The organism is Paenibacillus sp. FSL H8-0317, from assembly GCF_045040685.1.
In the GTDB taxonomy this organism is placed as follows: domain Bacteria; phylum Bacillota; class Bacilli; order Paenibacillales; family Paenibacillaceae; genus Paenibacillus.
This window is the reverse complement of the sequence record NZ_CP150294.1, coordinates 1,499,461-1,557,131: the sequence shown is the minus strand read 5'-3', so window position 1 is coordinate 1,557,131 and position 57,671 is coordinate 1,499,461. Positions and strand designations below refer to the sequence as shown.

Genomic DNA, 57,671 nt, shown 5'->3' with positions numbered 1-57,671 from the left:
CAGCCATGCCATGGGTAACTCCTGTGGAGGTCTGCATCTGTATTGGGAGTTGTTCGATAAATATGATGTGTTGCAGGGTGCTTTCATCTGGGACTGGGTCGATCAGTCCATTCGTACCACTACGGCAGATGGTGTAGAATATTATGCTTATGGCGGCGATTTCGGTGAATCCCCTCATGATGGCAATTTCTGCGGGAACGGACTGATTCTGGCCGATAAGACGGTTACACCGAAGCTGGAAGAAGTGAAGAAATGTTATCAGAACGTTCGTATGGAAACCGTTGATGTCAAAGACGGCCTGCTGCGCATCCGAAACCAGTTCCTGTTCACGGATCTGAGCGAATATTCGCTCGTATGGACAGTAACACACGATGGAAAGTCTGTAGAGAATGGCACGTTGGACATCGCGGTACCTCCTGGTGAATCGGCTGAAGTCCGCATCCCTTACACGCCATCGTCCGATCTGTTCCAGGAAGCAGTGCTGACTGTATCTCTGGTTACCAAAGTGGCAACCAAATGGGCAGGAGTAGGTCATGAGATTGCTTGGGATCAATTCGTGGTATCTCCGCGATTACGTCCAATCCAACCGGTACACCAAGGGCAAGGCAATGCGCTGCAGGTACAGGATCTGCAAGATGAATTGAAAGTGACTACAGGCCAAGCCAACTTGAGCTTCAATCCAGCCACTGGCGCGTTAACGTCCTATCAAATCAACAATCAGGAACAATTGCTCGCACCTGTTCGGCCAAATTTCTGGAGAGCCATGACAGACAATGATCTGGGGAACCGCTTGAATGAGCGTTCTGCGTTCTGGAGAGATGCTCACGCTACCAACAGATTAATTCGCTTCGAGCACCATGCAGACGAGCAAGGCATTCTCGTGACGACCGATTATACGTGGGATCAACATCCGGGATGTACGCTGTCCATCACATACCGAATTGATGTGGATGGTATATTGGAAATCAGTCAAACCCTTATTCCAGGCGTAGACTTACCTGATCTACCGGAATTCGGTATGCTGATGCAACTGAATAACAGTCTGGATACGATATCCTGGTACGGCAGAGGACCGCATGACAACTACGCAGACCGTCTGACCAGTGCACGTCTCGGTTATTACACAGGTGCGGTTCGAGATCAATTTGTTCCATATCTGAAACCACAAGAGTGTGGTAACAAAACGGATGTACGCTTTGCTGAAATTGCGTCAGTGGATGGTCAGCTTGGCCTTCATGTTGAAGCCACCATACCCTTTGAAATTAATGCGTTGCCGTGGACACCGGAGGAACTGGAAGCAAACGACCATGTGTACAAATTACCTCAAAGCACGCAGACTGTCGCTCGCATCAATTACAAACAAATGGGTGTTGGCGGAGATGACAGCTGGGGAGCACGTACCCACGCTGAATACACCTTGCCAGCCAACCGCGCGTATCACTTCACCTTTACGGTAAGACCTGTATAACACCAAGCAAGCACTGCTGGCAGTATGCCGGCAGTGCTTTTTTTGTTGGGGCAGTGGGTAGTGAGAGTTTGAAGTTTTCCATGGGAACATTATAATGAATGAGGTGCAAGCACGATTTTCCCAACAATTACTCTATTACGAGGTGAGACTTTGCAATATCTGTTTACCACTCTCTTCATTCTTGGCTTTATTACTTTTGTGGGATTTCTTGTTCTGATGATCTTATCTATTCGCAAAGGTAATAGGTTGCCGATCAGATATATTTTTCTAACGACGGCCTGTTTTGCGATTGCTTTAATAGGTTTGTATGGGACGCTGACTTTATCTTCGAACTCTACTCAGTCTGAAATAGATCAGACCCCTTCATCCCAGATTAAACTCTCTGGCTTCCACATGACTGCCGATGAATTTAAAAACAAGTTTAATGGCGCTGTAGGCAAATACCGACTGAATGGTTTGAGTATTACCCGCTTGAATATACTGGACTCTTCCGAGCAGGGCACTGGCTCTTTCGAGTATGTATTTAATGACGAATTGCGTTTGGTTGGTGCAGTGAATGCAGATGAGAGCATACAGGAAGTCAGGTTATACAGAACTGGTGATACGCGTAAACCAACAGGTGGAATTCTTTTGACTGCTATCGCCACACTCATTCTCACAACCAATAGTGAGTACTCGTATAACGATGCACAAGATGTCATCCAGGATATCGGACTATTGGATCGCGATGTGAATCAGCCTGATTTTGATGGAAGGACGGTTCGCAACGGATTGGAATATCGCTTCAGCGTACAGGATCATGATCACTCGATTTTCAAAATAACTGTTGAGAAATGAGATACGATTGTGCAAAAAGGCCGCTCCATGAAGGAACGGCCTGACGTGTGATAAGTACTATAGGAGTGATTCAGTAATTGCCACCAAACCAATGATGAACACCTCCCGAATGAGAGAGTTACTCAAAAGTTACAATCTCGCTCTGATTGTTCCAACTCATTCTAAAGGTAATTGGGTCTTTCGTTTTCTCCGCCTCAGTAACCGTTCCCGACATACTGAATGGTACCTCTTGTTCTTCAAGCGCTTTCCCCTGTTGTTCTATATTATTGCCGGTAAGGTCAAACACAAAATCTTTTATACGCTTTTCATCACCTATATAAGTAATACTATAGCTCCCTGTTGATCTCTGTAGAGAAACATCCCAGTTATCGCTCTTTCCGTGTAACCTATCATCCGCACCACAAGCTGACAAAATAGATACAATTAATATAATACAAAGAATCCATGGCAATTTAAATAATTTCATAAAATCCCTCCAATACAATAAAATAACCAAAAATTGAAAAATCAATCTCCATAAACGGCCGATAAATCAATTGGCCAGATTATCAGATCAGATCTAAGCTAGGTTACGTGTGATAAATCATGTATGTGTTACCTATCTTGTGTATCGATCAATGTCATCGATCGCAGACTCGTGCTCTCTTCGATGATGATCTTCATGCTGCCGAACGTCGTTCTTTAACTTTGCTAAGAATCCCCAGCCCATAAAGGCAAGTATAAGTACGGTAATCAGTGCATAAGCAAAGCTATATAAATTCATAAAAAAGTTGATAAAAATTGCAGCGAGCATCAAGCCCAGAATCCATAATGTCCACTTTGTACCCTTTCTCAAAATCATTTCCTCCTCAAGTCGTTGCTGATAAGCTCTCTATGTATCACAGTACATACGAAATCATAGAAACAAGGTTTCAATCTCAGGGCTTCAAATCTGCATTTAGAGCGAATTACCGAATCTTTAATTAACATCAGTTCCAAGAGAAACATCCAATATGCCAGACATCCCTTGCGCAGAAGAGGTACTTACATAATACGAACCCGTCGACAATGCTTTGTCACTATAATATGTATGCTCTTTTCCATCTGCTGGAACACTGCCAGACGTTATCGCGGTTCCACTAGTAGATCCTTCATTGATCGTGAACGTGAAGTGTTTCGAACCCGTGTTTTTAAAACTCACTTTCACATAACTAAACCCTGTTGGAATATCAAACCAATGCGTATTTGTAGTACCTGCGAAATCCTCATTATTGATTACTGTGAGTGTCGTTAATGGAGTATCACTAACTTCATTTACTTTTACAAATTTTCGCTCGGAATCAGAAGTGAAATTATAAATTAAGATAATAACAGCAACAGACATCAAAACTGCTAATATCATTTTTCTAATATGTTTCATGATATATGCCCTCCATATCTCTTAATACTGACTTTGATTATACCAATATTCAACAACACAAAAACCACTCCTTAATAATTTCTAAGAAGTGGTTTTTGTATTATTTATAATTTGTAACAGTGACTGCTTCACAAATTCTTGTCACATCGTAACGAGAATTGGCTCTGCCAGGCACATGATGCTTTAGAGGTTTTTACACCTTTATTACATCATGCCGCCCATTCCACCCATACCGCCCATGTCAGGCATTCCGCCACCAGCACCTGCTGGTTCTGGTTTGTCAGCGATAACTGCTTCAGTAGTCAAGAACATTGCTGCTACGGAAGCCGCGTTTTGCAATGCATAACGAGTTACTTTCGCAGGGTCAACGATACCAGCTTCGATCATGTTAACCCACTCGCCAGTTGCAGCGTTGAAGCCGATTCCCGTTTGTTCTTTTTTCAGACGTTCCACGATTACGGAACCTTCTTCGCCAGCGTTAGCTGCGATTGTGCGGATTGGTGCTTCCAGAGCACGCAGGACGATGTTTACGCCTGTTTGCTCGTCACCGGACAGAGCTACAGCCGCAACCGCGCTATATACGTTCATGAGCGCTGTACCACCACCGGATACGATACCTTCTTCAACCGCAGCGCGAGTTGCGTTCAGGGCATCTTCGATGCGAAGTTTGCGTTCTTTCAATTCTGTTTCAGTAGCCGCACCAACTTTGATTACTGCTACACCGCCGGACAATTTAGCCAGACGCTCTTGCAGTTTCTCTTTGTCGAACTCGGAAGTTGTTTCTTCCAGTTGTGTACGGATTTGGCTAACACGTGCATCGATATCGGATTTGTTACCAGCACCGTCAACGATGATTGTGTTTTCTTTTGTTACACGGATTTGGCGAGCTGTACCCAGTTGTTCCACAACAGCGGATTTCAGGTCCAGACCCAGTTCTTCCGTGATCAATTGGCCACCAGTGAGGGCAGCGATGTCTTGCAGCATTGCTTTACGACGGTCACCAAATCCTGGAGCTTTAACAGCTACAGCATTGAATGTACCACGCAATTTGTTCACAACCAGCATAGCCAGTGCTTCGCCTTCGATATCTTCAGCGATCAATACCAGCGGTTTGCCTTGTTGAACGATTTTCTCAAGCAATGGCAAGATGTCTTGCGTGCTGGAGATTTTTTTATCTGTGATCAAGATGTACGGATTGTCCAAAACAGCTTCCATTTTGTCCGTATCAGTGATCATGTAAGGAGAGATGTATCCACGGTCGAATTGCATACCTTCAACCACTTCAAGCTCTGTAGCGAATCCTTTGGATTCTTCTACTGTGATAACGCCATCTTTACCCACTTTTTCCATAGCTTCAGCGATCAGTTCGCCTACTTCTTCGTCAGCTGCAGAGATTGCTGCAACTTGTGCGATGGATTGTTTGGAATCGATTGGTTTGGAGATGGATTGCAATTCAGCAACCGCAGCTTTAACCGCTTTGTCGATCCCTTTACGGATACCGATTGGGCTAGCGCCTGCAGTTACGTTTTTCAGACCTTCTGTGATCAGCGCTTGCGCCAATACAGTTGCTGTTGTAGTACCGTCACCGGCAACATCGTTGGTTTTCGTTGCTACTTCTTTAACCAGTTGTGCACCCATGTTCTCGAATGCATCTTCCAGTTCGATTTCTTTAGCAATGGTTACACCATCGTTAGTGATGAGCGGGCTTCCGAATTTTTTCTCCAGAACCACGTTACGGCCTTTAGGACCGAGTGTTACTTTTACTGCATTAGCCAATGCGTCCACACCACGAAGCATGGAGCGACGAGCGTCTTCACTGAATTTAATGTCTTTAGCCATCTTAAGAAAACCTCCCTAGTTTTTGTTGAAAAATGGTGGTGCTATATGGTTCGGTTATCCGATTAAATTTGAATTAGTCGAGAATCGCGTGAATATCGCTCTCTTTCATAATCAAATATTCTTTACCTTCGAATTTGATTTCTGTACCGGCATATTTGGAGAAAATAACGCGATCTCCTTCTTTCACTTCCAGAGCTACACGTACGCCGTCTTTCAATACTCCAGCACCAACTGCAATGATTCTACCCTCTTGCGGTTTTTCTTTGGCGGAGTCCGGGAGTACGATCCCGAAAGAAGTTGTTTGTTCTTGCTCCAGTGGTTCTACCAATACGCGTTCACCTAAAGGTCTGATCATGAAAAATAGCCTCCTTTTGAAATTATATAACGTTACATTGTAGGTTGTAGCCATATGTATTAGCACTCGACAGTGTTCAGTGCTAACAACCAACTTTATGATACTCAACTTGAAGCATGATTTCAAGTCCTTTTGACGAATTCCTGCGAGAATTTACGTTGAATTTACACAAACATAGCCAAATTACACCCGCTGTGCCTGGTTCTATGTTGCAATTCACTAATCTTATTCTACGAAATTGTTTAGCCCTTCTGCAACGTTAGCAGACAGTCCCTTTCCCATTGTATCCATTGTTGAACATAATATGCCTGCTTGTCCTGTAGTTTGGTCGGCAGTCTACAGAAATAGCCCGGATAAGAACATACCGTCTTTTCCGGGCACATTACAGCTTATCCTCATTCAGCCTGCATGTTTCTTATCCTCGGCACGAACGTAGCGGGATTCGATCTCTTCATCGGCTGCAAGCTGCTTGCGGTATACGATTGCGGATAATAACACACTGATCTCATATAACAGGAGCAAGGGAATCATCACCAGCAGATCGGAAATAAAGTCTGGAGGTGTAATGACCACTGCAATGAAGATCAAGACAAAATAAGCAACTCTGCGCATCTTGCGAAGGCGAATTGGATTCAGAATCCGCAGTCCTGTCAGAAACATAATAAATAAAGGAAGTTCAAATAACAGGGACACAGGCAGCACAATACCAAACAGGAAGCTGAAATACTGTTTCATCCCGTAGGTCTCCACAAGCCCCATCTTCTCCGTAATTGCTGTTGTGAAGGCAAGTGCCATCGGAAATATAACATAATACGAGAAAGCCATACCTGTCAGAAATAAAAGAAACACATAGGGCACATACTTCAGCGTTGCTTTTCGTTCGCGCGGCTTTAGTCCTGGACTAACAAACTTCCAGATCTGATACACCGTAAACGGCAGCGTAATAATAAGTGAAAACAAACCGGCAATCTTCATGTAGATGCCTATCCCATCCCAGAACGAGAAGGCATGTAATACAAAACCTTTTGCCGACTCTGCCTTGGTCAGATATTGGTATACCGGGTCCGCCACAAAAAATCCTGCAATTAGGCCCAGCACAAATATACTTAATACGTAGATCAGCCGCTTCCGCAGCTCACTCAGATGTTCCGTAATCGACATTTCTTCCATTTGCTGCGTCATGCCTGCCCCCCATTATTGCCAGCTTAAAATACAAAACCCTTCCGGCAGGAAGGGATTTCTCTTTCATTGCCGTCAAGATTATTCCGGCAGGCGTTTATCAGCAGGCTTGTCTGCAGGTGTGCTCTCAGCCGCCAGCGGTTTCGCCTTCTCCTGCTCTTTGCGATTGGACGAGTCATCCTCAGAGATAATCTCGCGAGCGCCCTCTTTGAATTCACGGAAGGTACGCCCAACTGCACGTCCCAGTTCCGGAAGTTTGTTGGGTCCAAACAACAACAATGCAATCACGGCCAGCAAAATAAAACCCGTTGGTCCAATGGAACTTAACATTGATAATCCTCCTCGTCTCAAGCTTCGAAGATGCGCATACTCGGCCAGATGTTCATAGATGTCTCTGCTGCGTTCTTAATTTAAGCCCATCATACCATAGATGTAACCACTTACATAACCCGCAAAATTCACAAATAAGAGATGTCACTAGAACAATCTAACAACGGTCATGGCTAATCGGATATCTTGCCCAAGAGTCCATGCCCAATTATTGCTTGAACTGACCCGTAACCATCAGCAGCGCTTCCGGAAGCTGATCCATAATGGCAGCCAGATGTTCGTGCACACCCTTTGGTGTACCTGGCAGATTAACAATCAGCGTGCGTCCACGAATGCCACATACCCCACGGAACAGCATTGCAGAACGGTTTTTGCTCATTACACTGTACCGCATGGCCTCTGCCATCCCGGGAACTTCCCGCTCAATTACGCGCCGGGTCGCTTCCGGAGTAATGTCACGAATGGCCAGCTCCGTGCCACCGGTTGTCAGCACCAGATCGGCGTGAAAATAATCCGTCATCTCAATCAAAGCCGCAATAATCTCATCGGGTTCATCCGGAACGATACGGTACTCCACGATTTGACCACCCAGCTCTTCTTCCACCAGCTCCCGAATGACTTGTGCACTCGTATCCTCACGTTCCCCGCGGGCTCCTTTGTCACTGGCTGTCAGGATTGCTGTTCTCCACACCATAAAGATCACCCTTCTCCTCTATGAAAATAAATATTGCCTATCGGCTGTAATCACCGTTTTTGCCACCACTCTTGGAATTCAGCATGGTTGGACCGATAATCATATCTTTTTGCATGGCCTTGCACATGTCATAGACCGTCAGTGCTGCAGCTGAGGCAGCCGTGAGCGCCTCCATCTCAACACCCGTTTTGCCTTCGGTTTTGACAGTAACTTCAATGTGTAATTCATCCACTCCGTTATCATGAAAACGAATATCCACACCCGTCAGTGCCAGTGGATGGCACATCGGAATCCAGTCCGACGTTTTCTTCGCGCCTTGAATCCCGGCAATCTGAGCCACAGCCAGAACATCACCTTTACCGATTCGGCCCTCCCGAATCGCTTCCAGTGTATCTGGATTCATCGTCACTTTCGTCACGGCCACAGCCGTACGTACGGTAATTTCCTTACCCGAAATATCAACCATCCGGGCCCGGCCCTGTTCATTAAAATGGGTAAGTTTACCACCGGAATCCTGGCCGTTGTTCACTTCTGAACTCAATCACATCACAACCCTTTATTCGATATGTAATATACCTTCGGTTGTTATCAACAGATCAATCCGCAGATCGAGCAGGTCCATCGGGATTTCCTCCTGTAACTGACCCGGCAACACCATCGCAGCCATCAACGGTTTCTTGCCCGGCATCGCACATGTTGCTGCAAGCGTCTCGGCAAAACGATCATAATAACCGCCACCATAACCAATACGCCCGCCATGGAGATCATAACCAAGCCCCGGTACCAATATGAGATCGATACCCGGCCAATCATCAGGCGTCAGGACTTCACAGGAATCCTTGGGTTCCGGTATCCCCCATATGCCTGGCTCCAGATCTTGTTCTCCGGTCACTCGCCGTAGCTCCATTCGAGGTGGATTCGCCAACACTTTTGGTGCAAACATCACATCTCCATGTTTCCAGCCCTCTTGAAACAGAAAAGCTGTGGACGCTTCGCTTCCATAGGACAAATAACTGAATATGACGAGTGGTCTGTTCACGACCTTACTCTTGGCCTGTCTAAGGCGCTCCAGCTCCCGCTTCACTCCAGCGTTAATCTTAGTCATTGCCTGCTGACGCATGCTTGCATCCATCAGATCACGGCTCTGTCTCAGTCTGGATCGAAGCTGACTTTTCAGTTCCGCATGATCCTGCATATCCTTGAATAACCTCCTGTTGATAGGGAAGGTAGAAAAAAGCTCTCATTTAAAACAATTTATATGTTATGACCAGTTGTCATCTTGTTGAATGGTTAAAATGATTCATTTTCTGCAAAATCCTCATGTAATAACATGCCTTCTTTCAGTTTATCATTGATTGATCAAAAAGACTACATACCCCATGCGTTCCCAATCGGTGCAATTGCTCTGTATTTCATGTAAACTGGGATATAGTTGTCATATCAAGAACTGGACCTATGGAGGAACTTAATTTTATGCTGCTGCAAGTATCCGGAATTATCAAACGTTTTGGTGTCGATCCTATCCTGGACGGCGTGAACTTACAAATATTAGAACGCGAGCGCATCGGCCTCGTTGGTGTAAACGGTGCAGGAAAATCCACTTTGCTCAAAATTGTAGCCGGTGAAATGTCCTATGATGGAGGACAGATTTTCAAATCCAAAGAAACGACGCTCGGTTACCTCGCTCAGAACAGCGGGCTTCAATCCGACCGTAACATCTGGGAAGAAATGATGAACGTCTTTGCTCACCTGACACAGGCTGAAGCCGATTTGCGTCAGATGGAACGCGATATTGCCGACCCTGCCCAGATGGAAGACGAGAAAAAGTATGCGGACCTGCTGGAACGTTATGCAAAACGCTCCGACTGGTTCAAGGACCATGGCGGTTATGAGATGGAAACCCGCATTCGCAGCGTACTGCACGGGATGGGATTCGGCGAATTTTCGCCAGACACCCCCATTGCTACGCTGAGCGGCGGGCAGAAGACACGCCTTGCGCTTGCTCGAATTCTGCTTCAGGCACCCGATCTGCTCATGCTGGACGAGCCTACCAACTATCTCGATATCGCCACCCTTACTTGGTTGGAAGATTATCTGAGAGGTTATTCAGGCGCACTGCTCGTGGTATCCCATGACCGGTACTTCCTTGATCGACTCGTAACGACCATCGTTGAGATCGAACGTCACCGCTCCAAAAAATATACGGGAAATTACAGCCGTTATATGGAGCTCAAAGCTGCCGAATATGAAACTCAGATGAAGCAATATGAGAAACAACAGGGTGAAATCTCCAAAATGGAAGATTTTGTCCAGAAAAACATTGTACGTGCTTCGACGACCAAACGGGCGCAAAGCCGGCGCAAAGCCCTCGACAAAATGGAGCGCCTTGATAAACCGATGGGAGATTTGAAAAAAGCCCACTTTTCCTTCGAAACAGCTGTTATGTCCGGCAAGGAAGTACTTCGAGTGGATCAGTTGTCTGTCGCTTATGACGAGGCCTCTCCATTGTTCCGCAATGTATCCTTCGATCTGCGGCGCGGGGAGACCGTTGCTCTAATTGGTCCAAACGGTATCGGTAAATCTACCATGCTGAAGTGCCTTACGGGAAGTTTACGTCCGGTAACCGGGGAGATCCAATGGGGAACAAAAGTGCAGATTGGCTATTATGATCAGGAACAGACTGGGCTCAATCCGTCCAATACGGTTCTCGAAGAGCTGTGGAGTGCCTACCCTGGGATGGAAGAAGCCCGTATTCGGACTGTACTGGGGAACTTTTTGTTCAGCGGTGACGATGTGCTCAAGAAGATTTCCTCCCTCAGCGGAGGTGAGAAAGCACGTGTGTCTCTCTCCAAGTTGATGCTGAAGGAAGCCAACATGCTCATTCTGGACGAGCCTACCAACCATCTCGACCTGTTTGCCAAAGAAGTGCTGGAAGCGGCATTAATGGATTATGAAGGCACCCTGCTGTTCATCTCCCATGACCGGTACTTCCTCAACAAAATGGCTGAGCGCATTGTCGAGCTTCATCCTGCCGGAACGGAACACTATCTCGGTAATTACGATGATTATGTGGAGAAGAAACAGGAGCTTGAGGACATCGCACGTGAAGCCGCTGTGGCACGTCAGGTTTCGTCCAAGAACTCGTCCAAATCCGATCTGAACACAGCCACAACCGAAAAATCCGGAGCGGCTTCATTCGAAGCGGAAAAACAGGCGAAGCGTGAAGAGCGTAACCGGCAACGCAAGCAGGAAGCTCTGGAACAACAGATTGCGGAGTTGGAAACAAAGATTACCGAACTTGAGGCACAGATGGCTCTGCCTGAAATCTATCAGGATTATATGAAGCTGCAAGAACTCCAGCAACAATCGGAGGAACACAAAGCAGAACTCACCAAAACATACGAGGACTGGGAAGAACTAGCTATGGAATAGTAGGACGAATTGTACAGACTCAGACCATGGCTTGATCGCGTCCATACAAGTATAGTTGTACCACCGGCTGATTCCTTATTGGGATCAGCTTTTTGTTTGTTGCGGATGAGTATTGAAGGTATGAACCTTATGTTCTGTATGTTCCTTGAGATTGATCTCTAACATACGGAGGTTAGGGAAGCTGTTTTGACTTTTGTCAAATTTACTCGAATGAAGAGAAATATTTTTATCCCCTTTTCCCTCACACTTATCCACAAGAAAGCAAGATAGCAAGCACATTAATAAGCTTAATTATACAGCGGTAGAATAGCATTTTACACACAAAAACCATATTTATCCACCAAGTTATCCACTTTATCCACAACTTTGTGGATAGTAAGGAGTCATTCTATCCCCTAAACCCTTTTCGTTTCGAAAACTATACTGGTTTGACTTTATCATAGTTACCCACAATTTTCACTGGATATGTGGATAACTATAGTCACACCTTGACAAATGCATCCTTCCACTCCTCAATGCTCCTCCATAATAAGACAAAAGCAGACCTTTGTCGTTCAAGGCCTGCCCGTCATTGATTTACTATATGCCATGCATATTTACAACGAATTGCAATTGCTACTATTGCCGCTGTAGATACGATCTGGCAAAGATGTTTTAGGCATGTGCTTCTTGTTCATGATGTTCGGAAGACTCCGCCTTCAGCCCAGCAGCATTACAAGCCGCTACATAAGCAAGACCGGCAGCCATGACGATATCATTATGTGTTGCCGTTCCCCGGAACTCACGTCCTGCACGCTCCACGGTAACTACAGCTTCTGCACTTGCACCCTCTCCCCCACTCAAGGCATGCATCTCCATATCAACAAACGCAATATCATCGGAAATGCTTTGACCAATCGCACGGATGGTTGCATCCACGGGTCCCCCGCCAACAGCGGAGTATGATTGTTCTCCAGCGCTTGTGCGAATGCGAACGGCGGCCATTCGATCCGTCATGCTGCCCGCTGTCACCTGCAATTCAACCAGTTCATAGTCCTGTGCAGGAATATTCATGGTCTGGCTAACCATCTGTAATAACTGGTCGTCACTGACCACTTTTTGCTGGTCTGCGGTTTCTTTGAACACCTCATACAATTGCTCCATCTGTTGCTCATCCGGCTCAAAACCGTATTTACGAACCCGATCCTTCAGGGCGTGACGACCGGAGTGTTTCCCCAAAATAATCATGCTGCGCGGAATACCCAGCGCTTCCGGGTCCATAATCTCATAGGTGCTGCGATTCTTCAGCAGACCATCCTGATGGATGCCAGATTCATGCTGGAATGCATTACGTCCCACCACTGGTTTGTTGTAAGCAATCGGGAAGTGCATCGCACGGCTAATCTGACGTGAAGTCTCATACAGCTGATTCAGCTTAATGTTCGTCGTTGCACCAATTGCGTCTCCCCGAGTCTCCAGCGCCATAATCAGCTCTTCCAGTGCACAGTTCCCTGTCCGTTCTCCGATACCATTGATGGTTACTTCAATCTGGGTAGCTCCATTGGCAATCGCAGCCAAACTATTGGCTACGGCCAGGCCCAGATCATTGTGACAGTGAGCACTATAGCGAACCTGATCGCCGCCTCTTGCACCCTCACGCACCCGGCGGAACATCTCGCCATACTCATGTGGCAGGGCATAACCGACCGTATCCGGCAGATTAATAATGCTCGCTCCAGCTTCAATGGCGACTTCAACCATTTCAATCAAATCGTCCATCTTGGTACGGGCAGCATCCATAGCTGTGAACTCTACGATGTCCGTGAACTGGCGTGCATAAGATACCATCTCACGAGCGGTAGCCACCACTTCACTGCGCGGACGGCGCAGTTGATGCTCGATATGAATATCCGAAGAAGAGATAAACAGGTGAATTCGGCGCCGTGCTGCATCCGCTGTTGCTTGAACAGCTGCATCGATATCACCTTTGACCGCACGCGCGAATCCGCAGATTTCCACGTTCTGCAACTGTCTCGAAATCGCCTGAACCGCCGCGAACTCACCTGGACTGGAGATCGGGAATCCAGGCTCAATGACGTCGATACCCAGAGAAGCCAGTTGGTGTGCCAGTTCAATCTTTTGCTCGGGCTGCAGACTTGCTCCTGGTGCCTGTTCTCCATCACGCAGCGTTGTATCAAAAATCTCAATCATGCGTTTGTTATTAGTTGTTGTCATATCCATCAACCTCCATCAAATTTTTATAAATATTTTCGTTACGATCCACGAGCCACAGAACACCTGCTAATCGCCGTCACTGTTGTTATATATTTTGTTTGTAAACACATATGTTGTTTGTAGCTTAGTCCTTGGTGATCAGTAATACCTATTGAATGTTTCGTGCCTATACTTGTTGTTCAATGTTCATTACTCGTTCGTTGTATATCATGCTTACCTTCATGACAGAGTGTACGTCGACTTACACCCTGACCTTCTGATTCTTCAATCTCCATATGGTTCTTCCCATGCCCACCCTGCTGCCGGCAGCAAACACAAATAACCCGCCATCTCATATAAGAGACGGCGGGTTATTATCCCCTCCGCGGTACCACTCTCGCTTGATGGGCCGGGCTTGCGCCGGACTCCATCCACCTCGTCGTCTCCGAGATCCGCTGGATGTGCGTGCAAGCACGACATCACTGGAATTCGGAGAAACACCCTATAACGGGGGTTAACCGTTGCTGTGTAACACATGTTGTTGTCCATCAGGACAACTGGGCGATAGATATCGTCCCCACGCTTCCACAGCTCCGTTCCCGGGCGAGATTCGAATGATTCCAGCCACTGCGTCGCACCACCCCGCAGCTCTCTGAGCGCTTTATCGTTCTACTGCTCCCGTTCATCACATTTATAATATGACCTAACTTCATTCATCCTTATTTTGAAAATCAAAAAAAGCCTGCCACCTCATGCAATAATGCAAGAGACGACAGGCTGTTCACCTTCGCGGTACCACTCTTGTTGACTTCCTTCCTGTTCATTCAAGACAACCCCTGAATGCTTTCGCATATCCGGATCACTTGAAGCAGCCTGAAAGCCCCCTCAGTTATCGTCAGTTGATCCTTGTAATAACGGTCCTACCAACAACGGCCCATTCACGGAGGCAACCCGTAACCATGTACTTTGGGCCATGATCGGCCTTCGGATTCTCCCGGGGAGTCACCGTGTTCCATCGTTCCGCTTCCAGGTGAGTTTCAGGTTTCCTTCGACTGCGTTGCACCATACCGCAGCTCTCTATAACCGGGAATGACCTTACTATTCCTGTTCATCGCGTTTATCAGTTCAGGAATCTGAATTCCTGTTTAAATTTGTAACTAAATATACATTCTTTACATCCCTGTTGTCAACTCTTAATCTCAAACTGCTTGCCTATACGGACTGAACGGACCATTCCTCCAGGGAAAGTCCCGGATCTGCCTTCGCATCAAATTCAGCAATTTCTCCCCGCTGCCATTTCAGATACGCAGCCGCTCCAATCATGGCCGCATTATCTGTACAATATTCCATTGGCGGGATTAACAGTTCAAGCCCTTCCTTCGTGCATCGCTCCTGTAATGCCGAGCGTAACCCCCGGTTAGCTGCAACACCACCGCATAATAACAGTTGACGTGAACCATACTCACGAACTGCTCTAACGGCTTTCTCCACCAACACTTCAACAACAGCTTCCTGGAAACCACGTGCAACCGCAGACGGCTCCAAGGTTTCTCCGCGCATTTTGGCCTGGTTGAGCACATTCAGTACAGCAGACTTCAGACCACTGAGACTGAAATCGTACGAACCTGCTTCCAGCCATACCCGTGGTAATGGCACTACGTCCTCCGCTTCAGACGCCATCCGGTCCACATGCGGGCCACCAGGATAAGGACAACCCAGTGCACGTGCTACTTTGTCATACGCTTCGCCTACAGCATCATCACGTGTACGACCAATCAGCTTGAACTTGCCCTCGGATTCCATATGCACAAGTTCTGTATGTCCACCGGATACGACCAGTGCCATCGCTGGATATTGCAGTTCATGAGTAAGTCGGTTGGCATAGATATGCCCGGCAATATGATGTGTGCCAATGAGCGGTTTGCCCAGTGCCATCGCCATCGTTTTGGCCGCAACGATACCCACCAGCAGTGCTCCGACCAGCCCAGGTCCCTGTGTTACAGCAATTGCACTTAGATCACGTGGACGAATGCCGGACTGTTCGATCGCTTGTTCCAGCATCAACGTAATGACTTCAACGTGTTTCCGTGAAGCCACTTCAGGTACTACTCCACCAAATGCCTTATGCGTCTCAATCTGACTTGAGATCAGATTGGACAGCACTTCCCGTCCATCCTTCACTACTGCTACCGACGTTTCATCACAGCTTGTCTCCACCGCCAAAATGTAGGATGGTGCAGAATTTATTTTTTCATTAAGTTCGTTCATGAATCCAGTACGCTTCCTTCCTCTTCGCCGCTCCGGCCTGCAGACGGCAAGTTCGCCCACATAATCATCGCATCTTCCCCATTATCGGAGTAATACCCCTTACGAAGACCCGCCGATTCAAACCCTTTTTTCTGATATAAACGCTGAGCAATGCTGTTCGAGACTCTGACCTCCAACGTCATTCGTTCCATCCCGAGATAAGCCGCTGTGCTCATTAATTCATCCAATAACTTTTCGCCAAGCTTGCGTCCACGATACGCGCCTCTGACTGCAATATTGGTAATATGGGCTTCATCCATGATTGTCCACATACCTGCATAGCCAATGGCCTTGCCTTCCAATTCCATCACCATATATTTAGCAAAATGATTGTGTGTCAATTCATTTTGAAATGCTTCTTCCGTCCAGGGCAGGGTAAAGGCCTCATGTTCAATCTCCATCACATCGGGAATATCCGCGAGTGTCATGAACCTGAACTGAAGCGTTGCTTCCTGCTTATTATTCGCCACATTGTCCATCTGCTTCCCCTCCCCCTTTAGCCTTTGCGCAGCAGATTGGCTTCCGCTTCGGACAGCTGGGTGTAATTCGGCACCAGCGCATGCACGTCATCACGCTGACCTGCAAGCAGCGCGGCGGCGCCAAGGCGCCCAACCCAGCGGCCTTCCAGCTCATAAGGTACGAGCTGGAGCGCCGTTCCTGCGGGGCAGTGAAGCTCCGCCGCTGCCGCAGCATGAGGGCCCGTCTCGCCGACGATCCAGACGGCTACGGGCCGCTCTTCCGGCGCCGCCTCCGCCATGCGGGCGGCGAGGGCTTCCAGCCATCCGTCCATCTTGCGGATGGCATCAGGGGCCAGACGCCGGGGCGCATCGCTCCCGGCGGAGGCAAACAGCGCGGTGCACGCTTGACCGCGCCGTGCATCCACAAGCGGAACGATCCAGTGGACAGGGGCAGCACCTGTGCTGCCCTGGTCCGCGGATGGCGTTCCGCCAGCCCCTGCTGCGGCATCCTCTGCCGCAGCTTCCGCCTTGGCGGCAAGGCCGCTGTGCCAGCCGCCCCAGGCGATGGCCTGAAGGCTGGACACCCCGGCTACGGGGATGTCCCACGCCCAGGCCAGTGTCTTCGCCGCGGTCACCGCAATGCGGATGCCCGTGTACGAGCCTGGGCCAACGCCAACGGCAATGCCGTCAAGTTGCCCTGGCTGTGTGTTGCTGGCGGCCAGCAGCTGCTCCATCACCGGTACAACGTGTACCGAATGGTTGCGCTCAGCCCGTTCATTGCGTTCTTCCAGAAGCGCATGATCTTCCATCATCGCAGCTGCCATCACTGCGGTGGATGTATCCAACGCCAAAAACCGCTGACGCGGCTCTTTTTGTAAATCTTCCATCATCATTTGACCCCATTCTGTCTGAACTGTCGGCACATGGCTGCATAAGTCTCGCCGTACCCATCCAGTGTAATCGTTCGATCCTCCAGGCCCGTTGTTTCAATCTGCACATGCAAATGCTCTTGCGGCAGCAATTCGGGAATGATACTCGACCACTCCACCAGACTGACTCCGGCTCCATAGAAATATTCATCAAGTCCAAGCTCATCCGCTTCTTCCAGCGATATGCGATATACATCCATGTGATATAAAGGCAAACGCCCTTCGTACTCCTTAATTAGCGTGAATGTGGGACTGCTTACCACATCACGTACACCCAAATGCCAGGCAAATTTCTGTGAAAATGCCGTTTTACCCGCGCCCAGATCACCATCCAAAGCAACCACCATGCCGGCGTTTGCCTGTCTGGCGAGTGCGGAAGCGAGTGCTTCTGTATCTGCAATGCCATGGGATTGATACACCCACTGCTCGTGCGTCTGATTCAATATTCGCCCCACCTTTGGCGGTCCAGCCGCCTGAGTTCACTTTGAACCTTATTATATCGGTCCCTTTCTTCCCCCGCAACATCCAAGGAGGCAAGCGGAAATATAACATGCATTATTAGACGTGTCACAAAACTCGCTTCCTTCGAAGTTTCAGACACCCACTAGGAAAAACCAAAAACCGGCACCTCTCGGTACCGGCCGTGTTATGCATAAATTTCAGCTTTTATTCATTCTCAAATCCCTCAATAACTATATGCTACTTGTATCTACTCCTCCAAACGATCCACACGTACCGTATGGGTATTTCCCGGGTTACTGCCCACCTGAACGGTTGCCATGCCATTGGCTTCATCCACACTCTCGATCCAGACCGGATCACCTTCCAGCGTAACAGCAATAGTATCCTTCGAATCATAGATCGCTTTGGCCCGCTTTGCATCCATCATCTTATTCATACTCCCCTTCCGGATCTTCGTGGTCTTCCCTAATCATGGTGTCTGTTGTGCTATCACCAATATAACCGTTATCTTCCGTAACCTGTCCCCCGCCTAACCCTTCATTCACCATCCGGTCAATGTCGAGCATGAACGACTCCCGATCAAGGGGCAATTCTTCCGAAGTGACCGCTTCCCAGTTTACAGCTGTAGCAGGTGTATAGAATTCTTCAGCACTTTCGGCTTCGGCAAGAGGATATGGAGAAAATGCATGCTTGTGTGCTTCTTCCTCATCACGTCTGTTCTTCAATATTGCACCTCCCGGCATATGTGCTGCGAGAATAACTACCTATCCCATGCTCGTCTTCCTGTCGGAATCCAAACATGTTTCTGTTATCATCCCCGAGTCTCGCCGAACCATACGAATTCGTTCGTCTACAAGACGATTATCCCTCGCGCCAGATGCCCATACTATTGAATATAATCCGTGTTCAAAAAGTCCGGTTTTCAGTACCGAGAAGATGGAATAAAGCTAGAAATGGAGTAGCGGAGCGTAGGCAAACTACGTGAGCAACGGACATTTGGGCTGAATTTCATATTCGATGCTGATCATGCCGCTAGGCATGATTCGTAATCAAAAGCGGAAATTTTTGAACAACCTTTTGAAAGGAGCCGATCTATGCATACCGTCTGGAAAGGTGCAATCAGTTTTGGCCTTGTGCATGTCCCTGTCAAAATGTTCTCGGCTACCGAAGACAAAGACATCTCGATGCGCTATATCCATAAAGTCTGCGGCAGCCCGCTCGCTTATGTTCGTCAATGTCCCTCCTGTGAAGTGGACGTGAAGTGGGAAGAGATCACCAAAGGCTATGAATATGAAAAAGGAAAGTTTGTTCTCTTCGAGAAAGATGAATTGGAAGCGTTAAATGATTCCACCAGCAAAACCATTACCATACTGGATTTTGTCGACTTGACTGAGATTGATCCGATCTATTTTCAGAAAACATATTACCTATCGCCCGATCAGGCTGGGGGAAATGCCTACCAGTTGTTGATGAACGCGATGCGAGATACCGGCAAAATTGGGATCGCCAAAATCTCCATTCGCTCCAAAAGCAGTCTGGCTGCCATACGTGTGCTGGAAGATTGCCTCTCCATGGAGACGATTTTCTATCCGGACGAGATTCGTCCTGTCTCCCAGGTGCCCAACTTGCCTGAAGTGCAGAACGTGAATGAAAAGGAACTCACGATGGCAAAGTTGCTGATTGATCAATTGTCCACGCCTTTTGAACCCGGTAAATACACCGATGACTATCGCAGCAAACTGCTGGATCTTATTCAGCACAAAGTGGCAGGCGAAGAAATCAAGATTGCTCCAGCCAAACCTGAAGCCAACGTGATGGATTTGATGGCTGCCTTGCAGGCAAGTATCGAGGCCGTGAAGCCTATTCCGGCTGACCCTGGGACAACAACGGCCAAGCCTAAGAAACGTGCACCGCGAAAAACGCCTGCTCAAGCGGTTGCCGGAGGAGAATCCGATACACCTGCTGCACCAGCCAAAAGAAAAAAGGCGACACCCAAACCAAAAGTTTGAATGTCGCTAAGGCAAGACCGATTCCGTTATATGACTCATGTAACGAGGTCTACTCCGATCCGGCTTCACAGTCGGATTTTTTTGTTTTACAGAACGATTGAAGCAGTACTAGTCAATAAAACTCCAGTTATAATTGCAAAATGCGATTGACGAAAGCTGATTTATATTTTATATTAACTTATGAAAAGTAACTTATTTATGAATATACAGTCACCCTGTAATTCTGCTTCAACAGTATGCAATTAAATAATCCGTTTTCAACGCATATACACAATCAAACGAGAACCCATATTATCTATTCTCAGGAGGAAACCATCATGAATACAACGTATCAAATCCCTGCCACAACCCATCTGGGTGAAGTGAGTCTCCGAATTATGAACCTGGAGCGTTCAATTAAGTTCTATACCGATGTGGTTGGATTAAAATTACTTGAGCGGAGTGGCAAAGTGGCTACGTTGACAGCCGACGGAAAACAGTCCCTGCTGCGATTGGAAGAGCTCACGGATGGAATTACCCTGCCGGAACGCTCACACGCTGGCTTGTATCATTTCGCCATCTTGCTGCCGGACCGCAAGTCCCTTGGTCTTGCTCTTCGTAATCTGGCTGCATCCGGCATCGATATCGGCCAAGGTGATCACTTGGTCAGCGAAGCTTTCTATATCTCCGATCCCGATCAGAACGGAATTGAAATCTATGCGGACCGTGCACGTGATACCTGGAAACGGGATAGCGACAATAACTACGTAATGGCAAGTGATCCTGTAGATGTGGAAAGCCTGTTTGCCATATCGGAGAATGAACCTTGGCATGGCCTGCCTGCTGGCACCGTTATTGGTCATGTACATTTCCACGTCCGCAGCCTGGAAGAAGCCCGCAACTATTACACCGGCATACTCGGTTTTGATATCGTGGGCAACTTCGCCAACATGTCTGCGCTGTTTGTTTCCGCTGGGGGTTATCATCACCATCTGGGACTTAATATCTGGGCAGGAGTGAATGCACCTGCTAATCCAGATAACGCTACAGGAATTGACTACTTCACCATTGTGTACGCCTCAAAGGAACAATTGGATCAGGCACTTGAACAATTGCGTCATTCCGGTGCAGTCGTTACACAAGTGGAGGGTACCTGGTTTACGGTAGACCCACAGAACATCCGTGTACGTCTAACCGCTGCCAATTGATTTTGTTAGGACACACACGATCATTATGGATAATTTCATAACATAAGCCCGAGTACCTGATTTCTCCACATCACAGAGAGATCGGATACCCGGGCTTTTTCATTCGCTTTTTATAAGACCGTCCATATTAGTGCATCCTAACGACTACTCCGACAAGTTAAATTCAAAAAATATGGAGATCGAAAAGACGCATGATGTTTAGGGCGTTCGTTTCTCTAATGCTCCGGACAAGAAAGGAGTACCCCATGTTCAAACCGTTGATTCCATTCGAACCCATCTCCAGAGATACCTTACCCACAGGACCGCAATGGATTGCCCAGGTCAAGTGGGATGGAGTCCGCATGCTTGCCTATGAGGACGGGCATGAGCTGCGCCTGGTGAATCGCAGATTACATGATCGAACCGCACAGTATCCCGAGCTGGTAACACCACGCAATTTATGTGCAGGCTCCTCTTATATTTTGGATGGAGAAGTTATTGCGCTGGACCCAGACACCGGAAAACCTTCGTTTTATCATGTTCTTCGGCGGGATCGGATGAGCAGACCCGAAGGTATCGCCCAAGCCATACATCAGATTCCGGTCACATATATGGTATTTGATATCCTGTTCTATGAGGGGAAATGGGTGACGGATCAGCCTTTGGCAGATCGACAGCGCCTGTTGCACGAGGTCCTTAACACCGCTCCCCATGTTCAGGAGGTCACCAATACGCTTGATGCCTCTTCCCTGCTTACGGTCATGAGACAACATCAGATGGAAGGCATTGTCTGCAAGGATCTCACCAGCAGTTATGGCATACAGGGCAAGGACCAGCGCTGGCAGAAAGTCAAAATCATGCATGATGTATATGCCATGATCGGGGGAGTCACGTACCGGAGCGGTATTGTGAATGCCGTCGCGGTCGGTGTATATGATGGGCCTAATTTTGTCTATATTGGTCATGTCGGGACTGGCAAATTGAACTCCAATACGTGGCGGGAACTCACCCATCAAGTCGAGCCTTTGATCAGACAGGACAGACCGTTCCATAATGTACCCGAGCGCAGTGCAGAGACCACCTGGGTGGAACCACGAATAGGAGTCAAAGTGCAATATATGGAGTTGACTCATCATCACACTCTACGCCATCCCAGTATTCAGACCTTCGCGGATGTAACCCGTGAGGATTGTCTGGCGAACCAGCTTCTTCAATGACTCAGTCCAAGATTGATTACACGTATAGGAGGTGTTCCATATGGCCCCCAAGATCCAGGGAACCATCATAATAGAAGGCACAGAACTGACGGTAACGAATCCGGACAAGCTGTTATGGCCGGATGCGGGTGTCACCAAAGCCATCTATCTGCAAAAGCTGGCCGCTCTGGCTCCTTATCTGCTCACGTATACGAACAATCGACTTCTCACCACGATAAGATATCCCCACGGCGCTGGAGGGACATTTTTCTATCAAAAGAATGCCCCTGAGCCTATACCAGATTATGTGCGGACTGAAGTTCACGACGGCATCCGCTATGTGGTCATGAATGGACTTCCGGAATTGTTATGGCTTGGCAATCTGGCCGCACTTGAATTTCATCCTTCTCTGCATACTGTGGGAAGCCATCTGCCCAGTGAATGGATGATTGATCTGGACCCCTCTCAGGAACATGAACCGCGGATCATGCATGCTGCACTCATCGTTGGCGAAACCCTGACTTCCCTTGGTCTGAGGTCTATTCCCAAAACTTCGGGCGCAACAGGAGTTCAAATCATCGTTCCCATTGTGCAAGGAGTAACCTTTGATGAATTGAGAGAGATCGGTTATTTTGTGGGTAAATATGTCACTCAGAAGCACCCGGATCTGTTCACACTGGAACGACTCAAAAAGGACCGTGGAGACCGCATTTATTTTGACTATCTCCAGCATTATGGAGGCAAGACCCTTGCCGCTCCCTATACACCACGTGCCAAATCCGGGGCCACTGTCTCTACACCCCTTACCTGGGACGAGGTTAGAAGCAACGTCTCCATCCAGGATTACCATCTGATGAACATTATTGAACGCTTGAACCAAACCGGTGATTTAATCGCAGCTGTTGAACCCCAACCGGTGGAGCTCATTCTCAAACATTTGAAGAAAAAATAGCCGACTCCCTCATCACAAGGGTGTCGGCTATTATCATTCATGCGTATATCAATCGCTAATGGATACCTTTTTTCTTGAAACGTCCGCCCTTCACATCATGAATGTTACCGATAGCCACAAAGGCTTGCGGGTCCCAATCTTCAACGATGGTCTTAAGCTTCGCTTCCTCCAAACGGGTGATCACGACAAAGATGATCTTTTTCTCGTCCCCGCTGAATCCGCCCTCTCCATCCAGGAAAGTTACACCACGACCAAGACGGTCTGTCAGGGCTGAACCGATATCACGATATTTATCACTAATGATCCATACTGATTTGGACTGGTCAAGTCCCTCATTCACAATATCAATCATCTTCATCGCAATATAATATGCAATCATGGAATACAGGGCGTTCGGCCAGCCGAATACAAATCCTGCACCTGCGAAAATAAACACGTTAATGAACAATACGATCTGTCCTACAGACAACGGTGATTTCTCACTCAGCAGGATGGCGACAATCTCCGTACCATCCAGTGAACCACCAGAACGGATAACGAGTCCAACCCCCACACCCAGGATCAATCCGCCGAATACGGCTCCGAGCAATGGCTCTCCTGGTGTTAATGCAGGAACATGGTGCAATAATGAAGTCCCGATGGACATGACCACGATCCCCAGCAGCGTGGATAATGCAAATGTTTTACCAATCTGCTTGTATCCCAGAATCAGGAAAGGCAAGTTGAGCAAGGTCAGGAATATTCCGAGCGGCAGATGTGTAAGCTCTGACACCATAATCGAAATACCTGTAATCCCTCCATCAATTACGCCATTGGGCACAAGGAATATTTCAAGTGATACAGCCATTAGTGCAGCACCAATCAGAATCATCACAATACGTTGCAGCAGCTTTAATGTAAACACCGAGCTTTTGACCCCGCGGTCAGCTGGCTTGGCTGTTAGTTCTTTCACCGTTACATTGGACATGGTATCCCCCCCGTTAAATCAGTGTGTGAATCCATTTTATAAATCATTTAAATACTCAGGGTGAATCTACATCTAGAAAACAGCGTTCTACATGTACCCTGGCTATACAAGCACAAGCATCTAAAGGCGATATAAAATGGATTCAAAATGGTCTTCATCCCGGTTTGCACTTTCAGAAGAGAGCAAAAGGGAGCCTGTTTTCCCGCAGACTCCCCTCCTCACCAAGACATAATTTATATATCTATTATATCATAAAAGATCAAATTTGCGCAAAATACTTAGCAAAAAGAAGATAAATTCACAAAAAGTGAACTTATCTTCAGAAATCTGCCCTAAATCGGCTAAAGAAGCGGAGAAAGCATCCGAGAAAGCATTTCTGCGCCTTTTTGCCGTCGTGAACGCCTCTGAAATACCTCCCCATTGATCTGACTGCATTCCCCGAGATCACGTTCAAAGTCAGTGATCAAACGACGAATCGGAGAGGACTCGAACAGGACAGCCGTTAACTCAAAATTGCAAAAAAAACTGCGCATATCCATATTGGCCGTGCCTACCGTTGCAAGCAACTCATCCACAATCATCACTTTGGCATGTACAAAACCTTTGCGATATTGGAAGAACTCAACACCTGCTCGCAGAAGTTCCTCTACATATGAAAGGGATGCCAAATGAACAAGCTTTGAATCGGATTGATACGGAATGATAATTTTCACATCAACGCCACTGACAGCGGCTGTTTTGAGTGCCTCATACAGGGCAGGATCAGGAATAAAATAAGGTGTGGTAATGTAAATCCGGTCACAGGCTACCGAAATGGCTCCAAAACACATTTCCTGAATGGCATCCCAGTCCTGATCCGGCCCACTGGCCAGAATCTGAATTCGTTCTTCCCCGCTACAGATATGAGGTGGAAACAATTCCACAAGCTGGGGTTCGGTAATTCGCTCACCGGAAGCCAATTTCCAGTCGTTAAGGAACGTACTTTGCAGGAAATATACGGCATCTCCCTCAATCTGCACATGTGTATCCCGCCAGAAACCCACCTCCGGATATCGTCCAAGGTAATCATCGCCTACATTAATGCCACCCACGAAGCCAACCTGTCCATCCACAACAACAATTTTACGGTGATTCCGGTAGTTGACTCTTCGGTCAATCGTTGCAATCAGTGGTGGGAGAAAATAATGAAACTCCACACCTGCATCCTGCAGTTTGCGGATAAAACTCCAACTCATCTTGTGGCTGCCGAGACCATCACAAATAAACCGAACCTTCACGCCCTCCTGTGCCTTGCGAATCATGACATCCTGAAACTTCGTACTGATCACATCATCACGGAAAATGTAAAATTCCACATGTAGATGGTGCTTTGCTTTTTCCATTTCACTCAGCATTGCCGCAAATGCCTCTTCACCATTTGTGAGCACCGTACTGTTGTTACAACCTGTAATCGGGCTCTCCGACAGATGGGATAACAGGTTAAACAATCGATGCTGGTGGCTGAAACGATCACCAGGCATATGTTCGACATCTCCAATGATGTGGGCTTGTTCCCAGATCGTTTCCTTCATTTCACGGAAGATCCGCGATCCACCTTTGCGAAGTTTTTTTCGTTTGTTATAATCCTGCGCTACGAAATAGTACACTACAAAACCGATCAAAGGCACGCAGAACAAAATAAACAGCCAAGCCACAGCTTTAGCCGGATTACGAAATTCCAGCAGTAGAATTGTGGCTGCCTGGAAAATAAATACGAGTAATATAATGACCAGCCAGAACATTTGGCTTCCTCCTCAAGTAGCAAGCTTCATGACCTTGCCCTTCTCTCACCTACACAGCTTTGACGATTATGTAATCAGCTAATCATAGATACCCATTGTACCCCCTATTCGTAACGTTTACTTAGATAAAACTTTACATAAGCAGACGGAATACTTGATTCTGGAAATTCAGATTTCTACTTTGTTCATTGTATATTTTGACTGTGTTACCTTCTACATATCAGTTTAATGATGGAGCAGATTCGCTTTGTGACGCCAATCTGCTCATTCCACCTTCCAGACTCTTCCTCATTTCTTTGTCTGGAGGTGGTCTTCTTACGTAAAATTAGATATAATAATCGTTAAAAACTTATTACCTAAAGGAGAAGAGCAGTGAATGGAAAGTGAGAGGTATGCGTTAAATTTAGTAATGGTTGCTTTTTTGATAGGACTTTCGGCGTTTTTTGTTGCAGTGGAATTCGCTCTGGTGCGGGTTCGACCGAGCCGGATCGACCAAATGATTGCAGAAGGAAACAAGCGTGCGCTGGCTGTTAAACAAGCCGTTGCCAATCTGGACGGATATTTGTCTGCCTGCCAGCTTGGAATCACGATCACATCTCTGGGACTGGGCTGGCTGGGTGAACCGACGGTAGAGAAGATTCTCCACCCTGTGTTTGAAAGCTTGCAAATTCCTGAGGCGGTTTCTTCATTCTTATCGTTTGTTATCGCGTTTGCTTCCATCACGTATCTGCATGTTGTGGTTGGTGAACTCGCTCCAAAAACGATTGCAATCCGGAAAGCCGAGACTGTTGCACTGCTGACGTCTACACCTATCATCTGGTTTAACCGAATTATGTATCCTTTTATCTGGCTGTTAAACGGCTCAGCGAACCAACTGGTGAAACTGTTCGGAATCAAACCTGCTTCCGAGCATGAAGATGCACACTCCGAAGAAGAGTTGCAGATCATTATTAATGAAAGCTTTGAAAGTGGTAAAATCAACCAAGCCGAGTTCGGTTATGTAAGCCGGATCTTTGCCTTTGATGAGATGTTAGCCAAAGAAATCATGGTACCCCGGACCGATATGGTCTGCCTTTATGTGAATAGAACGAATGAGGAAAACCTGGAGATCATTCGTGAGGAACAATATACCCGTTTTCCGGTAGTTAATGAGAGTAAAGACGATATCATCGGTATCATTAATACGAAACAATTCTTCCTGGAACTTTACGGAAACGATGAACCTGTCGATCTATCCTCCCTGATCCAGCCTGTATCGGCTGTTCACGAAACAACTCCTGTGAAGGACTTGCTCAAGAAAATGCAGAAGGATGGCGTACATATCGCCGTGCTGGTCGATGAATATGGCGGAACTTCCGGAATTGTAACCATCGAGGATGTACTTGAGCAGATTGTTGGTGAGATTCGCGACGAGTTCGACGCAGACGAAGTGGAAGATATTCAAGTCATCAATGAGAACTATGTCATTATGGATGGTAAGGTTTCCTTATCGAAGGTGAACGACATGTTTATGTCCAGCCTGGATGCAGATGAGTGGGACACCATTGGTGGATGGCTCTACAGCCATCGTCCCGAGATGAACGAACAGGAAGAATATGAGTTCGAGAATCTAATTTTTGTTTTGCTGGAAAAAGATAAAAATCGGTTCTACAAAGTGGCCGTTGTTCCCAAGGAACCACTGACCATGTCTGATTATACCGATGAAGACGAGAAAGAGTCCAATTGGTCTAAATAAAGCAAATTTGTAAAAAAAGAAAAGGAGCACTTGCCTATATCGGTAAGTGCTCTTCTTATATATCTCGCCCCATCCGTCACTTCTCCAATTTATCATTCAACCAAGAATGGAACTCCCGTTTTTAGTTAGATTTTAATACCCACTTTGCAATATCATCGATAATGGCTTTGGAGACATTAGATGGCTCAGCGTACTCTTGACCGATTGAAAGTCCATCATAGCTGGATAAAAGATGATTTACCTTTGGATAGCTATTGAACGTTACATTGGAATGACCTTGAAGCGACGATTTCCAGGTTTGGAATTGATCCATAGACACTTGCACATCATTTTCGCCTTGTATAACAAGCATAGGTGTATTTTGTGTTTTAGCCAGTTCCGCAGGCACATAATCTCTCTGCTCAAACCACCAATAAGCAGGTTGAAGTGGAAACGCCTCAGGAAGATGATCTACAGAGTATTTTGGATCTTTAACCATCGCAGTCACATTTTTATAAAAATCGGCTTGTCCTTGAATCATCTCCGTGTCTAAACCAAGCTGCTTCATCCGCTCTACCAATTCGTCCTGCTGCTCGGTAAGCACATCCACGAAGCTACTACTTGGTGCAGCAAGTAGAATACTTCCTGCAATATCATGTTGTTTATCCTCAGCAATGATTAATGGCATTGCAAACCCGCCTTGACTATGTCCAGCTACAAAAATCGCTGTAGAATCAATATGTGCATTCTTTTTAAGGAATTCCACTGCATCATTTACCTGATCTACGCTCTCTTGTTTTAATGTGAATTTAGGCTGTGAAGCCACCTTATAGGTATGCTCATACGTGACCTTATCGTATCTTAATACAGCAACTCCTTGTGAAGCTAAACCTACCGCAAGATCGCGAAACGGCTTTGCACCACCAATGGCAGCATCTTGATTGTTAGGCCCAGATCCGTGTACCAGAATGACAACCGGGAAAGGTCCCTCTCCCTTGGGCAAAGTTAATGTCCCTGGCAAAGCCAAATCACCCTGACCAACCGTAATGGCTTGTTCTGTATAGGCAGATGGGTCGTCGTAGCTTGGTTTTTGATACACATCTGGCGTAGCGGCGGCAATATGCAAATCATCCACAAGTCCGTTATGATTCATTCTGACCGTAATATTCAAACGAGTCAGCTCTGTTTTGAACGTATAGGTAACATTGCGATGCACTGTATTATTTTCTACATGCTTAGCTATGGCTTCACTTGTAATTTTGCCATTTTGTCCTTCTAAAGCTCCCCACAGCTGGCTCAACAACGTGGGTGACAACACTCCACTCACAGAGGTATGAACATACTTGGCAGCCTCCTTGCCATCGCCCTCACTAATAAGTGAAATGAATCTGTCCTCAGGTGCTGCCTTCAGCGTCTCGGAAAGAAATGCCCCATCCATATAGGTAGTTCCTTTCGTTAACTGAACAGGATTGTTTAAGGATATGGCTTGCCCATCCACCATCGCCTGTTTCTCTCCTACCTTAACTATAATCGTAAGCTCACTTTTTCGTATTGTGATTTCGCCTGTCTTTTGTTGCCAAGATACCTCTGCCCCATTCTTTTCTGCAATCTCACGAATAGGAACAAGATTTTCACTACCAGCAGATTTTTCAGCAGCTTCTGAGATGGATGTCACCGGAAGGATGAGACCTACGAAAGTAAGAGAAAGTAATAGCTTTTTCCAATTGTTCATTGTAATAATTCCTCCTAATCATTTTATCTATCATATGCATAGATCTATGAGCAGTTATTGGCTCAGAACTATACTTATAACAACAATAGCAATGATGAATAACAACAGGACCCAAGATAGTGGACGAGCGAAGTTAATCGTCCAACCTATTCCATAACGCTTTTCTATGGTTAAAGAAGGATCATTGGCATTGAAGTAAATAAACCCAAGCTTCCAATAATCATCGTCATTCACAGGCTGCTCCTTAGATCGTTCGTGATCCTTTTGTTGATTACGAATTTTCCCACCGCCTTGTCTGCCTGTGAGAGACAGCCATACAACACCTAATACGATCACCACAGGAGTGATGAGGCTAATAGCTGTTAACAAGACCAGATTAGGGACGAACATACTGATCTGAATTAAGGCAAATAAAATGGTAAGAAGTAAGCCTGTTACAATCGTAAATAGGGACCATTTACGGCGGAATTGAATATTCTCAGCAGCAAATTGGCCCGGATTAGACGTAGTAAGCTGTTGTTTGCTTGATTTAATACTCCAGTTCACCAACATCAGAAGTGCAATGATTCCTAGCTGTACAAGATTAATAGCCAGTACCGAGAGGTAGGTTTTAGGTACACTGGAAGTGACATGGCCCTGAAGATCATATTTTATGGGAATGGCGTTAGGGAGTGCCTTATAATTCAGGATCGTAATGATTGCAATAGCTACAATAATAGCCATGTGAACGAGAAACCAATAGTTGGAATAGGTGAGTTTATTTTGGCGGAAGGTGGTATCGATTTTAACTCTTTGAGGTGCTTCTACAGTTGTAAGTGTTCCTTTTATCTTTTTCATCTTGAAATGGAATAAGATGTGTAGTGCTGCCCAGTACACAATAAATATCATTGTACTAACACCGGTAATCATTGCGGTAGAATCTTCATTAGCAGATCGGAGAAAATACAGACAGATAAGTATAATCATCCCGTTTCCGATCAGACTTACGGTAGCAAACGTACTCCTTAGCTTACGTAAGGTGGGTGTGTAGTAATTATATTGACTTACCGTAACCCCAAAGCTAATGGTTTCCCTTGTCAGATATGGTGCAAAGGATAGAAGTAAGGCTAATGGGGCAAAGATTAAAATGATAGGTAATATATTAAATAGCTGCATACATAACACACTCCCTTGATTTTTTATTCTTTGTTGTGACCCATCTTTACATCGTAATACATTTGGTCTAACACCGCAGATAGTTCCTCTTTGGTCATTCCGCGACAGATCGCTTCTGCAATAATCGGTCTTAATTCTCTTTGCTGCTTTTTCAAAAAATCATCCGTTAAACCAGGCATTCCATCAGGGTTCACTACAACTCCCTTTTGTCTATGAATCAGAATGTATCCATCTTGCTTGAGTAGTGTATAAGCCTTGTTGACCGTATGAAGGTTAACACCAATATCTGCTGCCAAATTCCGAACCGAAGGCAACGCCTCACCTAGCTGTAACTCACCACTAGCAATGCCTTCAATAATTTGATAAACAAGTTGCGAATAGATGGGAAGTTCGGATTGCATATCCAGTTGAATAATCAAGGGTTCACCTTCTTTTTGTTATCTGTTATATATCAAGTATAACAGATATAACATGGGTGAACAATATGTATGGAAAAAAGCCACATATCAATGGCGAGGGTAAACTTACCTGACCCTTCACCATTGATATGCGGCTTATCCTGATGAGCTTATCGATGTGATTCAATAACAAACATTAGTAGTGGCACACATGATAGCGTTGTATTTCAACTTCCATTTAAGTTTCAGTCTTATCTTCAACAATCCGATAATGGATTTTGCGAACTATAATTTTCAGAATCATATATAGAGGAATTACGATGATCATACCCAAGATATTTCCCAGGTCAGCACCCACGAGCAAAAGGATAACGGTAGTCAGTGGATGAATATCGAGCTGCTTGCCATAGACGTAAGGTGAGATCAGGTTATCCTGGATTTGCTGTGCGATTACAATGATGACCAGTGACCAGATCGCCATCGAAGGTGATTCGATAAACGCAACAATGACAACCGGAATAGCTGCCAGCAAAGCACCCACATAAGGGATGAAGTTCAGAATAATGGATACAACCGTCAGCAGCATTGCGTAAGGCAAACCTAAAATGAGAAAACCGATGTACATCAAAATCCCCAGGGCTACATTAACAATAACCCGGCCAACAATATAGTTGCTTAGTGCTTCATCGATCTCATGGACGGTTTCTTCCCCATCCTTCCGATAATGTCTTGGCAGCAATAAAGTCAGATTCGTTCCAAACTTGCTGCCTTCCTTGAGCATGTAATACAACATGATCGGAAACGTTGCCAGGATAATAACCAGATTGGATACCACGGAGAATAACCCTGAGACATAATTGGTTACCTGTGTGATCCCTTGGCTCAGAACATCGGATAATCGTGAGAATAGATTGGAATCATCAGGCAGGTATCTGAACACAAAATTGCTCTTTTCAAGTGCATTCAACTGATCGCTGAGTGAAGTAACCAACGCTGGAGCATTCTCCACGAAATTCATCAATTGTTCACGCAGGGAAGGCCATACAAGCACACTAAAACCTGCAAGGATTAGTGCAATTACGACATAAATAATCAGAACTGACAATGCACGTTTGATCTTATGCCTTTCCATATAATCGACGAGGGGGCGCAGCAGATAATAGAAGAAACCAGCAATCAGCAGCGGAATGATGATGATATGAATCAGTGAGGTCAAGGGGCTGAAAATAAAGTTCACTTTTTCCCCCAGATACACGATGAGCAGCAGCAGAATAATCGCTGTGCATATGCGGTAGAACTTGTTATTTATCAAGAAACGTGATCCCTCCATGCGCTGCTCTGCCAAATTGACTGGAGCGTTCATATGTATATCTAGTCATTTATAAGTACCCTTAAATGACAGTCATGCCACAGGCGATGCTGAATATACACTTATTTTCTTTCCAAAACAAACATTGGAGCAAAAAAAAGAAGCAGGCGTTAGCCTGCCACATCTCTTTTGCTGAATACAACCCAGGAAATCACCATGAAAATAACGTAATACACCGCCAGAACTGCAATGGAGAAACCCAGTGTCATTCCTGCACTTGGGCCACCCATTAATGCAAAATCCGCCCCGGAGGTCATGTATTTGCTCAGATCCATGTTGTTGAATAGAACATACTTGGCCCACTCATAACGGACCGGATTGAATATGAGCGAGAAGATACTCTGTGAGAACATAATGAACAGGGATAATCCAATCGCAAGTGCACCTGAACGAAATACGGAGGACACCATAAAAGCAATCGCAAGCGTAATGAACAGATCAACGTACAAATATCCCCATAACGTCAGAGCATTCGTAGCCGGACTACTGCTTCCTCCCGGAGCATCATGCGAGAAAAGGATATAAGACGTTAGCATGGCCATCGCGATGATCAGCAATGTACTGACAATACTGAAGCCAACGACGGTCAGATATTTGGAAGCAAGAACTTTGCTTCGTGACCATGGACGGATCAGCAATAGCTTGATGGTTCCCCAGGTAAATTCGCCCGCGACCGATTCCGCTGCAATCACGACACAGAAGATTGTGTTCAGGAAAAACGTAATCTGGATGGTCGTTACAGCCGCTTCCCAGTACAAAACTTCATTGGACCCCATGCCTTCTCGCAGTAACACTGGCATTAATAGCGAGATCAGCGCCAGAATCGATAACATGATCCAGGTACGGGGACGACGGAAAATTTTCATATTCTCATTCAATATCAGATTACCAAAACTACCCAATTCCTCCACCCCCAGTGACTTGCAAGAATTGTTCTTCCAGGGTGTGAGTCACGTTACGAATACCGTATACCTGAAACCCTTCACTAACCAGCTTGGCATTGATATCCGGAATCTGCTCACGAGACACCCGCATCACCAGGACATTGCCCTGCACGATAGCACCCTGAATCAGATCCGCAGCGCGGTCAGCATCATTCAGCTCAAAAGCAACTTCGATTAATGCATCCGAACCGGCTTCAGCCCGAAGGTTTCTTACATCGATCAACTTGCCGTTCTGGATGATGGCCACTGTATCACACATCAGCTCCATCTCCGACAATAAATGACTGGATACAAAGACCGTAATACCTTCCTCTTGGGTGAGCTGACGCAAATAATCTCTCAGTTCCCGTATACCCTGCGGGTCCAAACCATTGGTCGGCTCATCCAGTACAAGCAGCTTCGGTTTATGTAATATCGCTTGCGCGACCCCCAGACGCTGGCGCATGCCCAGTGAATAGGTTTTGACCTTATCGTGAATACGGGCGGTAAGCCCCACACGTTCAATCGTTTCCGCAATACGTTCTTTCGTAACTCCCGGCGACATGCGGGCAAAGTGAACGAGATTCTGGTACCCGGTCAGAAACTTGTACATTTCCGGATTTTCTACAATAGCTCCTACCTGGGCTACCGCCTGTTCAAATTCATTCTTCACACTGTGTCCCGAGATGAAAATGTCACCTTTACTGATGGACATCAGTCCAACCATCATCCGAATCGTTGTTGTTTTCCCCGCGCCATTAGGTCCTAAAAAACCAAAAACCTGCCCCGGAGAAATATCCAGAGTCAGGTCGCTGACCAATGATCGGGAGGATATAATTTTGCTGACGCCCTGAATCCGGACGACCGGCTCCTGCTGCATTCAATCCCCTCCTTCATGGACGAGCACATCATTCATGCCCGTTTCTCATATGAACATAGTGTATCATAATCTTTAGTATATTGTCCCGCAAACTGGGATTTCCCCTGACGTTTCGCTTCAACTACACACGCTTCACAGCATCCAAGCGGCATTTCACTCCGGTAGAATCCGGTGCGAAATACGTGATTGCCTCCATTGCCCTCTTCCTTCATTTCTACAGAGCTTCTAGTGACCGACACAATCATCCCACAACTGACACAGTAAAAGCGGCCCGTTTCGATCAATAATATTCCTTCCCCTCACAAGGAGCTTAGAAGTCCTTGTTATTTGTCGTTAGACGCTGAAAATTGATACATTTTGTATCTATCTCGTAATTTACTTGACACCGGGACTAATGTCAAGGCTTCAAAGCCATAAAAACAAGCAAAATACAAAAAAAGCTCCATAAATGCGACAAAAGTCTCGCATTTATGGAGCCAGATGTTAGGTAAATGATACAATTCGGTTCAATGTATGGGTTAATATTATTTCTTGATCAGTCACTATTGTCGACCTGCGAGGTATCCTCATTTTTCTGATTTGGATAATACCAGAGTAAGGTCCACTCATCGCCATCCTCTACCAGATAACAGGTCTGCACAATATCGAATTGGCCAAAGGTACCTGAGTACTTCTGGGTGACCCGAATTCGGTAGGCTTCAGAAAATGGCTTAACGCCATCGATCACGGTTACATCGAACTCGCGCTTCGGCTTCTCCATCTCCAACTCAAACGTTTCCACGCCAAAGTGCTGCATAAATATATGTGCTCTGTTCTGTACGTAAGCACTCTTGGGGAACCGCTCTTTCATCAGGGGATGAAAAAGTTCCCATGAACTGCCGAAGTCACCCGTCTGCTCATATTTGTAGAACTCTTCGGCAACAGCAGCAGCTTCATCCGATGTATCTGCCTGAAACAGATACGAAATGGTTCTGGCAATCAACCACAGCAATAATACAATGATCGCGATGAAGCCGATCTTTTTGAGCAAAGCATTCCGGGTCCTTCTTCGCAGCATGTCCAGCCCTCCTTGTCCTACTCCATACTTATGATGGATAGCAGACAAGTAGAAGCTAGAAGCGGGTTCTGAAGGCAGCATTTCCTGGGAAATCACTTATCGTGAACTGAATCACACCTTCCCTTTCTGATCCTGCGGGTGATGGACAGAAGCCATGCATATACGGCAATCCCACAGCAACCACCAAGCAAGTCCAATCCAACATCACGTATCGAGCTTGTCCGATTCGGGCTGAACTGCTGAATATACTCATCAATGGATGCGATGATAAGTACCACAGCCAGAGCAACTACAATACAAGTCATGATGCGGATTCTCCTGTATCGCAGCCCGCCATACACAAGCATGGCGAGCACAGCGTATACAAATAGATGAGCACTTTTGCGAAAAATGAACTCTGCAAAATCATACGGCCTTTGCTTTAGTGAATACTCATACTCCCCATATGTGAATTGAATATCAGGAAGTACGAAGCCAATCTGCACTTTCTCGATCCATTGATGAAGCCATGGCTGGATGTTCTGCTGCTGATATGACTGTGCGGACATGGACCAGATGACCAGAATCCACGAGATGATCAGCAGCAGTAACAGAATATAAACATAAGGTCGTTGTTTACGATTGTGTTTATGTCTTCGTTTACCGTAATCCTCCTCCATAAGCAAGGTCCTCACCACTTTCAAAAAACCTTTCAATATTTCTGTTTATTTCTCCAAATGTTCTTCAAGTATGCCGTGAATACGATCCCTTTCCTGTTGATCCACGATGTAATAATAAATCCCATCAATTTTTTCGCCTTTACCCTGGATTTCCACCGTATCTACATTCTCCAAATCATTGCGATAATCGAGGAGGAGTTCCTTCATTTCATCAAAAGTAACATCCGTTCTGACATGAGTACCTAGTTCATCCAGCATTTTTTGAATATTAAATACACTGGAGAATTGCATCGTATTCTTAAGCATCTGCTTCAATACCTCACGCTGTCGATCATTACGACCCAAATCCCCTTTCGGGTCATCATAGCGCATTCTTGAAAATCCGAGCGCAGCAACACCATCCAGATGAATATTCCCTTGATTATAACTCTGACCCTCATAATCAAATGCAAAAGGATTGTTTACATCTACACCTCCGACTAGGTCAATGATTTTGGCAAAGCCCTCCATATCCACTTTCATATAATAATGAATGGGGACTCCCAGAAATTGCTCAACGGTATTTACCGACATATCCACGCCTCCAAAGGCATAAGCATGATTGATCTTATCTACAGTATTGTGTCCTACAATATCTGTCCGTGTATCCCTTGGAATATTAAACATGAGCACTTGTTTTTTTCCGGGGTTCACACTTAGTACGATAATCGTATCCGAGCGCCCGCGATCATTCGGACGCTCATCCACACCTAGAATGAGCGCATTAAAAGGCTCTTTACTGTTGATATCCACTGGAAGCCCGCCTCTACTATCTGTGACCGAGACAGGCTTTACAGGATTTCGTGGCTCATAAATTTGATCAGCCGTTGATTTAACGAATTGGTAGAGATATATGGCGTAACCAAATACAACAATTACAAAAAGGGAAACAATCCACGTTGTAATTTTAATCCACTTTTTCATGGGATCTTCCTCACTCACATTCAAAATGATAGCTGGATGATTAAATGATCGCTGCCGCTTTCCCCTCAAGCTTCTTCAAACCCGGACGACCTACAGAATAATATTGAAGATTAGACGCTTGAATCTGTTCAGCACTATATAAATTACGACCGTCAATCATAATGGGATCCTTCATGACTTCGGCCAACTCTGCCAAATCAATATGAGCAAATTCCTTCCACTCGGTCAACACACACAGGGCATCTGCTCCTTCAGCAGCATGGAGTGGGTTCTCTTCCCACGAGATGGAGGCTACATCTACCTCTTTACGGAAATTGGCAGTTGCGATGGGATCATAAGCCTTTATTACCGCTCCTGCATTGCTTAGATGTTGAATGATATCAATCGCTGGAGCATCTCGCACGTCATCCGTATCCGGTTTAAAAGCAAGTCCCCAGACTGCAATTGTTTTTCCTGTCAGGGACCCCAGTGCCTCTTCCAGTTTGTGAATGACATGGAAGCGTTGATCCTGATTTACTTGGACAACGGATTTTAATAGTCGGAAATCATAATCCACCATACCTGCGATCTGAATTAATGCCTGTGTGTCTTTGGGAAAGCAAGATCCTCCGTAGCCAATACCCGCTTTTAAAAATGAAGATCCAATACGCTTGTCGTAACCCATACCTTCGGCGACTCGTGTAACATCGGCTCCTACTTTTTCACATATATTCGAGATTTCATTAATAAATGATATTTTGGTTGCCAAAAATGCATTGGATGCATATTTAATCATTTCGGCTGATCGAATGTCCGTAATGACCAAGTTTTCCGTTAATGGACGATGAAGTTTTTTTAGTGTTTGAATTGCCCGATCACTGTTTGTTCCGATGACTATACGGTCAGGGTTCAATGTATCTTTGACCGCCGATCCTTCCCGGAGAAACTCGGGTACAGATGCTACATCAAAAGGTTTGGAAGAAATACTTCTAATGAGCTCACGAACACGATCATTGGTACCTACAGGTACTGTGCTCTTGGTTACAATAATTTTATAGCTCTCAATGTGGCTTCCAATCTCAACAGCCACTTGTTCTACATAGCTCAGGTTGGCTTCGCCATTGGGAAGCGAAGGTGTGCCTACAGCAATAAAGATAATATCTGACTGGTTAATGGCCTCAGCGATATTGGAAGTGAACGACAGTTTTCCCGCTTGCATGTTGGAGGACATCAGCTCTTTGAGTCCAGGCTCATAGATGGGAACGTTACCCTCATTGAGCATCTCTACTTTGGCCTCATTGTTGTCCACACAGATAACCTGATTGCCAATTTCCGAAAAGCATACTCCCGATACAAGACCTACGTACCCTGTTCCAATCACCGCAATATTCATCTTGTTTTCCCCCAATTCACGCAATTTTGGATAATATCTGTCCATTCCATCTCAATTCGAACGATATCTTCTTCCACCAGCTCACTGCCCATCTGTACTTCAATGATTTCGAGTTCTGTCACGGCTTTTACACTGTGTTTGCCGCCTGCCGGAATTGAAATGATATCCCCCTGATTAAGCAGCCTCAGCTCCCCATCAAGAATCAATTCGCCTTGTCCCGAAACGACTGTCCATACTTCATTTCGTTTGAGATGGTATTGATAAGAAAAATTCTTGTCCGCACCAATAATAATTCGTTTGGTTAATACCTCTTCTCCTTTGGCATTACGTGTATAATCAAGCACCTTGTAACAACCCCACCGGCGTTCTTCATACATGGGGCGTTGATTGCTGTCCTTAAGAACCTCTTTAATCTGTGGACTTGCCTCTTTCTCACTGACCAGAATTCCATCCGGACTTGTAGCAACGATTAGATTGGATACTCCCAACACACACACCGGGATGTTCAATTCATTGATCAGATGTGTGTTCACCGAACTGTTCGTCATTACACCTCTGCCCACAATATTGGTGCTCATCTCATCCGTCAGCGTGTTCCATGTACCAAGATCTTTCCAATATCCCTCATAAGGTGTAACCACAATGTGACTGGCTTTCTCCACAACCTGATAGTCAAAGCTGATTTTCTGTAATCTCCCATATTGTTTAAGCATCTCCTCATACTGGATTGGTAGCTCAAGGGAGATCAGCAAATTAATCAGATAATTCAGCTTGAACGCAAAAACCCCGCAATTCCAAAGGGCAGATTGTTCGATCATCTCTGCCGCTTCAGCTTCACAGGGTTTTTCTTGAAAACGTGATACTTTGGCGTAATGATTGTGTTTTTTGGCTTCCTGTTGATCAGGAATAATATAACCATATTTCTCTGAAGGATAAGTGGGTTTTACCCCGATTAATGCGAGCTCCGCACCAGACTCATCCAATACACCTTCAAGCTCTGTAACTTTATAAAAAAAGGATTCCTCCACATATGGATCAACGGGAAGTACAGTTACCGTTTCGTTCAGACTTACACCCTGTACCGAGTACAGATAAACAGCTGCCAATGCGATTGCGGGAAAGGTATCTCTGCGTTCCGGCTCAACGACAAGATCAACCTCATTGCCCAGTTGACTTCGTAAAATCTCCACCTGTGGCTTGCTCGTTGCAATCGTGGCCTGCTCGCTTAGTCCCGTATGCTGCAGCTGCCTCCATACCCGTTGCACCATGGATTCAGTCTGCCCTTCCGGCCCCTCCAGTACTTTCAGGAATTGCTTCGATCTCGTATCGTTGGATAAGGGCCATAACCTCTTGCCTGATCCACCGGAGAGAAGAACTATTCTCATGGTTATCACTCCACTCTCTATATTTTCACACATTGAGTCCCGATTTTTTATACCGTTGCGGTTGTTTCCATATACTTAGGGGCAGGTGGAGAGCTTACTTTTGAGGAATAATCCATGTTTGCCGTTTTAACTTCATGAGTCCATATCCGATAATAACCAGAGTTCTTTCCATAGGAGTTATCAATCAGCACATTGGGCTTTGCCATAAGGCAGGATAGGATGTGCCCATGTAATCTGGAAGAATGAATCATGCGATAGTCAGCGAAACAACGAATAGCCTTGTTTACCAGATAATCACTATATTTCATCCATATGACTTGTGAAATGACTCTTAACGTTCGCTTCTTTAGTCCTTTGCTGATTAAATAGATAATTTTCTTTTCATATCTGTTGTATAATGTTGGCCAATCCAAGTAATCTCCTTGCTGCTCTGTTGAAATCAAAGATTGTTGAGAGGTTTTTTCAATATCTGTTCTAAAGAAATTCAACTTTTCTTTACGCGGGGAACGTTTCAATTCAATTGGCCATAATTGATGTGCCATATCAGGAATTAAAGCCACCTCACAGTTCGGGAAATTCTCGGAAGCAATTTGAAACGATATTTCATCCCGAACATATATATGGAGATCTCGATGTTGATTAAAAATAGGGGCGGTTCTTTGGAGAGCAGACTGATCCTTATAAAATATCGTCTGAGGAAGAATCACAATTCTATGATTCGGATAATGCTGAACAATATTTTCCCTCAATTTTTGATGTGCTTCGTATAAGTCTCCAAAATTCCCGCCACCATGGAGTACAATGATTTGATCTAGTGGTATTTCAACCTGATAATTAAAATCATAAACACTATATCTATGGGTGACGTGAATACGGTGGTCTTTAAAAAAAGTCTCTGTTCCTTTCATAATAAGAAGATCGCCACAATTGCTATGGACAGGGTAATCAATATAATAAATTTTGGAATTGGGAGGTATGACCTCCAGTATGGATTCAAGCCGTTTTTTCAACTCATCCATGGGATGAATCCTTTGCATGTTTGACATCTTTTCCGGCTCCTTTGAGTAAATTTTTCTCTCTCAATCTTTCCTTTAAGAACGTAATATCTTCCTTGTTGTACAGCATCTTATGCATAGGCATTTTAAAAATAATGGATACCGATGCCAGTGACATCAATATGCGAACAAAGGAACCCAACAACAAGGCAAGCCCTATTCCGTATAGGCCCAGTAGTGGAGTGAGCACAAAAAATAAAGTAATGGTCACCGCCAATGCTACAATTTGTCGAAGTACGATTACACCCGGTCTTCCTAGCGCGTTAAAAGCAGATGCCAAGATCCATGATCCTCCGCCAACAATGCATTCAAGAGACAACAAATAAAACACGCCGCTGGCCTCCAGAAATTCCGGTCCAAATAATAATCCAATAAAAAAACGACCAATCAGCATACTAGGTATGATGATGATCGTCATAAGAATCATACTGATTCGGAAGGCTCTGCCTACAAGGGTCAGCACTTTCTGCTGCTCCATGCCTGCAACCTTCGGAAAGATTACATTCGTGATCGCAGTCTGAACTACGTTAAACATTCGGGAGAGGGCAAAAACAACCGAATACAGCCCAAAATCTTTGGGGGTAAGCAAAGCCAAAATAATGATTTTATCGAACTGGTTATACAAGGTACCAAGCAACTCAACACCGTATACTCGAATGCCATAGCTGAACAGGTGAATACAAGTTCTGAATTGACCGGCCAGTTTGCTTATAGAACTGAATATTTGCTGACGCATGGCATACATGTAACAAATCAATACAAGAATGTTGGCTGCAAAACTAACAACTATAGCTCTTTCCACCGTCAATATCCCTGTTACCCACAGCAATACCAGACCTAAAAGATTAAATAAGGGAGCAAACAGCCTCGATAGATTATAAATATGAAATTTATCTGTTCCTTGCGCGGCGGCTGCAAGCACTCCCATAAACAGCATGACAGGAACCATGGATACCGTATACCAGCGCGCAATGGAAATGACCGATTCCGAATATCCGGTCAGCCAGGAAGAGATGCCAAACCAACTTACCATTCCAGCTATGACGCTAATGGGAATCTGAACCGCAAAACTCATGCTGATGTAGGTTGGCAATTGATTGCTGTTCTTTTTTACATTGTAAATTAATGAGGTTGGCAGGCCAAGTGCAGCTAGACCAGATATAAAGGCAGGCCAGAACAGTACAGCAGCAAGTTCCCCTTTCCCCGTTGCGCCGAACATTCGGGCAGTAATAATCGAGGTGAGGGTTGTCACAGCCATAATAAGAATATTGGCAAAACTGGTCATGAGAATGGTCTGTACCATACTGCGATGTCTTGGATTTTTGGCAATGGCCATATTCATCAGGTGTTCAGTCCTCTGCCATTCCGGAAAGATCCGACAATCGTTCCGTTACGATAAGATATCTTTGCCATTTCACTCATTACCTTTTGGACATTATTAAATGAGATTAATATTAATAACGCCGCTTGAACAATCCTTACAGTATGCTTGAATATTCCCCACCCACTCTTCTTATAACGTGTTGCATCACTAATGCCTTGCCAATAAACTCTTCGCAGTAACCAACGTTTAGTTAGCCTACTTTTTGCTATTTTATGTTCTACAATAGCATATGGACTGTAAAAAACTTTATATTCTAAACGAACCCGACCGATTAGTTCGCTTTCTTCACTCGACATTAAATTACTACCTACACGTCCTAAATCTTCTCTAAACGGTTTAATCTGCTGAAAAATACTCATCCTGAATGCTACGTTAGCTCCAAAAGGAATATAGGGTGCCTGCATTTCAACAATCTCGTCGGAAAAGTCCATCAACGTGTACAAACTGACGATATCATGTGGTATCCATTCAGGCTTTCCACCCTCCCAAATCGGAACTATTTTTCCACCGACACATCCAATCCTGGAATCTATTTCAAATATTTTAACGACTTCTTTAATCCAAGTTGAACATGCTAATGCGTCATCATCCAAGAATAAAATAAATTCACCTTTCGCTTCCTTTATTGCTCTATTTCTTGCATAGGACAATCCTAATTGTGGCTCGAAAATATAACGAACATGCTCTGGCATGTTAAAAGAGTCGAATAATTCTTTCGTGTTATCTGTTGAATTATTATCAATAACCAGAATCTCGTAATCAATACTACCTGTGTCCCCATTCAAAACACTTTCAACAGCCTGCATCGTGTCTATTGCTCTGTTGTGTGTACAAATGGATACTGAAGCCCTCATTATCTCACCCCAAATATACAGTTTTATTGGTTCAGGCTAATTGCTTCAACAGCTGACCACGATGCGACCACAGACAATGATTGATAACCCACTCATATCCATTATTCCCCATCGTCCTGGCCAGTCCCTCATCCGTAATCAATTCTTCGATACGATTGGCGATTTCCTTCTCATCCATAGGATCTACGAGATAACCAGTTATTTTGTCCTTTACCGCATCAGGAATCCCACCACTATTCCCCGCAATCACAGGCAATCTGTAGTAGTTGGCTTCGAGGAATACAATTCCGAAACCTTCAACATCACCTTTTTCCTTAATATCACGGCTGGGCATGATAAACAGATCAGAACATTCATATATCTGATGCAGCTCATGGTCAGTGATCCCTCCTGTGAAAACAACTACAGAATCCAACCCGTACTCACTAACCAGTTGTTCCAACTGCCCTTTATATGGTCCATCTCCACATATTAGATATTTCAGATTAGGAATCCGTGCGATCACATGACTAATGGCTTTGAGAGTGACATCATGTCCCTTTCGCTCCACCAGACGAGAGACGGTTATCATCACTTTTTTTCCGTCCAAATCATACTTATCGCGGATATCTTCATGGAGTCCAGAATCACTGTTTAATTTGCTTACGTTTAATCCTGGTGGAATAATGACAATTTGCAGCTCTGGAATGCCCAGCTCCACCAACTTTGACTTCGTATACTGACTATTCGCAATCACCTTGTCAGAACGCCTCAAAATGAACAACAGGAGTGGGAACAACTTGCTGTTCACCATTCCCATCACATCCAGGCCATGAACATAAGGGAAATATTTCACTCCGAAAATAGTTTTCATAAACGGACCCGCAATACCTACCGGAAATATGTTGACAAAATGTATCTCGTCCGTCTTTTTGCGCCAATTCAGAATAATAAGCTGGAAGACCAGAATAAGCTGCGATAGGATGAGCAATAGCTTATTAGAATTCCAAAAGATTCGCTTCCGGATAATCTCGAAATCGGCCTTCCGGTCAAATTGTTCGGACTCTGCAACATCCCTTATTTTATTCGTTAGAACCGTGGTCTCTTCTGCCGGAATCTGTGATATAAGCCCGTAGGCATAATCATGAATCCCTCCTTTTTCGGGCGGGAAATCAATAGCAACAAATACTTTATTCATAGGTTTTATCTCCCTTGAAAGACCGCATAAATCCTTCTTACACCGTACTCATGATAATGTTGATCGTATCCTTGGCGCATTTGTTCCAGGAAAAAAAGGCCGAATGCTCTTTGCCCTGAATGGACAACTTTTGGCTAAGCTCCGGATTAGACATTATCTCGACGAGGCGTGAAGCTGCTTCCTGCGGGTGATGAGGATCAAAGTAAAGCCCAGCTTCTCCACATACTTCCGGAATGGACCCTCGAGAGGATACTATCACTGGACAGCCGAGCGCCATCGCCTCCAACGGTGGCAAGCCAAATCCTTCATACAACGACGGAAAAATGAAACCAGCAGCATGTTCATATAATGCTTTTAACTCTTCGTCCGTCACATAACCCACCCAATTTATGCCATCCGATTCGTTTAATGCATGATTGCTGAATACCTTGCTGTTTTTCGATCCAACAATGACTACGCTCAAATTTTGGGCCTTCACCTCAGGCAAAATCTCTAAAATCAGCTTGAAGTTCTTATATGGATTCATTGTGCTGACAGCCAGGACATATGGTGATTGTATCCCGTATTTCTCTAGCGTCCCTTGAGCAGCCTTCCTATGATGAATATGATCAATACCCAAGTGAGTGACGGTTACCTTTTGCGCAGCAATTTTACAGTGTTGGATCAGTTCTCCTTTGGAGAAGTTGGATACCGTGATCACTTTTTTGGATATCTTCCCCAACCTAACCGTCAAAAACTGGTACCATGAACGAAAAGCAAAGGAAAATGCCTTCGGATAACTAAATACGGATGCATCGTGGATCGTCACGACCTGATTTCGTTTAAAAGCCGGACCTGTATTACACAGGTTAATCAGCAATCCTTTTCTCACGTAGAGCGGAAGTTCAAGCTGTTCCCACACATGTCCCTTAAATCTGCCGACCACCTGGTGACGGATATGCTTTAATTCGAGCTTAGTGATAACATTATCAGGAGAAAGCAGACAAAACTCATAACTAGTGCCATCCACCTCTCCCAATTCAATGAGTTTGTCTATTTCCTTTATAAGCTCAATAGCATAACGCTGTACTCCAGTTACGGTCTGAGTTAGGAAACGGCCATTAATGTATATTCTAATCATGTTATTCTCCATTTCTCTTTGAAATTTCCAGACGTGAAGCCGGTTGCCCCCCCTGGAAGGTAGCGCCTATATCCCTCGCTTCATAATAGAGACTAACGAACTCTTCATTCATTCGATCAGAGCTAAACCTCTCCTTGTAAATGCCATGACCAACTTCTCCCATGGCAGCCAGCGTCATTTTATCGAGATTCATTAGAATCTCTCGCAGTTCTTCTAGTCGGTCAAGATCAAAAATGTATCCGTTTATGCGATGTGAAATTAACTCTGGTAAAGAGGCTCGATTGCTTGCAATCACTGGCTTGCAGTTCTTCATAGCTTCCAGGGCTACCAAGGGTAATCCCTCCCACCTGGATGGCATGATAATCGCATCGCATTGCTCGTAATAGTAGTCAATTTCCGCATTGTCCACCCATCCCAGCCGAACCACATTTTCAGGAAAAATCCACTCATTCTTTTCCAGTACACTATCACCGATGACATATAGCCGGATCAACTGTTGAAGTTCGGGATATTTACCAAGTACATCAAGAAGGATATCCAGTCCTTTCTGTCGATCATATCTGCCAACGAATAAGAGCTGAATGGCACTCTTCTTATCAAGATCGTCTCGAATAACTGGCCGAGAATGGTCTAGTCGCTGGTTATTTTTACGATCACGCAGCCCACTGTATACAAATCTGGATTTGGCAGGAGACATCCCCAGTCGAACAGACTGCTCTAGCTCATACTTCGAAATATTGATGATAAAATCCGTTTTGAACTCTAGCACTTTCTCGATCATGAAATAAGCCTTTTTATGCAAAGGTTTCGTATCCATTAGAAAGGACCATCCATGGGAGCAATAAAATACGCTAGCTTTTCGGGGGGAAATAAAAAACAAGCTCCTTGCGAGCATACCCGCAAATGAGCTGTGAACATGAATAATATCCGGTTGAATACGTCGTATGGCTTGGTTAATCTGTTTCATGGCTGAAAAAAAGTTTTTGGGGTGTCGCTTATACTTGTAACGGAAGATGTGATCTGAATCCAAATCAAAATCAGAAGCCGAATTATAGTCGCTCATCAGCAAATAAACATCAAAAATATGACGCTGGTACGCAACGAGTTCGTTTAAGTATGTCGCTACCCCACCAACAACGTATTCTCCTATGTGCAAAACTTTCATCTACGCTCACCCGCTTTGTAAGGTATATCGTCTGCTTCGCGATACTGATAAAGTGCCATTCCAATGACCATCCAGAAGAACACATTAGCAGGAAACAGCTCAAGTACATTCGTTGTTAAACTTGCCACTGCCACTCCTGCTCCAAGAGCGAGTGCTACCTGAGGCAGACGCAAAGAATTCGAGGCAGGTAATTTATTCATTCTCTTAACAAGCGAGACAATAATCCACATAAATAAAACAACAAAATATAAGATTCCGATTAAACCAGTCTGTTCGTACAAGGAAAAGTACTGATTGTCTACCGCAAAATTACTGGAGTTCAAACCCATCATATGCGTTCTCCGACTTGCAGCACCTACCGAACCAATCCCATTGCCAATCATTCCATTCATCGTGAACGGTGAAGTGAGACTGCTCCCCCATGTCTGCAATCGACTCAGTAAGGAAGAAGTAGAAAGAAGATTATTAGATTGCAGCATTCTGCCCCCAAAAAATATAGCTGCTGGGAGCAACATGAACGTAACAGCCAGTATCAGTGTGTTTTTTTTGCTATATTTGCGAATATGAAGAAAGAACATAACCACTTGATATACAAACCATAGTAATAGTGCTGATCGAATGGTCGACAACAGTAAGAAGCTGATTGTCAACAGTTGGATGCACAATCGAAAACTCCGATGGTTCACTGCCGCTCGGGTTCGTTCCGCAATTATACCTGTTATAAGCAGAGCATATGCATAGCCATCAGGTGAATAGGTAATAGAAGACAACCGTGGTACACCCTCAAGATAGTTTTTGATATTCACTCCGTATACAAATCCCATCGCGATTAACTTTTCTATGCCCAGAGAGTATTGAATTAACCACCCTGCAATTAGCATCATAAGAATGATCAGGTTGGTTCTGGCAAATGCGTAGATTCCACCATATTGAGCCATAAGCATACCTGTAAATAACATCACAAGAGGCAAAAACGTAATTTTGATTCCATAGATCAATGTAACTACGCTGGAACCTAGCAATACGTTTAATGCTCCAAGAACAACAATTGATCCCAATATAAGCAGGAGCGGATTTAAGAAGACAACCTGATGACGATATACTCTAGTAAGTGCGAAAATGGAAATAATCACTATTCCTACGTCTTTCAACGAACGAATCACAATATTATCCACATAAATGGAAATCAAACCGTAGATTGATAGATAGATTAGCAAAAAATGCATGGATACTGTAAACAGTGAGGACGGAGATTCCGATCTCACCTGGACAAACGGATGGGATCTGGCATTCAAAGAAGTCATGTATATGTTAACCTCCACACCTGATTAGCTTCTCGTAGATATTTGTATGTTCCTTGAAAAGGTAATCTTCATTAAAGGATCGGCTATGTGCAGAACACTGAAGCTTCAAGTTGATTTTTTCCAATTCAGACAGCCCATAATAGTCGAGAATTGCATTCTTAATTGCATCTGCACTATGGGCAGCGAATGAAAATCTCCCAGCATCCAGCAGGATTTCTGGCATCCCTCCAACTTTTGAGGCATAGACGGGTGTGCCTACCTGATACGATTCAATGACCACCCTGCCAAAAGGTTCATCCCATGTGGAAGGCACGATGGTCAGATCCATCTCTGTCATCTTCCGGGCGATTTGCGATTTATCCAGTTTGCCCATAAAAATGATACGCGGTTCTGATTCAGCCAGTTCCCGCAACTGATGCAGCATTGGACCATCCCCGTGAATGAACAACTTTCCTGCAACCTTCTGATCCAGTTTTTTTACTGCATCAATTAAATAGTGAACACCCTTTACTTCAGTTAATTGTCCAAAATATCCAATGCTCAGCGGCTGATCATGACGAACACTTTTTTTGGCATACAATTTCTGAATATTATTATTATTCTCTACAATATTATGAATCACATGTTTGGATGCGTGTTCGAAGAACCCCATCGCTGTATGCGTCCTGAGGATATGTTCGGATATGCCAATCACCGATGAGATCATACGGCTGTATCTCTTAGAAATTTGTCTGTAGAATCTGGAATACGCTGATATTTGAATGGGCTCTATCAGTGAGAAATCCCGAAGTGTATGTACAACCGGAATCTCCAGTTCAAACGCTGCTTTCCAGATCGCCAGACTGAGACCAGGAATATTCTGAGTATGAATCACAGCTGGACGTGTCAGCGCGAGATATCGTTTAATATGCCGGTACTGTCTAATATTGAATATATCCTGAACTCGCCATAACACTTTATCAGAGGCAGATACTTGCCTCGCAGAATCACCAATCCAGTAACGATTGTTAAACGGTAATCTCAGAATTTCGATACCGTTAACGGTATCTGTCCGCACTTCACCTTCCTTGTGTCCGCCTACTGTAATGACCTTTACGTCATAACTGGAATCCAGGGTCTGGGCAAGAATCTGTGTGGATATTTCGGCCCCGCCAATGACATGCGGTGGATACAAACTGTGGGCAATTAATATTTTATGCACTTATCTCATCTCACTTTGATCAGCTTCATGGGGTTTCCTGTAGCGTGGCACGAACATTCTCAATCGTTAACTTCAATCCGACTTCCAATGAAATTTCAGGCTCCCAGCCGAGCACTTTCCGTGCCTTTTCAATTACAGGACGACGGACTTTAGGATCATCCTGAGGCAAAGGTAGGAACACCAACTCGCTGTTGGATTGGGCCAACTTTTTCACCAAATACGCCACTTCAAGGACAGTGTACTCCATCGGGTTACCGATATTAATAATCTCTCCATTTGCCTCTTCTGTCTCCATCAGTTTTTGCAAACCACGGATATTGTCATCCACATAACAGAATGAACGGGTTTGCGAGCCATCCCCATAAACGGTTATGTCCTGACCCGTAAGTGCCTGGGTCACAAAATTAGAAATGACACGGCCATCATCATTCCTAAGTCCGGATGAGTACGTATTAAATATGCGCGCGACTTTAACGGAAACTCTGTGTTTCGTGTAGTATTCATAACAAAAAACTTCTCCCAAACGTTTGGCCTCATCGTAACAGGCTCTTGGCCCCCATGTGTTCACATTACCATGATAGCTCTCAGGCTGTGGATGCACTTCAGGATCTCCATAAGCTTCACTCGTACTTGAATATAGAAACTTCGCTCCCTTGGTTCGAGCGAGCTCAAGCAAATGATAGGTTCCCTTGGTGTTCACCCATATGGTACCGATCGAATCCGCTTGATAGAATTTGGGTGAAGCAGGCGAGGCAAGATGGTATACCTCATCCACAGGTTGATCCACCAGAAAATCTAGTGAATCGGGCAGAGCCACATCAGCTTCTTGAAAATAAAAGAGGGGGCTATTTGCCACCTCTTGCAAATTACTGGACAATCCTGTTGAAAGGTTATCAATACCTGTAACTTGGTGACCTTGGTGAATTAATGATTTGACTAGGTGTGAGCCCAAGAAGCCGGCTGCGCCCGTCACTACAATATGTTTCAATACTTTCACGCTCCATCAGTCAAAATGTATTGCTTTTAATCATAACCAAGGCGGTTCTGATGATAATTTTAATGTCTAACTGCAGTGAGACATTTGAGATATAGTGGAAATCATATTGCAGATTGTGATGAATGGGCTCCTTGCGAGCATCACTTACCTGCCACAATCCGGTAATACCTGGCTTTACCAGAAAACGTCTGCGCTCCAAATCCGTGTAACTTTCTTCTACGATGCGTTTCATTTCAGGTCTGGGACCTACGAAGCTCATATCCCCCTTGATAATGTTAAGCAATTGCGGTAGCTCATCCAGACTCGTTTTGCGAAGCAGCCGACCCAGACGTGTAATTCTGGGATCGTTACTTGTCGTTGGGGATAACCCATACTTCGGTGCGTCCGTTCGCATCGTTCTAAATTTATAGATATTAAACTTAATTCCGTTTTTCCCGTAACGCTCCTGTTTGAATATAATGGGTCCTTTGGAGTCAAGCTTGATCATCACCGCTATTACAAGCATGATTGGTGATGTGAGCAGCAACAGCAAAGCAGTTACAAAGAAATCGATGAACGGCTTCATAACATCAGCATACCCGCCAACGCGTTGTGAGTACGGCTGCTCAAGCGGTTTTCCATTAATTTCTTTGGCTATCGCTTCTCCACCGCTTCCGTAGTACTCTGGTCCAGAAAGATTCACAGACCATCCCCTCCTGCAATAAGCACTTGGTTCAATTTTTCCTTCATCAAAATCTCTTCGATCGCCATTAAGATTGGCGCACGCAGCTCACTATTTTTCAGTGCAAAATCTAGCGTAGTGAGGATGTACCCCAGTTTTTCACCCACATCAAACCGTGAACCTTCAAAATCATACGCAGAAATCCCCTCATCTCGGTTAAGCATTTGCAGAGCATCCGTAAGTTGAATTTCACCACCAGCACCAACATTTTGCTCTTCCAGATATTCAAAAACTTTAGGCGTTAAAATGTATCGACCCATGATTGCCAAGTTGGACGGAGCGAAGCCTAATGGAGGCTTCTCTACCATACTATTTACAGAAGAAAGGCGGCCCTCGGTATGCAACGGATCAATAATTCCATAACGGTAAGTTTCACTTGGGCTAACCGTTTTCACACCGAGCACTGACTGGTTGACTTTCTCATATTGCTGAATCAACTGCTTTGTGCACGGCACTTCGGAGACTACAATGTCATCGCCAAGCAACACGGCAAACGGCTCATTGCCGATAAAATTCCGGGCACACCAGACCGCATGCCCTAGTCCAAGCGCTTCCTTCTGCCTTATGTAGTGAATATCAACGTTAGAGGATCTCCGAACTTCTTCCAGCAAACTCAGCTTTCCTTTTCCCAGTAGATTTTGCTCCAGCTCAAACGCACTGTCGAAATGATCCTCAATTGCACGTTTACCTTTGCCTGTTACAATAATGATGTCCTCAATACCGGAAGCAACGGCTTCTTCAACGATGTATTGAATGGTCGGTTTATCCACGATAGGGAGCATCTCTTTAGGCATTGCCTTTGTAGCGGGTAAAAATCGGGTCCCCAAACCAGCTGCAGGAATGATTGCTTTCCTCACTTTAGTCATAAATACCACCCTATCCTTATTATTTTTTATGGTTTAAAAGTATGAGTTGAACCACTTAAATTCACGAAACCTTGAAATAAATTGATGCAATTCTTACTTTCAATTTCATAAAGGGGCATTCAACCCAACCTCACGTCACACCCTTGACGATACACGTCTAAGGTACACTACCCACAGTGTGACCGAGTGCCTACCTTGATAAAGGTGTAGTAGACATGACCTTGATGATGCTATTTTTGTTTTAAAACGTGCATCTCTTATGCATTCTCGATATAGTCGTTATTCCGACTTTTTGGCACCTGTACATTATTTAATACAGCTCCGAGTATCCGTGCATTTACATGTTCAAGATGTGCCTTTGCCTTTTTGACCAAATCCTTCTTCACCTTGCCAGCACTTACTATAAGAATTACGCCATCGCACAATGAACTGATGATTAAAGCGTCCGTCACTGCCAGAACAGGTGGAGTATCAAACAGAATGACATCATATTCTTCCTTCAGATTCTCAAGCAGAGCTGTCATTTTACGAGAACCTAGCATCTCGGAGGGATTAGGAGGAATCGGGCCAGAAGAGAGGACATGCAATCCTTCTACATCCGTTTCTCTCAAAACTTCCGTAACTTTATATTGACTAGACAATACACTGGTCAGCCCTACATGGTTGGGTACATTAAACATGCGGTGCACAGCAGGTTTACGTAGATCAGTATCCATAAGTAGGACCTTTTTCCCTTCCTGTGCGTAGGTAACTGCCAGATTTCCTATCGTTGTTGTTTTTCCCTCACCGGACAAAGCAGAAGCAATCATAATCGTTTGAATCTGACTATCAATGGATGAAAATTGTATGTTGGTTCTCAACTTCCGATAAGCTTCAGATGAACTGGACTTGGGGTTAGCCATTGTAACTAGGCTCCCTTTATCATTGGTTAATCGTGGCATACTGGCCATCACCTACCTGTTTTTGAGATGTTGTCTGTTTAGAGCTGCGAGCTTCTTCTTTCTTTATTTTGGATATTACAGCGAGTGCCGGAATACCTAGTTCTTTTTCCAATTCATCTTCCGTTTTCAATGTGTCATCCAAGTATTCCAAGAGGAATACAAAACCTATTGCCAGTAGAAGTCCAACTAGAAAACTGATTAGGATATTAACGATTGGATTTACATTAATGGGTTTCGATAATTCCGTAGGGTTGGCCTCACTCAGAATGGTTACATTATCAACTTTCATAATTACGGGGACTTGGGATTCAAACACTTTGGCGACGGCGTTAACCGTTTTAGCCGCTTTTTCAGAAGATAAACCGATAGCGGTTAGACTCATAACTTGGGATTCATTCGCGGTGGATACCCGGATGTTTTGTGCCAATTGGTTGCCATTCATTCCAAGATCGGGGTAAGTAGCAGCTACTTTATCGAGGATTGCTGATGATTTAATGATTTCCATATACGAGTTGATAACTTTAATGTTAGTTTGTATTGAGCCAATATCTAGACTGGGGATACCTTCTGCGTTATATGCCTGATTGACAATCAATTTGGCGTTCGCTTCATAAATTGGTATGGTGAAAAAATAGTTTTTGATACCTGCCCCAATACAAGCAACAGCAACAAATGCGACGATGATCCAAATTCGTTTGCGTAAAATTTGCATATATCCTTTCAGTTCCACCCTGTGTTCCTCCTATTCAATTAAGCAATTGTGATGATCGTTCTTTTTATCCGACTGTTTACCAGAACAACAACCTACGCTTTAGGACCAGCGGTTTTCCATGATCTATATCTATACATTGGTTGTTCCATAACGACCAAGCATTATTTTTCAATCCTTGGACCACGTCAATCCCAAATCGGCGCTCAAGCTGCTCATAAGCTGAATTCATAGCAAATGAACGAATTTGTATGTCATGTGCATCTGATGAAATGAAATGAAACCCGTTTTCTTTGCAAAAATGAAAACACCACTGCCGAACTTTCCGTCCGAAAAGCCCAGTGAAAGATTGAGCTGTGAGCTGACATAGTCCGCCTTGACTCAAGTAATCAGCCAACAACTTTGGCTTCTTCAAAATGACACGATTGCGTTCCGGATGAGCAATAATAGGGGTAATTCCCGCTATTCGTAATTCATGCAGTATCCTGGGGAACTGTGAGGGAATATGACCAAAGGGAAGTTCCAACAACATGTAACGACTTCCGGCGAGTGTGCAGCACTTTCCTGCATATAAGTCTCCAATCAGGTTGTCATGCACCCTGATCTCCTGTCCGGGACGGATCTCCAGGCGAATGTTGCGATTGCGAAGTTCTGCGTGAAGCAGGTTCACGGCCTGATTAACCACCATCGGTTCATTGTTGTATTGCCCGTTCAGGTGATGCGGAGTAGCAATAATGGAGGTAATTCCTGAGGCTGCCGCCTTCTCAGCCATTGCAATGGACTGCTCCATTCGAACAGGACCATCATCTAGGCCGGATAATATGTGGCAGTGCATTTCAACCATATCCAAACTTCCTGAAATAGTATGAGCCCCCTCGCCCCTTTATTCATTGCGCAAATGCTTTTGGTGTTAAAGAACTAATGCATAACGCTATGAAATATAGTAAAATGGCGTTAAGTACATGTTTTGTTCAGAAAATGTTAAGAATCGACTTGGAATTATATGGTGAAATCAATGTAATGATAGGGTTCCTGCAGAGCCTTTTGTTCTGTTGCCTTTTCATACTGAAAACGGGAAACCGCGGGAAACTGAACTTCAGTAAGCATTGTGTTTAACTGTCCAGTTATATATAGTTTCTGTTCGTGCTGAATATGCAAGTTCGAATGATACATTGTGAGCTCACCGAAGGGCTGTTTCCATTGCAACCTTGCGTGAAGTCGTACACATACATGTTGATCTTCAACATCCAAACCAATGAGCATTTCTGATGATACCGGCAAGTTCAGGTCGCTCAGGAAGGTGATTGCTTGAGTGTCCATTCCAAGTAACAGAACAGGGCGTCTTTTGCGGTCTACCATTTTCCCATGAAACTCCTGAATGTACATATGGACATTTAATTTCATATCAGCCCATTCCTGAATTATTGAATACATGGTTTCATTCCTTTAGAATGGATTAGCCAACTGGACTGCCTCCACTTCCTTCTCACAGGTATATGGTCCAGGCAACAAGGAGATACTTAAAATATTCCAAATGATACATTTTGTAACTCCATACGTCCAATTTACGATACAATACGTATCATGTCAAGCGGTATTTGGACATGGTTCTTTTGATTTACGACAATTTGAGATGTCCTTAGACAGACCTATTTACAAATGGGAATGGGTTAAAGGAAACACATGCGGAGTTACTCTTTTGCAGGAAAGCTGCCCTGATCAAACACTTGGCTCAGGATTGTTTCAATATATATTTGATGTCGTTCAGGGGGAAATAGCTTATGAGCTACGGAAATCGCATTGCTGAATTACGGGAACAGCGGGGACTTACTCAAGAAGAACTTGCGAGCTCCATTCATATTACCAGAGCTGCTCTCTCCCACTACGAGAAGAACCGTCGCAAACCGGATTTCGAAGTGTTAACGAGACTTGCTGACATCTTTGAGGTGTCTATTGATTATCTTATAGGACGTACAAAGCAAAGCGATGTCGTGATGGATGAGGACGTACGCGAATTCGTTGATACCTTGGAGTTATCGGATAAGGAAGTGTTGGAACGCTTCGATCTGATGATTGATGGGAAGTCCTTAACAGAAGAAGAGGCACGTCGTTTTATTGCATTTGTCCGAATGGAACGCAGCATGGACTAAACCCGAAAAGAGGACCCAGTTCCCGAGAGATAACCTCTCTGGCTTCTGGGCTTTTTTTGTGTTTTAATTCCCTTCCATTCCATGCTTGTCTATTGTGTCAAGGACGCTTGTTGTTGACGGAGGATACGAAATGGTTCCAACGCTCCGGGTCGATTCCGCATTGCAGTAAAACCTTCATGATGTCCATCTGGGTTGCTTCGACTTGTTTACCTGTCGGCCTACGATCGTCCCTGTTTGGATGCTTCATATTCATTCCGCTAACCTCTCTTATCTTTATACTTTCCCTGCCCTCCAAAACTAGCCTTATTATACTTGAGAAAGTTCCTCGATGTTGTCGTCTCATGACGATAACGTTTTTTGATGGGGTTCTAATTTTGTCGAAAGCAAAATAGGAGCAATATGGTGCCGGAATGGCAACCATATTGCTCCTATTATTCTTAATACAACCTGTTCATGCACTTACACCTTAGAACAAGGAAGTTATTAACCTCCAGCACGTGCAAGTTCACGCATATTCGCTTCAAACGCTGCAAGCAGCGCCGCTTCTCCTGTCAGACCTGTTGCCTGAATCCGTTCGATCTGTTCTGTCATCCGCTTGAAGTCCTTCGGAATAACCCGAACGAACTGATTCAGCGCATCTTGCCAGTTATCCAGAACGCGCTGACCGACAGCACTTCCTGTGTTGGCAACATGACGTTGAATCATGCCTCGCAGATCTGCACTTTCGGCCACATCTTCGATACGCTCCAAAAGAACCATTTCCAGATTACAACGTTTCAGGAATGTGCCTTCCGGATCATACACATAGGCAATACCTCCGGACATCCCTGCTGCAAAGTTACGACCTGTATCACCCAATACAACGACACGTCCACCTGTCATATACTCACAACCATGGTCGCCTACACCTTCAACGACTACTTTGGCGCCCGAGTTACGTACAGCAAATCGCTCACCCGCAATACCACGGATATACGCTTCGCCGCTTGTTGCTCCGTAGAGAGCCGTGTTACCGATAATGATGTTATCTTCCGCCTCAAACGTTGCTTTCGGAGAAGGCATCACGATCAGTTTACCTCCGGACAGTCCTTTACCTACGTAGTCATTGGAATCCCCTTCAACGGTCAAGGTCATACCTTTAGGTACAAAGGCCCCAAAGCTTTGTCCGGCAGAGCCGACAAATTTGAATTTAACCGTATCTTCCGGCAATCCTGCGAGTCCATATTTGCGTGTGATCTCACTACCCAAAATAGTACCTACTGCACGGTTAACATTTGTAATTGGAAGTACCGCTTCAACCGGTTGACCGGATTCAATTGCAGACTGTGCCAGTGGCAGCAATTGTTGCATATCCAGCGTTTCTTCCAATTGGTGATTCTGATGCTGTGTGCGATAACGTGCAGAGCCTTCCGGCATTTCAGGCACGTGCAGCAATACAGACAGATCCACACCTTTTTTCTTCCAGTGATCTACGGCTTCTACCGTTTCGAGGCAATCTGTACGTCCGACCATCTCCTGAATCGTACGGAAACCAAGATCAGCCATGATCTCACGCACATCTTCAGCAACAAATCGCATGAAGTTAACCACATGAGCCGGATCACCCATATAATTTTTACGCAATTCCGGATTCTGTGTTGCTACACCAACCGGACAGGTATCCATTTGACAGACACGCATCATGATACAGCCAAGTGCAACGAGCGGTGCTGTAGAGAAACCATACTCTTCTGCTCCAAGCAAGGCTGCAATCGCCAAGTCACGGCCGTTAAGCATTTTGCCGTCTGTTTCGAGGACAACACGGTCACGCAGATTGTTCAGCATCAACGTTTGATGTGTCTCTGCAAGACCTAGTTCCCAAGGCATACCTGCGTGGCGAATCGAACCTTGCGGTGATGCACCTGTACCACCGTCATAACCGCTGACAAGGATAATATCGGCACGACCTTTGGCTACACCAGCTGCAATGGTACCCACGCCCACTTCCGATACAAGCTTCACGTTAATCTCAGCACGCGGATTGGCATTTTTCAAGTCATAGATCAACTCTGCCAGATCCTCGATCGAGTAGATATCGTGATGCGGTGGTGGCGAGATCAGACCTACACCTGGTGTTGAACCACGGACTTCAGCAACCCAAGGATACACTTTACGTCCTGGCAGCTGTCCGCCTTCACCTGGTTTAGCTCCCTGAGCCATTTTAATCTGAATCTCGTCGGCATTAACCAAGTAGTTGGATGTAACACCAAAACGTCCGGATGCTACCTGTTTAATCGCACTGCGGCGGGAATCCCCGTTGCTATCTTTAATGAAGCGAGCCGGATCTTCTCCACCTTCACCGGTATTGGATTTACCTCCAACACGGTTCATAGCAATGGCAAGATCCTCATGCGCCTCTTTACTGATCGAACCAAAGGACATTGCACCTGTTTTGAAACGACGCATGATATCTTCTACGGATTCAACT

The 57,671-nt window shown here is 45.1% G+C and carries 56 protein-coding genes and 2 other annotated features (2 of these 58 only partly in view); of the genes, 9 read left to right on the top strand and 47 right to left on the bottom strand.

What is annotated here, in order from left to right; genetic code table 11:
• Together MHB43_RS06995 and MHB43_RS06990 are read left to right on the top strand one after the other, a co-directional pair.
• Window positions 1-1,468, top strand: the final stretch of a protein-coding gene (locus MHB43_RS06995; protein WP_339182739.1) for a glycoside hydrolase family 2 TIM barrel-domain containing protein. 1,652 nt of this gene lie to the left of the window's left edge; 1,468 of the gene's 3,120 nt are visible here — the last part of the coding sequence; its start codon lies beyond the left edge, outside the window; it ends in the stop codon at window positions 1,466-1,468.
• A gap of 216 nt (window positions 1,469-1,684) precedes the next feature.
• A complete protein-coding gene (locus MHB43_RS06990) occupies window positions 1,685-2,305 on the top strand; it encodes a hypothetical protein (RefSeq protein WP_405131607.1) in 621 nt (206 codons plus the stop codon).
• Between the two features lie 118 nt (window positions 2,306-2,423).
• Here the strand turns inward: MHB43_RS06990 and MHB43_RS06985 are convergent, their stop codons facing one another.
• The 10 genes from MHB43_RS06985 to MHB43_RS06940 all read right to left on the bottom strand — a co-directional run bounded on the left by MHB43_RS06985 (window position 2,424) and on the right by MHB43_RS06940 (window position 9,296).
• Window positions 2,424-2,771, bottom strand: a complete 348-nt coding sequence (locus MHB43_RS06985) for a hypothetical protein (protein WP_405131606.1) — start codon at window positions 2,769-2,771, stop codon at window positions 2,424-2,426.
• A 132-nt stretch (window positions 2,772-2,903) separates the two neighbouring features.
• On the bottom strand, window positions 2,904-3,146 hold the full coding sequence (locus tag MHB43_RS06980; protein ID WP_260632582.1) for a hypothetical protein: 243 nt from the start codon (window positions 3,144-3,146) through the stop codon (window positions 2,904-2,906).
• A 117-nt stretch (window positions 3,147-3,263) separates the two neighbouring features.
• Entirely contained in the window at window positions 3,264-3,704 is a 441-nt protein-coding gene (locus MHB43_RS06975) for a hypothetical protein (RefSeq protein WP_221819140.1), read from the bottom strand.
• 204 nt (window positions 3,705-3,908) lie between these two features.
• Window positions 3,909-5,543 carry a chaperonin GroEL gene (groL, locus tag MHB43_RS06970; protein ID WP_036611259.1) on the bottom strand — a complete coding sequence of 545 codons (1,635 nt, stop codon included), beginning with the start codon at window positions 5,541-5,543 and terminating at the stop codon, window positions 3,909-3,911.
• 73 nt (window positions 5,544-5,616) lie between these two features.
• Window positions 5,617-5,898 carry a co-chaperone GroES gene (gene groES, locus MHB43_RS06965; RefSeq protein ID WP_017690077.1) on the bottom strand — a complete coding sequence of 94 codons (282 nt, stop codon included), beginning with the start codon at window positions 5,896-5,898 and terminating at the stop codon, window positions 5,617-5,619.
• Between the two features lie 399 nt (window positions 5,899-6,297).
• On the bottom strand, window positions 6,298-7,080 hold the full coding sequence (gene tatC / locus MHB43_RS06960; protein WP_405131605.1) for a twin-arginine translocase subunit TatC: 783 nt from the start codon (window positions 7,078-7,080) through the stop codon (window positions 6,298-6,300).
• Between the two features lie 78 nt (window positions 7,081-7,158).
• On the bottom strand, window positions 7,159-7,407 hold the full coding sequence (gene tatA / locus MHB43_RS06955; RefSeq protein ID WP_036611264.1) for a twin-arginine translocase TatA/TatE family subunit: 249 nt from the start codon (window positions 7,405-7,407) through the stop codon (window positions 7,159-7,161).
• Between the two features lie 208 nt (window positions 7,408-7,615).
• Window positions 7,616-8,101 (bottom strand): molybdenum cofactor biosynthesis protein B, encoded by a 486-nt coding sequence (locus MHB43_RS06950; protein ID WP_017690080.1) that lies wholly within the window; start codon window positions 8,099-8,101, stop codon window positions 7,616-7,618.
• Between the two features lie 37 nt (window positions 8,102-8,138).
• Entirely contained in the window at window positions 8,139-8,642 is a 504-nt protein-coding gene (gene moaC, locus MHB43_RS06945; protein ID WP_221819138.1) for a cyclic pyranopterin monophosphate synthase MoaC, read from the bottom strand.
• A 15-nt stretch (window positions 8,643-8,657) separates the two neighbouring features.
• Window positions 8,658-9,296 carry a 5-formyltetrahydrofolate cyclo-ligase gene (locus MHB43_RS06940; protein WP_221819137.1) on the bottom strand — a complete coding sequence of 213 codons (639 nt, stop codon included), beginning with the start codon at window positions 9,294-9,296 and terminating at the stop codon, window positions 8,658-8,660.
• Between the two features lie 278 nt (window positions 9,297-9,574).
• On the opposite strand from MHB43_RS06940, the gene MHB43_RS06935 reads away from it, so the two are divergent.
• Window positions 9,575-11,533 (top strand): ABC-F family ATP-binding cassette domain-containing protein, encoded by a 1,959-nt coding sequence (locus MHB43_RS06935; RefSeq protein ID WP_339185360.1) that lies wholly within the window; start codon window positions 9,575-9,577, stop codon window positions 11,531-11,533.
• A 654-nt stretch (window positions 11,534-12,187) separates the two neighbouring features.
• Here MHB43_RS06935 and MHB43_RS06930 read toward each other — a convergent pair.
• The 7 genes from MHB43_RS06930 to MHB43_RS06900 form a co-directional block, all read right to left on the bottom strand.
• Window positions 12,188-13,747: a 2-isopropylmalate synthase gene (locus MHB43_RS06930; protein ID WP_036668956.1), complete on the bottom strand. Its 1,560-nt coding sequence runs from the start codon at window positions 13,745-13,747 to the stop codon at window positions 12,188-12,190.
• Between the two features lie 335 nt (window positions 13,748-14,082).
• Window positions 14,083-14,421, bottom strand: a binding site (T-box leader).
• Between the two features lie 67 nt (window positions 14,422-14,488).
• Window positions 14,489-14,847 (bottom strand) — a binding site (T-box leader).
• A gap of 91 nt (window positions 14,848-14,938) precedes the next feature.
• Window positions 14,939-15,994 (bottom strand): tRNA (adenosine(37)-N6)-threonylcarbamoyltransferase complex transferase subunit TsaD, encoded by a 1,056-nt coding sequence (gene tsaD / locus MHB43_RS06925; RefSeq protein ID WP_017690086.1) that lies wholly within the window; start codon window positions 15,992-15,994, stop codon window positions 14,939-14,941.
• Window positions 15,991-16,512 (bottom strand): ribosomal protein S18-alanine N-acetyltransferase, encoded by a 522-nt coding sequence (gene rimI / locus MHB43_RS06920; RefSeq protein WP_036668955.1) that lies wholly within the window; start codon window positions 16,510-16,512, stop codon window positions 15,991-15,993. The genes tsaD and rimI overlap by 4 nt, the downstream gene beginning before the upstream one ends.
• A 17-nt stretch (window positions 16,513-16,529) precedes the next feature.
• The gene (gene tsaB / locus MHB43_RS06915; protein WP_405132400.1) at window positions 16,530-17,378 is read right to left on the bottom strand and encodes a tRNA (adenosine(37)-N6)-threonylcarbamoyltransferase complex dimerization subunit type 1 TsaB; all 849 of its coding nucleotides are present in this window, start codon (window positions 17,376-17,378) and stop codon (window positions 16,530-16,532) included.
• A 2-nt stretch (window positions 17,379-17,380) separates the two neighbouring features.
• Entirely contained in the window at window positions 17,381-17,863 is a 483-nt protein-coding gene (tsaE, locus tag MHB43_RS06910) for a tRNA (adenosine(37)-N6)-threonylcarbamoyltransferase complex ATPase subunit type 1 TsaE (RefSeq protein ID WP_211084337.1), read from the bottom strand.
• Between the two features lie 266 nt (window positions 17,864-18,129).
• On the bottom strand, window positions 18,130-18,306 hold the full coding sequence (locus tag MHB43_RS06905) for an H-type small acid-soluble spore protein (RefSeq protein WP_145321463.1): 177 nt from the start codon (window positions 18,304-18,306) through the stop codon (window positions 18,130-18,132).
• Window positions 18,307-18,310: 4 nt separating this feature from the next.
• Window positions 18,311-18,607, bottom strand: a complete 297-nt coding sequence (locus tag MHB43_RS06900; protein ID WP_186327780.1) for a hypothetical protein — start codon at window positions 18,605-18,607, stop codon at window positions 18,311-18,313.
• A gap of 369 nt (window positions 18,608-18,976) precedes the next feature.
• On the opposite strand from MHB43_RS06900, the gene MHB43_RS06895 reads away from it, so the two are divergent.
• The 4 genes from MHB43_RS06895 (at window position 18,977) to ligD (ending at window position 23,205) form a co-directional block, all read left to right on the top strand.
• The gene (locus tag MHB43_RS06895; RefSeq protein ID WP_017690092.1) at window positions 18,977-19,891 is read left to right on the top strand and encodes a Ku protein; all 915 of its coding nucleotides are present in this window, start codon (window positions 18,977-18,979) and stop codon (window positions 19,889-19,891) included.
• A 317-nt stretch (window positions 19,892-20,208) separates the two neighbouring features.
• Entirely contained in the window at window positions 20,209-21,078 is an 870-nt protein-coding gene (locus MHB43_RS06890; RefSeq protein ID WP_221819133.1) for a VOC family protein, read from the top strand.
• Between the two features lie 245 nt (window positions 21,079-21,323).
• The gene (locus MHB43_RS06885; protein WP_221819132.1) at window positions 21,324-22,274 is read left to right on the top strand and encodes an RNA ligase family protein; all 951 of its coding nucleotides are present in this window, start codon (window positions 21,324-21,326) and stop codon (window positions 22,272-22,274) included.
• 40 nt (window positions 22,275-22,314) lie between these two features.
• The gene (gene ligD, locus MHB43_RS06880; protein ID WP_405131604.1) at window positions 22,315-23,205 is read left to right on the top strand and encodes a non-homologous end-joining DNA ligase; all 891 of its coding nucleotides are present in this window, start codon (window positions 22,315-22,317) and stop codon (window positions 23,203-23,205) included.
• A gap of 55 nt (window positions 23,206-23,260) precedes the next feature.
• Here ligD and MHB43_RS06875 read toward each other — a convergent pair whose 3' ends face one another.
• Window positions 23,261-24,172: a YitT family protein gene (locus tag MHB43_RS06875; protein ID WP_405131603.1), complete on the bottom strand. Its 912-nt coding sequence runs from the start codon at window positions 24,170-24,172 to the stop codon at window positions 23,261-23,263.
• A 341-nt stretch (window positions 24,173-24,513) separates the two neighbouring features.
• Entirely contained in the window at window positions 24,514-25,953 is a 1,440-nt protein-coding gene (gene cls, locus MHB43_RS06870) for a cardiolipin synthase (protein WP_339182710.1), read from the bottom strand.
• Between the two features lie 376 nt (window positions 25,954-26,329).
• On the opposite strand from cls, the gene MHB43_RS06865 reads away from it, so the two are divergent.
• Window positions 26,330-27,688 carry a hemolysin family protein gene (locus MHB43_RS06865; RefSeq protein WP_076209623.1) on the top strand — a complete coding sequence of 453 codons (1,359 nt, stop codon included), beginning with the start codon at window positions 26,330-26,332 and terminating at the stop codon, window positions 27,686-27,688.
• Between the two features lie 121 nt (window positions 27,689-27,809).
• On the opposite strand, the gene MHB43_RS06860 is transcribed toward MHB43_RS06865, so the two are convergent.
• From MHB43_RS06860 to MHB43_RS06730, 27 genes are all read right to left on the bottom strand, one after another.
• The gene (locus tag MHB43_RS06860) at window positions 27,810-29,399 is read right to left on the bottom strand and encodes a stalk domain-containing protein (RefSeq protein WP_339182708.1); all 1,590 of its coding nucleotides are present in this window, start codon (window positions 29,397-29,399) and stop codon (window positions 27,810-27,812) included.
• A 54-nt stretch (window positions 29,400-29,453) separates the two neighbouring features.
• Window positions 29,454-30,554 (bottom strand): DUF1648 domain-containing protein, encoded by a 1,101-nt coding sequence (locus MHB43_RS06855; RefSeq protein ID WP_405131602.1) that lies wholly within the window; start codon window positions 30,552-30,554, stop codon window positions 29,454-29,456.
• Between the two features lie 23 nt (window positions 30,555-30,577).
• Window positions 30,578-30,973: a GntR family transcriptional regulator gene (locus MHB43_RS06850; protein ID WP_339182704.1), complete on the bottom strand. Its 396-nt coding sequence runs from the start codon at window positions 30,971-30,973 to the stop codon at window positions 30,578-30,580.
• Window positions 30,974-31,190: 217 nt separating this feature from the next.
• Entirely contained in the window at window positions 31,191-32,264 is a 1,074-nt protein-coding gene (locus MHB43_RS06845) for an AI-2E family transporter (protein ID WP_339182703.1), read from the bottom strand.
• A gap of 167 nt (window positions 32,265-32,431) precedes the next feature.
• On the bottom strand, window positions 32,432-33,223 hold the full coding sequence (locus tag MHB43_RS06840) for an ABC transporter permease (protein ID WP_036668933.1): 792 nt from the start codon (window positions 33,221-33,223) through the stop codon (window positions 32,432-32,434).
• Entirely contained in the window at window positions 33,216-34,124 is a 909-nt protein-coding gene (locus MHB43_RS06835; protein WP_221819126.1) for an ABC transporter ATP-binding protein, read from the bottom strand. The genes MHB43_RS06840 and MHB43_RS06835 overlap by 8 nt, the downstream gene beginning before the upstream one ends.
• Before the next feature lie 32 nt (window positions 34,125-34,156).
• Complete coding sequence (locus MHB43_RS06830; RefSeq protein ID WP_143760279.1) at window positions 34,157-34,408, bottom strand: hypothetical protein; 252 nt, start codon at window positions 34,406-34,408, stop codon at window positions 34,157-34,159.
• A gap of 251 nt (window positions 34,409-34,659) precedes the next feature.
• Window positions 34,660-35,181 carry a hypothetical protein gene (locus tag MHB43_RS06825; protein ID WP_405131601.1) on the bottom strand — a complete coding sequence of 174 codons (522 nt, stop codon included), beginning with the start codon at window positions 35,179-35,181 and terminating at the stop codon, window positions 34,660-34,662.
• A gap of 92 nt (window positions 35,182-35,273) precedes the next feature.
• On the bottom strand, window positions 35,274-35,840 hold the full coding sequence (locus tag MHB43_RS06820; protein ID WP_405131600.1) for a VanZ family protein: 567 nt from the start codon (window positions 35,838-35,840) through the stop codon (window positions 35,274-35,276).
• 45 nt (window positions 35,841-35,885) lie between these two features.
• Complete coding sequence (locus tag MHB43_RS06815) at window positions 35,886-36,803, bottom strand: LCP family protein (RefSeq protein WP_405131599.1); 918 nt, start codon at window positions 36,801-36,803, stop codon at window positions 35,886-35,888.
• Window positions 36,804-36,843: 40 nt separating this feature from the next.
• Window positions 36,844-38,175 carry a UDP-glucose dehydrogenase family protein gene (locus MHB43_RS06810; protein WP_405131598.1) on the bottom strand — a complete coding sequence of 444 codons (1,332 nt, stop codon included), beginning with the start codon at window positions 38,173-38,175 and terminating at the stop codon, window positions 36,844-36,846.
• Window positions 38,172-39,560 carry a sugar phosphate nucleotidyltransferase gene (locus MHB43_RS06805; RefSeq protein ID WP_405131597.1) on the bottom strand — a complete coding sequence of 463 codons (1,389 nt, stop codon included), beginning with the start codon at window positions 39,558-39,560 and terminating at the stop codon, window positions 38,172-38,174. Before MHB43_RS06805 ends, MHB43_RS06810 begins: the two co-directional genes overlap by 4 nt.
• 47 nt (window positions 39,561-39,607) lie before the next feature.
• The gene (locus MHB43_RS06800) at window positions 39,608-40,606 is read right to left on the bottom strand and encodes a polysaccharide pyruvyl transferase family protein (protein ID WP_405131596.1); all 999 of its coding nucleotides are present in this window, start codon (window positions 40,604-40,606) and stop codon (window positions 39,608-39,610) included.
• A complete protein-coding gene (locus MHB43_RS06795) occupies window positions 40,572-41,957 on the bottom strand; it encodes a lipopolysaccharide biosynthesis protein (RefSeq protein WP_405131595.1) in 1,386 nt (461 codons plus the stop codon). Before MHB43_RS06795 ends, MHB43_RS06800 begins: the two co-directional genes overlap by 35 nt.
• Window positions 41,957-42,853: a glycosyltransferase gene (locus MHB43_RS06790; RefSeq protein WP_405131594.1), complete on the bottom strand. Its 897-nt coding sequence runs from the start codon at window positions 42,851-42,853 to the stop codon at window positions 41,957-41,959. Before MHB43_RS06790 ends, MHB43_RS06795 begins: the two co-directional genes overlap by 1 nt.
• 31 nt (window positions 42,854-42,884) lie before the next feature.
• The gene (locus MHB43_RS06785) at window positions 42,885-44,030 is read right to left on the bottom strand and encodes a glycosyltransferase family 4 protein (RefSeq protein WP_405131593.1); all 1,146 of its coding nucleotides are present in this window, start codon (window positions 44,028-44,030) and stop codon (window positions 42,885-42,887) included.
• 37 nt (window positions 44,031-44,067) lie between these two features.
• Window positions 44,068-45,150 (bottom strand): glycosyltransferase family 4 protein, encoded by a 1,083-nt coding sequence (locus MHB43_RS06780; protein ID WP_405131592.1) that lies wholly within the window; start codon window positions 45,148-45,150, stop codon window positions 44,068-44,070.
• 1 nt (window position 45,151) lies between these two features.
• Window positions 45,152-46,315 (bottom strand): glycosyltransferase, encoded by a 1,164-nt coding sequence (locus MHB43_RS06775; protein WP_405131591.1) that lies wholly within the window; start codon window positions 46,313-46,315, stop codon window positions 45,152-45,154.
• Window positions 46,312-47,619: a hypothetical protein gene (locus tag MHB43_RS06770; protein WP_405131590.1), complete on the bottom strand. Its 1,308-nt coding sequence runs from the start codon at window positions 47,617-47,619 to the stop codon at window positions 46,312-46,314. The genes MHB43_RS06775 and MHB43_RS06770 overlap by 4 nt, the downstream gene beginning before the upstream one ends.
• A 7-nt stretch (window positions 47,620-47,626) precedes the next feature.
• The gene (locus tag MHB43_RS06765) at window positions 47,627-48,820 is read right to left on the bottom strand and encodes a glycosyltransferase family 4 protein (protein WP_405131589.1); all 1,194 of its coding nucleotides are present in this window, start codon (window positions 48,818-48,820) and stop codon (window positions 47,627-47,629) included.
• A 25-nt stretch (window positions 48,821-48,845) separates the two neighbouring features.
• The gene (locus MHB43_RS06760; protein WP_405131588.1) at window positions 48,846-49,808 is read right to left on the bottom strand and encodes an NAD-dependent epimerase/dehydratase family protein; all 963 of its coding nucleotides are present in this window, start codon (window positions 49,806-49,808) and stop codon (window positions 48,846-48,848) included.
• Between the two features lie 19 nt (window positions 49,809-49,827).
• Window positions 49,828-50,499, bottom strand: coding sequence for a sugar transferase (locus tag MHB43_RS06755; protein ID WP_405131587.1), 672 nt, complete (start codon window positions 50,497-50,499; stop codon window positions 49,828-49,830).
• A complete protein-coding gene (galU, locus tag MHB43_RS06750) occupies window positions 50,496-51,404 on the bottom strand; it encodes a UTP--glucose-1-phosphate uridylyltransferase GalU (protein ID WP_405131586.1) in 909 nt (302 codons plus the stop codon). Before galU ends, MHB43_RS06755 begins: the two co-directional genes overlap by 4 nt.
• 257 nt (window positions 51,405-51,661) lie before the next feature.
• A complete protein-coding gene (locus MHB43_RS06745; protein WP_405131585.1) occupies window positions 51,662-52,345 on the bottom strand; it encodes a CpsD/CapB family tyrosine-protein kinase in 684 nt (227 codons plus the stop codon).
• Window positions 52,326-53,075, bottom strand: a complete 750-nt coding sequence (locus MHB43_RS06740) for a YveK family protein (RefSeq protein WP_405131584.1) — start codon at window positions 53,073-53,075, stop codon at window positions 52,326-52,328. The genes MHB43_RS06745 and MHB43_RS06740 overlap by 20 nt, the downstream gene beginning before the upstream one ends.
• A 58-nt stretch (window positions 53,076-53,133) precedes the next feature.
• Window positions 53,134-53,898: a tyrosine-protein phosphatase gene (locus MHB43_RS06735; protein WP_405131583.1), complete on the bottom strand. Its 765-nt coding sequence runs from the start codon at window positions 53,896-53,898 to the stop codon at window positions 53,134-53,136.
• A 155-nt stretch (window positions 53,899-54,053) separates the two neighbouring features.
• Complete coding sequence (locus MHB43_RS06730; protein WP_127551237.1) at window positions 54,054-54,458, bottom strand: hypothetical protein; 405 nt, start codon at window positions 54,456-54,458, stop codon at window positions 54,054-54,056.
• A 377-nt stretch (window positions 54,459-54,835) separates the two neighbouring features.
• Between MHB43_RS06730 and MHB43_RS06725 the strand changes: the two genes are divergently transcribed.
• Window positions 54,836-55,204 carry a helix-turn-helix domain-containing protein gene (locus tag MHB43_RS06725; RefSeq protein WP_017690127.1) on the top strand — a complete coding sequence of 123 codons (369 nt, stop codon included), beginning with the start codon at window positions 54,836-54,838 and terminating at the stop codon, window positions 55,202-55,204.
• Between the two features lie 483 nt (window positions 55,205-55,687).
• Here MHB43_RS06725 and gltB read toward each other — a convergent pair whose 3' ends face one another.
• Window positions 55,688-57,671, bottom strand: partial view of a glutamate synthase large subunit gene (gene gltB, locus MHB43_RS06720; protein ID WP_339182679.1) — the final stretch only. Its footprint extends 2,615 nt past the window's final position; the window shows 1,984 of its 4,599 coding nt (coding positions 2,616-4,599); its start codon lies beyond the right edge, outside the window; its stop codon occupies window positions 55,688-55,690.

Excerpts from the sequence above, each read along its gene's own strand:
- MHB43_RS06990 (WP_405131607.1), top strand. The coding sequence starts at position 1,685 with ATGATCTTATCTATTCGCAAAGGTAATAGGTTGCCGATCAGATATATT.
- MHB43_RS06985 (WP_405131606.1), bottom strand. The coding sequence starts at position 2,771 with ATGAAATTATTTAAATTGCCATGGATTCTTTGTATTATATTAATTGTA.
- MHB43_RS06980 (WP_260632582.1), bottom strand. The coding sequence starts at position 3,146 with ATGATTTTGAGAAAGGGTACAAAGTGGACATTATGGATTCTGGGCTTG.
- MHB43_RS06975 (WP_221819140.1), bottom strand. The coding sequence starts at position 3,704 with ATGAAACATATTAGAAAAATGATATTAGCAGTTTTGATGTCTGTTGCT.
- groL (WP_036611259.1), bottom strand. The coding sequence starts at position 5,543 with ATGGCTAAAGACATTAAATTCAGTGAAGACGCTCGTCGCTCCATGCTT.
- groES (WP_017690077.1), bottom strand. The coding sequence starts at position 5,898 with ATGATCAGACCTTTAGGTGAACGCGTATTGGTAGAACCACTGGAGCAA.
- tatC (WP_405131605.1), bottom strand. The coding sequence starts at position 7,080 with ATGACGCAGCAAATGGAAGAAATGTCGATTACGGAACATCTGAGTGAG.
- tatA (WP_036611264.1), bottom strand. The coding sequence starts at position 7,407 with ATGTTAAGTTCCATTGGACCAACGGGTTTTATTTTGCTGGCCGTGATT.
- MHB43_RS06950 (WP_017690080.1), bottom strand. The coding sequence starts at position 8,101 with ATGGTGTGGAGAACAGCAATCCTGACAGCCAGTGACAAAGGAGCCCGC.
- MHB43_RS06940 (WP_221819137.1), bottom strand. The coding sequence starts at position 9,296 with ATGCAGGATCATGCGGAACTGAAAAGTCAGCTTCGATCCAGACTGAGA.
- MHB43_RS06935 (WP_339185360.1), top strand. The coding sequence starts at position 9,575 with ATGCTGCTGCAAGTATCCGGAATTATCAAACGTTTTGGTGTCGATCCT.
- MHB43_RS06930 (WP_036668956.1), bottom strand. The coding sequence starts at position 13,747 with ATGACAACAACTAATAACAAACGCATGATTGAGATTTTTGATACAACG.
- tsaD (WP_017690086.1), bottom strand. The coding sequence starts at position 15,994 with ATGAACGAACTTAATGAAAAAATAAATTCTGCACCATCCTACATTTTG.
- rimI (WP_036668955.1), bottom strand. The coding sequence starts at position 16,512 with ATGGACAATGTGGCGAATAATAAGCAGGAAGCAACGCTTCAGTTCAGG.
- tsaB (WP_405132400.1), bottom strand. The coding sequence starts at position 17,378 with ATGGAAGATTTACAAAAAGAGCCGCGTCAGCGGTTTTTGGCGTTGGAT.
- MHB43_RS06905 (WP_145321463.1), bottom strand. The coding sequence starts at position 18,306 with ATGGATGCAAAGCGGGCCAAAGCGATCTATGATTCGAAGGATACTATT.
- MHB43_RS06895 (WP_017690092.1), top strand. The coding sequence starts at position 18,977 with ATGCATACCGTCTGGAAAGGTGCAATCAGTTTTGGCCTTGTGCATGTC.
- MHB43_RS06890 (WP_221819133.1), top strand. The coding sequence starts at position 20,209 with ATGAATACAACGTATCAAATCCCTGCCACAACCCATCTGGGTGAAGTG.
- MHB43_RS06885 (WP_221819132.1), top strand. The coding sequence starts at position 21,324 with ATGTTCAAACCGTTGATTCCATTCGAACCCATCTCCAGAGATACCTTA.
- ligD (WP_405131604.1), top strand. The coding sequence starts at position 22,315 with ATGGCCCCCAAGATCCAGGGAACCATCATAATAGAAGGCACAGAACTG.
- MHB43_RS06875 (WP_405131603.1), bottom strand. The coding sequence starts at position 24,172 with ATGTCCAATGTAACGGTGAAAGAACTAACAGCCAAGCCAGCTGACCGC.
- cls (WP_339182710.1), bottom strand. The coding sequence starts at position 25,953 with ATGTTCTGGCTGGTCATTATATTACTCGTATTTATTTTCCAGGCAGCC.
- MHB43_RS06865 (WP_076209623.1), top strand. The coding sequence starts at position 26,330 with ATGGAAAGTGAGAGGTATGCGTTAAATTTAGTAATGGTTGCTTTTTTG.
- MHB43_RS06860 (WP_339182708.1), bottom strand. The coding sequence starts at position 29,399 with ATGAACAATTGGAAAAAGCTATTACTTTCTCTTACTTTCGTAGGTCTC.
- MHB43_RS06855 (WP_405131602.1), bottom strand. The coding sequence starts at position 30,554 with ATGCAGCTATTTAATATATTACCTATCATTTTAATCTTTGCCCCATTA.
- MHB43_RS06835 (WP_221819126.1), bottom strand. The coding sequence starts at position 34,124 with ATGCAGCAGGAGCCGGTCGTCCGGATTCAGGGCGTCAGCAAAATTATA.
- MHB43_RS06825 (WP_405131601.1), bottom strand. The coding sequence starts at position 35,181 with ATGCTGCGAAGAAGGACCCGGAATGCTTTGCTCAAAAAGATCGGCTTC.
- MHB43_RS06820 (WP_405131600.1), bottom strand. The coding sequence starts at position 35,840 with ATGGAGGAGGATTACGGTAAACGAAGACATAAACACAATCGTAAACAA.
- MHB43_RS06815 (WP_405131599.1), bottom strand. The coding sequence starts at position 36,803 with ATGAAAAAGTGGATTAAAATTACAACGTGGATTGTTTCCCTTTTTGTA.
- MHB43_RS06810 (WP_405131598.1), bottom strand. The coding sequence starts at position 38,175 with ATGAATATTGCGGTGATTGGAACAGGGTACGTAGGTCTTGTATCGGGA.
- MHB43_RS06805 (WP_405131597.1), bottom strand. The coding sequence starts at position 39,560 with ATGAGAATAGTTCTTCTCTCCGGTGGATCAGGCAAGAGGTTATGGCCC.
- MHB43_RS06800 (WP_405131596.1), bottom strand. The coding sequence starts at position 40,606 with ATGTCAAACATGCAAAGGATTCATCCCATGGATGAGTTGAAAAAACGG.
- MHB43_RS06795 (WP_405131595.1), bottom strand. The coding sequence starts at position 41,957 with ATGAATATGGCCATTGCCAAAAATCCAAGACATCGCAGTATGGTACAG.
- MHB43_RS06790 (WP_405131594.1), bottom strand. The coding sequence starts at position 42,853 with ATGAGGGCTTCAGTATCCATTTGTACACACAACAGAGCAATAGACACG.
- MHB43_RS06785 (WP_405131593.1), bottom strand. The coding sequence starts at position 44,030 with ATGAATAAAGTATTTGTTGCTATTGATTTCCCGCCCGAAAAAGGAGGG.
- MHB43_RS06780 (WP_405131592.1), bottom strand. The coding sequence starts at position 45,150 with ATGATTAGAATATACATTAATGGCCGTTTCCTAACTCAGACCGTAACT.
- MHB43_RS06775 (WP_405131591.1), bottom strand. The coding sequence starts at position 46,315 with ATGAAAGTTTTGCACATAGGAGAATACGTTGTTGGTGGGGTAGCGACA.
- MHB43_RS06770 (WP_405131590.1), bottom strand. The coding sequence starts at position 47,619 with ATGACTTCTTTGAATGCCAGATCCCATCCGTTTGTCCAGGTGAGATCG.
- galU (WP_405131586.1), bottom strand. The coding sequence starts at position 51,404 with ATGACTAAAGTGAGGAAAGCAATCATTCCTGCAGCTGGTTTGGGGACC.
- MHB43_RS06745 (WP_405131585.1), bottom strand. The coding sequence starts at position 52,345 with ATGCCACGATTAACCAATGATAAAGGGAGCCTAGTTACAATGGCTAAC.
- MHB43_RS06735 (WP_405131583.1), bottom strand. The coding sequence starts at position 53,898 with ATGGTTGAAATGCACTGCCACATATTATCCGGCCTAGATGATGGTCCT.
- MHB43_RS06730 (WP_127551237.1), bottom strand. The coding sequence starts at position 54,458 with ATGAAATTAAATGTCCATATGTACATTCAGGAGTTTCATGGGAAAATG.
- MHB43_RS06725 (WP_017690127.1), top strand. The coding sequence starts at position 54,836 with ATGAGCTACGGAAATCGCATTGCTGAATTACGGGAACAGCGGGGACTT.